Here is a 41,205-nt window from a genome sequence, read left to right on the forward strand (position 1 = left end):
TTGCTCCCTGAGGAGGCCCGGAGCGTGCGGAGGGCCGTCTCGAAGGGTGGTACCAAAGAGCCTGTGACACCCAGACCCGCCGCACCGTCGCTCGACGACCTCCGACGCCGCACCTCCTCGAAGTGGTCCACCCATCCCGACGACGTTCTGCCGCTGTTCATCGCGGAGATGGACTACCAGCTCGCACCGGTCGTGGCGGAGGCGATGATCGATCGCATCCGGGCGTCGGATGTCGGTTACGCCGGTGATTCGGGCGGTGTGGGAACGGCTTTCGCGGGTTTCGCGGAGCGGCGGTGGAACTGGCAGCTGAGCGCTGACGACGTCACGCTGACCACCGATGTGAGCGTCGTGATCGTCGAGTCGTTGCGGACAGCAATACGTCCGGGTGACGGCGTCATCCTGATGCCGCCGGTGTATCCGCCGTTCTTCGAGCTCATCCCGGAGGCTGGCGGAGCCGTCGTCGAGGTGCCGCTGCTCGACGATCCCGGGTGGCGGATGGATCTTGACGGCATCGAGGCGGCGCTGAGCGCGGGTGCGCGGGCAGTTCTGTTGTGTCACCCGCACAATCCGGTGGGCCTGGTCCACGACGCCACCGACTTGGCGCGGCTGGCCGAGCTCGCGGCGTCGTACGGTGCGACGGTCGTGAGCGACGAGATCCACGCGCCGCTGGTGCATTCCGGGGTCGGGTTCGTCCCGTTCCTCGCGGTGAGTGACGTCGCCCGTGAGGTGGGCATCGCCGCGCATTCGGCCAGCAAGGCGTTCAACCTGGCGGGGGCGAAGTGCGCGTTGACGGTGGCCACCTCGGACAGGGGCCGGGGGATCGTCGCACGTCAGCCCGACGAGGTGCAGTACCGGACGTCCATCCTCGGCCGGGCCGCCACCGAGGCCGCCTTCGCTCGGGGCGACGACTGGCTCGACGCCACCCTGGAGGTCATCGGCGAGAGTTTCGGCCTGCTCGATCAGCTTCTGGCCGAACGTCTACCGGGCGTCGGTTATCGTCGGCCGAGTGCGTCGTACCTGGCGTGGCTCGACTTCCGCGACGCCGGACTCGGCGACAATCCCGGCCTGCCGATCCTCGAGCACGGCCGGGTCGCATTGCACTACGGACCGGCATTCGGCGCGCTGGGGGCGGGCTTCGCACGGCTGAACGTTGCGTGTTCGCCGGAGGTGCTGACCGAGGCGGTCGAACGGATCGCCCGCGTCGTCGACGACCCGCCCGTTTCATAGCTCGAAACCGCGCCTGGCGCGGTCGGCTGCTATGAATCTCAGAATGGACAACGACCGGGCAGCCGAGTGGGACGAGCGTTACGGCAATGCCGAGAGACTGTGGACCGCGGACGTCAATCCCGCGCTGATCACCGAGGCCGAAGGTCTGACGCCGACCACCGCGCTCGACGTCGGCTCGGGGGAGGGTGCCGATGCCCGCTGGCTGGCGAAACGCGGCTGGCAGGTGACCGCGGTCGACATCTCCCAGGTGGCACTCGATCGGGCGCGCGAGATCAGCGGCGATCTGCCCATCACGTGGACGCGTGCCGACCTCGTCGTCGATCCCGTCCCCGGCGGCGATTTCGGTCTCGTCGCGTTGCACTACTTCCCGATCCCCGTCGAAGAGATCGAGGTGGCGCGGAAGCTGGTCGCCGCCGTCGGTCCGGGCGGTTCGCTGCTGGTCGTCGCCCATGCGCCGGAAGGCGTACGGGCGCACGGGTTCGATCCCGACGACTACGTCCAACCGGGCGGGTACGCCGAACTCGTCGGTGACGACTGGGAGATCGTCACCGACGAGACGCGTGCACGGGGCAAAGCCGCAGGCGGTGGTCACCACACGCACGACGTTGTGTTCCGAGCGCGACGAGCCGGCCGCCAGTAGCTCTGCGGGTCAGTCCAGGGCGGCGCGCACCGCCTTCGCGACCTGCTGGTGGCCCGTCGCGTTCGGATGAAGGCGAATCGCCCCAACCGGATTCGAGTACGGCTCCACCCACCTCGTCGACTGCGACTTGCACGAGTCGTGCCCGACGCTGGGACCGTAGGTGTCGACGAAGTCGACGTTCGCCGACTGGGCCTGGGTCTTCAACATGGTGTTCAACTCGACCTCGAGGCGGTCGAGAAACGCGGTGTCCGCAGCGGAGAACGGGTTTCGCGCGGGACAGTTGCCCTGCTTCGGGTACACCGCCGGATATCCGACGATGAGGATCTTCGCGGACGGCGCGCGGTTCTTGATCCCGGCGATCGCGGTGGCGATGTTGGCGGCCGTCACCTGGATCTCAGCGGAGTACCGACCGAGGGTCCGCGCCTCACACGGTGCGAGTTGCGAGCTGCCCGAGGCGGTTTGCGAGCAGTCGGCGATGCTGCCCGAGTACACGTTCCCGTCGTTGTAGCCGATCTGCATGGTGACGAGATCCGTCGTCGGGCTCAGACCCTCGAATTGCGGTGGCTGGCCGGAGGTCTGGCTCGTCGTCAGATGCCGGGTCTGGGCACCACCGCAACTCATGTCCTTGAGCCGGAAACCCTCCGCGTCGGCGACCAGGTTCGGGAAGTTCTTCGTGGACCGCCCACATCCGCTCGGTCCTCCTGCCGACGGGGAGATCCCGACGCCGGCCGAGAACGACGCGCCGAGGGCGACGTATTCGGTGGGGTCATCGGCGAGCGCAACCGCGGTTGCTCCGGCTATCAGTCCGGCCACGGAGGCCAACGCGAGGGCGAGTGTTGTTGTTCGACGACGTAAACGCATGGGTCGAGAGTGACCGTCTGTGTACTCGAGTTAACTCGAGGTGATTGGTTCGTGAGTGAACCGAGATGCCCTCGAGATCAAGCAAATCGGACATTGTCACTTGATCAGATGTAATCGCTGAACACGGCACATGAGACCCTACGGCAGTTTTTCGGTGAGCTCGGCGCAGGGGATTCAACCGACAACGTGTCTGCGCCCTTCGGGGAGGTCTCATGAAGAAATCATCGGTACGTGCCCTGTGCGCCACAGTATTGGCAGCAGGCGTGATGGCGGGCGGAATCGCCGGCGCCGGAGCAGCATCCGCCGCAGACCCGGGCGGAGTGAAACTGGAGGGGATCAACAACGGGGACTGCACGGCGACCATCAAGGTCACGAACTTCACCAATTCCACGTTCTTCCAACCGGATTGGTGGTTCGAGCAGGAGAACGACCCGGCCATGGTGAACGCGACGACCATCCCGGCCGAGATGCCGGCCCCGTGGCGGGAGGTGTCGGGGATCCCCTGGCCGATCGCCCGCTGGGTCGGGGACTCGCCGGCACTGACCTCGGGCCTCGGTCCGGGAATCCCGAGCTGGGGCAACGGCAATCCGTACAACCGGAACGCGCAACCCGACGGGTTCGTCACACAGCGGACGATCGACCTCAAGACGGTGACCGGCGCGCCCGAACCGTCAGCGGAGGGAACGAAGACGATCTGGTTCCGGATCAAGACCGGACCGCAGACTGCTGATCGTCTGCCGACGCCGCAGAAACTGGTCGTCGACGGCTGTCGCAGCTCCAACGGTTCGCTCGACTTCGGATCGCTGGACTTCGGTTCTCTCGGCATCTAGCAGTCCGCCACCGGGTCGCCCGTCAATCGGGGATCTGATTGCGTTCTGTCGCGCAGACCGCGACACAACGCAACCTGATTCCGAGCGGGGCCGCTCTACCCGCCGAACAGCAGGTACAGCCCGAGGAAGGTGTAGCAGACCATCGTCACCATCATGGTGAGCTGGCCGGTCAGCTGATGCCGGCGGGGGAGTAGACGCAACGAGGCGTCGTGGGCCGCGGCGACTCCCATCATGTGTCCGCCGACGACGAAGAGCACCTTCAGCGTCACGGTGAAGGTCGGGTGATCGGACATGATGTACACCGGGTGGGCATCGCTCAGCCACAACAGGTTCCAGCCTCGACCCAGCGGGTCGCCGAGGGCCAGGATTGCTTCCTGTCCCTGTTCGACGAGGGACTGCAGGTAGTGGGCGAGGATGTACCCGATCACGATCGGGATGAGGGAGTGCGCCATCAGGCCGGGTAACCGGCGCCGTAGATCGGGTGAGACCCCGCCGACGGCGCGGGCGGCCGACCAGAAGGTCACCGCGACCACGCCGATGAACACCAGCAGACCGGCGGTCGAGAGCAGGGTGGCGATCACCTGGTCGCCGTCGGCGCGCTCGTCGACGAACTCCCGCCACAGCGGAATCGCCGAGAAGCTGTCGAAAGCGGTCGACCCCAGCAGGATCGCCAGGACGGTGACGGTTCCGGGCAGGACCGGCAGCGTGGTCAGCGAGTTCATCGGACTGCGCACGATCACCCTGCCGTCGGCGTTCTTCGCGAACGGTGCGAGTCGGGAGGCCACGGTGCTGTACACCGCGAACGGGTCGGCGTTGTCAGCCCACCGCAGTCCACAGACGAAGCCGCCGACGAGTGTGATCACGACGTAGAACAGCAACCAGAACCGCACGGCCGCCACTGATCCCGGCTCCGGGGAGGCCAGTTCCAGCCAGACGAAGGCGAACAGGCCGAACGCGGCCGGCCACCAACCCAGACGTCGGGGATAGGCCTTCCATCCGACAACTCGGGGGCCGAGGACGGCACCGACGACGCGCAGCACGGTGCGGATCGGCGACAGGAGCCGCCAAACCGGACCGACCAACGCTGACAGCACCGTCATCCCGACCCACAGCAGCACGTAGAACGCACCGGGAAGCGGATTCTCGTCGGTGTCGGGACCGAACGCGGCGAGCACCAGCCACAGTGTCAGTACCAGGGCGGCGACGGAGATCACGCCTCGAACCCACGAGTTGTCTACGAGCGCCGTCACCCACGACGGCAGTTCGCGCCCGGCATCGGCCTGCCCGTACCGCGGTGTGCGCCAGGCGAATGCGATAACCGCGAACGAAATCGTCAATGCCCAGGCGCCGCCGATCAGCACAGCGGTCAGCGGGACCGGCAGGTACTCCGAACCGCCCAGACCGTGGGCGAGCAGGGTTTCAGTCGGCCTCACGGTCGGGGTCATCGGCCTCGTTCCGGGTGGGTGGGACGGTGTGGTCGGGATCGGTGGGGCTCTCGGAATCGAGGGTGTCCTCGTCATCGCCCCGACGACGGTCGTGGATTGCGATCGCGACGATGACGCCCACCAGGATGAACGCCGGGATCACGGCGGGCAGCGCCAGGATCAGGGGATGTGTGGCGAGGTGGTGGACCACCACATCCGGTCCGGTGGTGATCATGGTTGTGATTGCAATTCGTGTTCTCGTGCGCTCGTGGTCGTCTCGCGGGAGTTGACCCGCCCGGCGCCCCACGACAACGCGGTGATGAGCAGCAGCGTGCACACCAGCACCACCAGCGAGGCGACGCCGAACAGCCATGACGGGTAGTCGAACGTGCGCTCGCGCTGCAGGATCGAGATCTCCGCGACGAACGGTTTCGTCGATGTCAGTTGCGCCGGTTCACCTTCTGCGCCGATCGCGGGATCGGCCGGCAGATAGACCGGCACCCCGGCCATCGTGGTCCCATCCTGTACGCGCAGGATCGTCTTCCATGATCCCGAGACGGGCATCGGTTCGGTGGACCGGAAGTGGTTGGGGCCCACACGTTCGAGCCGGTCGATGACGATGCCGCGGTCGTTGTCGGTGCCGCCCTGCCAGGACATCAACGTGACCCACTCCGGATCGCCGCTGATCGCATCGGACGGGTCTAGGTAGACCTCGGCCGTCACGTTCTGGTCGGCCGCGGCGTTGGGCCCGGCCGGGGTCAGGACGACGCGGGCCGTCATGTCGGCCGGTACCGAGACCCGCAGACCGTTCGCGACGGCACCGCCGACCACCAGCACAGAGAGCACAACGGCGGTGATGCTGATCCAGCGTCGTGGCAGGCGTTCACCGACGGAGACGGTGCCGAGCAGCGCACCGCACAGCCCCATGACCACGCCCACCGGGATGGCCATGGCCAGCGCTTCGCCCCACATGCCGGTCACCCACGGGAACGGGTAAGCCGCCGCGATCCACCAGGATTCGATCCAGAGGCCGACGGTCGCGACGCCCAGGCCCGCCACCGCGCCGTAGAGCACACGACGTTTGAACAGCGGCGTCAGCGCGAGCAGCTCGATGACCACGGCTGCGCCCAGGTACAGGGGGAACACGTTGATCGGCGCGCCGAGCGCGGGACCGACGACGACCGCGACGACGCCGCGCAACAGGATCGCGAAGACCGCGGCGACAAGGGCACTACCCGGTCCGAGACTGATCCGGGCGGCGACCAGCGCGAACGCCCCGGCACCGGCGATCATCATCGGCTGTAGCACCAACCGGAACTGCTCGACGCCGAAGTCGTATTCGATCTGGAAGACCGACATGCCGATGACCAGACCGCCGAAGGCCAGGCAGCGGACGATCCATTGCCCGCGTCCGTCCGGTGGAAGGTCAGGGCCCATCGCGGCCCTGCCCTCGCGGTCGAGGATGACGACCGCGATGAGCGACAGCCCGGCACCGCCGATCAGCATCAGGTGCGTCGGACCCCAGAGGGTGACGTCCTGGCCGAAGATGCGATGCCAGACGTCGTCCAGTGGGAAGCCGACCAGGGCGTAGAAGCCGCAGCCCGCCAACAGGATTCCGCCGACCGGCGCGTACCAGTGCCGGGTGATCCGGATGGCAGAGGCGCCGGGCTTGTCGAAGGGCAGGAAGACCGACAGCATGCCGGAGATGAACAACAGGAACAGGCCGACCAGGATGAAGTAGTGCGCCGGGTTGGCGAGCGGTCCCTCGTCGCGGCCGTCACCGATGTGCAGGCTGACGTCCCACAGGAAGCCGAACAGGGCGCAGATGATCGTGCTCGTGAACAGGAAGATCGGCAGAGCCGCCCATGGTGGACGGTTGACGCGCCGGGCAGCCCACTCCGAGAGGGTGGTCAGCCAGGTGATCTTCCGCGTCCGGTGCAGGTACCCGATCCAGAGGAGCCCGATCGACACCACCGCGGCCACTGCCGACATCAGGAACACCTGGTCGAGTGCCGCCCCTCCGCCTTCCGCGGCGAGGTGGAGGTTCGTGACATCGCTTGTTGTCATGAACGAAGTATGCACATTTCATCCATGTCCCGCGAGGGGCTTGGTCGAACCTGCGCGCATGATCTGCGCGCAACGCGTGTCAGCGGCAGACGGCACCCTGCGACGCCGACGTGACCAGCTTCGAATACTTCGCCAGGACCCCGCGGGTATAGCGCGGCGGCAGGGGGGTGAACTCCTTGGCGCGGGCCTCGAGTTCGTCGTCGTCGACCAGCAGGTCCAGGAGGCCGCGCCCCACGTCGAGCCGGATGCGGTCGCCGTCGCGAACCAGGGCGATCGGCCCGCCGTCGACTGCTTCGGGCGCGACGTGACCGACGCACAGCCCGGTGGTGCCGCCGGAGAACCGGCCGTCGGTCATCAGCAACACGTCCTTGCCGAGGCCCGCGCCCTTGATGGCGCCGGTGATGGCCAGCATCTCGCGCATGCCCGGTCCGCCCTTGGGGCCTTCGTAGCGGATCACGACCACGTCGCCGGCGGTGATCGTGCCGTCCTCGAGTGCGTCCATCGCGGCGCGTTCGCGGTCGAAAACCCGTGCGGTGCCCTCGAATACGTCGGAATCGAAACCGGCCGACTTCACCACCGCACCCTCCGGGGCCAGCGAGCCCTTGAGGATGGTGATGCCGCCGGTCGGATGGATGGGTGACTTGGTGGCCCGCAGGACCTGCCCGTCGGGATCCGGCGGCGCGATGTGCGCGAGGTTCTCCGCGACCGTCTTGCCGGTCACCGTCAGGCAGTCACCGTGCAGCAGCCCGGCGTCGAGCAGCGCCTTCATCACCACCGGCACACCGCCGATGCGGTCGACATCGGTCATCACGTGCCGGCCGAAAGGTTTGACGTCGGCGAGGTGGGGGACGCGGGCGCCGACGCTGATGAAGTCGTCCAGCGTCAGTTCGACCTCGGCCTCGTTGGCGATGGCGAGAAGGTGAAGCACCGCGTTGGTGGACCCGCCGAACGCCATCACCACGGCGATCGCGTTCTCGAAGGCCTCGCGGGTCATGATGTCGCGGGCGGTGATCCCGCGACGCAGCATCTCGACGACGGCCGCACCGCTCTGCCGCGCGAACTGGTCGCGACGCTTGTCCGGGGCCGGCGGAGCGGCGCTCCCGGGGAGTGACATCCCGAGTGCCTCGGCGGCGCTCGCCATCGTGTTCGCCGTGTACATACCGCCGCAGGCGCCCTCACCCGGGCAGATGGCGCGTTCGATGGTGTCGACGTCCTCGCGGCTCATGAGTCCGCGGGAGCACGCGCCCACCGCCTCGAAGGCGTCGATGATGGTGACCTGACGTTCCGAGCCGTCGGACAGCGTCGCGTATCCGGGCAGCGTGGACCCGGCGTAGAGGAACACCGAGGCGAGGTCGAGGCGGGCGGCGGCCATGAGCATGCCGGGCAGGGACTTGTCGCAGCCGGCGAGCAGGACCGAGCCGTCGAGGCGTTCCGCGCTCATCACGGTCTCGACACTGTCGGCGATCACCTCGCGGGAGACCAGCGAGAAGTGCATGCCCTCATGGCCCATGGAGATGCCGTCGGAGACCGAGATGGTGCCGAACTCCAGCGGATAACCGCCGCCTTCGTGGACTCCGTCCTTGACGGCCTTGGCCAGGCGGTCGAGGGAGAGGTTGCACGGGGTGATCTCGTTCCACGACGACCCGACACCGATCTGGGGTTTCACCCAGTCGTCGTCGCCCATGCCCACCGCGCGGAGCATGCCGCGGGCGGCGGTTTTCTCCAGGCCGTCGGTGACGTCGCGACTGCGAGGTTTGATGTCCACGTCGTTGCCTGTGCTGGTGCGCTCGGTCATGTGGTCCACGGTAGTGGTCCGCAGACGAGATCAGGCTGCGTTTCATCTCGCCGAACGGGCCGAAACGCAACCTGATCTCGATGAACAGCAGATGTTTCTAGGCGCGCAGTTCGCGCTTGAGCAGCTTTCCGCTCTGGTTGCGCGGCAGTTCCTCTACGAACTTCACCAGCTTCGGGACCTTGAACGGCGCGAGCCGCTGCTTGACGTGGTCGATCAGCTCGGCCTCGGTGACGACCGCCTCGGCGCGCAGCACGACGACTGCGGTGATCGCCTCGATCCACTTGTCGTCCGGGGTGCCTATGACGGCGACTTCGGCCACGGCGTCGTGGGTGTAGATCGCGTCCTCGACCTCGCGCGAGGCGACGAGGATGCCGCCGGTGTTGATGACGTCCTTGATGCGGTCGACGACGGTGACGTAACCCTCCTCGTCGCGCGTGACGAGGTCGCCGGAGTGGAACCAGTCGTCTCGGAAGGCCTCTTCGGTGGCGGTCGGGTTGTCCCAGTAGCCCTGGCACAGCTGCGGCGAGCGGTACAGGATCTCGCCGGGCTCACCGACCGGCACGTCGTTGCCGTCGGCGTCGACGACGCGGGTCTCGACGAAGAACACCGGCCGTCCGCACGAAGCGGGTCGGGCGTCGTGCTCCTCGGGGCGGAGAACCGTTGCCAGCGGACCGATCTCGGACTGACCGAAGCAGTTGTAGAAGCCGAGGTCGGGGTAGCGCTCGCGGAGGCGCTGCAGGACGGTGACCGGCATGATCGACGCGCCGTACTGCGCCTTGCGCAGCGACGACAGGTCGCGGGTCTCGAGGTCGGGGTGCGCGGCCAGCGGCACCCACACCGTCGGCGCCAGGAACAACGAACCGATCTTGTGTTTCTCCACGAGACGCAGGATCTCGGGGATGTCGGGTGCGGGCATCAACCGGATCGTGGCGCCGACCGCCAGGTACGGAACCATGAAGACGTGCATGCCCGCCGAGTGGTACAGCGGCATGCAGATGAGGGGATTGTCATCGGACTTGAGATCCAGCGCGATGATCGACGAGGTGTACTCGTGGATCAGGGCGCGGTGGGACATCATGGCGCCCTTGGGCTTCGACGTCGTGCCCGAGGTGTAGAGGAACTGCACGAGGTCGGTGTCCTCGACCGGGACGTCGAGTGCGGGAACGTCTCCCGTGGTTGCGATCGCGAACAGTGAATCGTCGGCGTCGCGCAGGGGGAGCACGAACTCGGCCGGTACGACGTCGATGACGGCGTCGAGGTTCTCGGTGAGAGCCGGGTCGACGAGCACGGCCCGTGCGCCGGACTGCTCGAGGAGGTAGCTCAGTTCGCCGGCACGCAGGGCGTAGTTGATCGGCACGTGGACGAGCCCGGCACGAGCGGCGGCGAGATAGCCGATCACATAGGCGTGCGAGTTGGTGCCGTAACCGGCCACGCGATCACCCTTGGTCAGACCGAGGGAGAGGAGGTGCCCGGCGGCGCGGGTCACGGCGTCGTCGAGCTCGCGGTAGGTCAGGGTGTCGTCGCCGAAATGGAGGGCGGCGCGGTCGGGGAATCTCGCGGCAGTGCGGCGCAGCACTCCGTCGACGGTGTTCGAAGTGGGGGTCATCACCTCATCAGGATGACGGTCGAGGGGGATCGTGAGTGCAAGCACCCCCTGCCGCGTCCGGCACCTGCCCAGTGCGTCTGTCAGAGTCGAAGGACAACACGAATCGGAGATCGACGCGATGGAGATGTGGCCATGGGAAGAGACCGAGATCGGGATCCCGGCGGTCGCGCCCGACAGGCTCGGCCGCGTGACGAACTGGGCCGCCCGCTACCGTACGGTGCGCCGGGCGTCGAGCCGGTGCCCGAGGAGCCGTTGCCACCGCACGAGACGATCGCATTCGCGTGGCGGCTGCTCGAGGACGGCCGGCCGTTCTCCGCGCACGAGGTGTTCGAGACCAGGTGGAAGTCCTGTCCGGCCGAGGAACGTCCCCTGTGGCAGGGGCTCGCCCAGCTCTGCGTGGCGCTGACGCATCATCGACGCGGAAATGCTCTCGGTGCCCGACGCCTCTACGATCGGGCCGCCGCGCGACTCGTCGAGTACGAGAACGCCGGCGGAGTGAGGTACGAGATGGATCTGACGGCGATCCGCGACCGTGTGCTCGACGAGATCGACGTGTCCGAACCGACCTGAGGTGGGCCGGCCGAGTGCCATCGCCGGCAGGGCCAGTTGTGATGTATCGGGTCTTCGGTGACAGTTCTGTGTCAGGACTTCGGTGACAGCTGGTGTGTCAGGACTTCGGTGACGGTCTGGTCTTCGTGGGGCGTGGGCCGCGGGGTTGTCGGTTGCCGACGTAGCGAACTCCGGAAGCGGGTCGAGGGTGTTCGACTACGACCTCTCCATCGGTGTTCGCGATGACGATCGCGCTGTCGTCGGCGACGACGAGGACCTGGTCGAAGGCGTGGTCCACATCGACCATGTAGGTGACTGAGTCCACGCTGATGGTGCCGGAAGTGCTGACAGTCCTGACCAGGACGCCCTCGGGTAGATCGGCGGTTGGGCGCGGCGCGGGCGGGCGCGATGTAGGCCGATTGAACAGTGATCCACCGGCTATCGGGTGTGGCGCATGGGCTTTCGGTGTGGCTTGCCACGCGGCCAGTGGCGTGACGCGCCCTGGCAGGCCCTGGTGAGGCCGTTGGGTGTTGTAGATGTGATCGAACGCATCAACCTGGGCCTGCAGCTCGGCCAGGGTGTCAGCCAATGGCTGCTTGTCCAGATACCGGAACAACGTCTGATGGAATCGCTCGTTCTTTCCCTGCGTGGTCGGCTTGTAGGGCTTGCCGGTGATCGTTTCCACCCCGAGCACGCGGACGTGCTCGACGAGCTGACCGAGACGGCCGCGCCGCGAGGGGTTGAGCGCGGGCCCATTGTCGGTGAGGAGTCGTTGAGGTACTCCGTGGGCGGTCACTGCCTTGTCGAACACGGCGATCGCAGCCTCAGCCGTTTCGCCCGCGGCCACATGTGAGCCCACGGCGTAGCGAGAGTGATCGTCGATGAGCTGCAGGATGACGCACCTGCGTCCACCGGTCAGGACGTACTCGGTGCCATCGAGTTGCCAGCACGCATTCGGCGCCGGGTAGACGAACCTCCGCCACGCCGAGCGGGGCTTCTTCTTTGGCTCACGGCGAGCGACACCGGCTTCGCGGAAGATCCGGGCCAGCGAGGCCGTTGAGGGCACCTGAGTCAACCCCATCGACTGCATCTTGTCGTGCACGCTGATCGGCCCGTGATCCAGACCTGAGGCTTCCAGAGCGGCGCGCACGGCCACCGCCTGCGCTTTGACCTCGTCATTGAGCGCTGACGGGCTCGACTTCGGGCGGCGGGTGCGGGGTTCCAGGACCGCCGACGGCCCATCCGCTCGTGCTCGTTTACGCAACTCGTAGAACGACTTCCGCGAAATCCCGTGTTCGCGCAGAATGTCGAGACCGCTCCGCGGGGTGCATCATCAGGCCACTGCGAGATCGCCAGCCGCACGACAGGATCGATAGGTTCGTTAACTACCACCGCCTGAGCGTCGAGTGCTTGCAGTGTGAACCGAAGGCCAGGGTGCCGGCTTGGCTGGAGCCCATCGGGCGTGTCGTGCCCGCTAAACGGAAGCGACGCCTTGTCGCGTGCATCGACGTATGTCAATATTGACGAGTGTCAAATAAGAATCTTCTGCTGCCACCGGGCCGCGGCCTCAGTGGTGACCAGACCGGGGCTGTCACCCCACTGTTGAAGGCGCTTGCGGACCCGGTTCGGTTGCGGTTGTTGTCGGAGGTTGCCGCGCATCCGGGAGGCGAAGCCTGCGTGTGCGACATTTCCGGACCCTTCGAGCTGTCGCAGCCGACGATCTCACATCACCTGAAGGTGCTGCGCGAAGCGGGCTTGGTGACCAGTGAGCGCCGCGCGACGTGGGTGTACTACCGGGTGAACGCTGAAGCGCTGCAGCAACTGTCGGACCTGCTGGACGATCTCGCCACGGTCGTGGGGGAAACACGCTCGTGTGAGGTGGGCCAGTGACCGCCCCCGACACCGCGGTCGCGGGCAAGCTGTCGATGCTGGACCGATTCCTGCCGGTGTGGATCGGCGCCGCGATGGTCGCCGGCCTGCTGCTGGGCCGCAACGTTCCCGGCCTGGGAGACGCCCTGGCGGCCGTGGAGATCGACGGCATCTCGCTGCCGATCGCTCTCGGACTGCTGATCATGATGTATCCGGTGCTGGCGAAGGTGCGCTACGACCGACTCGACTCGGTCACCGGCGATCGTCGCCTGCTGCTGGGATCGCTGCTGCTGAACTGGATCGTCGGACCCGCGTTGATGTTCGCGCTGGCCTGGCTTCTGCTCCCCGACCTACCGGAGTACCGGACCGGGCTGATCATCGTCGGTCTGGCGCGCTGTATCGCGATGGTCATCATCTGGAACGACCTGGCGTGCGGCGACCGTGAAGCCGCTGCCGTCCTCGTCGCACTGAACTCGGTGTTCCAGGTGATCATGTTCGCCGTGCTGGGCTGGTTCTACCTCTCGGTGCTACCCGGATGGCTCGGCCTGGAACAGACGACCATCGACACCTCGCCGTGGCAGATCGCGAAGTCGGTGCTGATCTTCCTCGGAATCCCGCTGGTTGCCGGCTATCTCACCCGCCGCATCGGTGAACGGGCCAGAGGCCGCGAATGGTACGAGTCCTCGTTCCTCCCGCGATTGGGGCCGTGGGCCCTCTACGGTCTGCTGTTCACCATCGTCATCCTGTTCGCCTTGCAGGGGGAGCAGATCACCTCTCACCCGTGGGACGTCGTGCGGATCGCGCTGCCGCTGCTGATCTACTTCGCGGTGATGTGGGGTGGCGGATTCGTCCTCGGCGCCGTGATGGGGCTGGGTTACGCACGGACCACCACGCTGGCGTTCACCGCTGCCGGCAACAACTTCGAGCTCGCCATCGCCGTTGCGATCGCGACCTATGGTGCGACCTCCGGTCAGGCTCTTGCCGGAGTCATCGGCCCACTCATCGAGGTGCCCGTCCTCGTCGCGCTGGTCTATGTGTCTCTGGCGTTGCGGAAACGCTTCACCAGTCCGACGACCGCCTCCAACTCAGATGTGTCGAAGGAGCCTGTTCGCGATGTCTGAGAATGTGTTGGACGAACAGCTGAGTCGCGGCGAACACCGCGCCCAACCCGAGCTGCTGATGCCGCATACCGTGCTCGCCCGTACCGCAGCTGACTTGGCCGCCAAGTACGAGGGGGTGGTGTCTCGACAGACGGTGGAACGCTGTGTTTTCGAGTCCTACACCGCGTTACGGCGCACCTCCCGGGTGCATGCGCATCTGACGACCTTGGCGGGCCGGTTCGCTGCCGATCGGTTACGCGCCCTAGCGCAGGCTGAGGGGGCGGTACCCAAGGATGTGCCCGAAGTCCTGTTCATCTGCGTGCAGAACGCCGGCCGCTCGCAGATGGCTGCCGGATTGATGACCCACCACGCCACAGGTCGGGGACATGTGCGCTCGGCCGGATCGGTGCCGGCTCATTCGATCAACCCGACCGTCGTCGAAGCGATGTCAGAAATTGGCGTCGACCTGGGTACCGAGTACCCCAAACCACTCACCGACGATGTGGTCGCCGCCGCTGACGTGGTGGTGTCGATGGGCTGCGGCGACGCGTGCCCGATCTATCCCGGCAAGCGGTATCTCGATTGGACGGTCTCCGATCCTGAAGGCCGTCCACTTGGCGAGGTTCGCGCGATCCGCGATGACCTTGACGCCCGGGTTCGTGAGCTCCTTGCCGAGCTCACGGCCAACCATGTGTGACTTTCCGAGCATTCCTCCACAGCTGAAAGGGACTGTGTCTCATGTCTTCCTCTCGACCTAGCGTGCTGTTCGTGTGCGTCCACAATGCCGGCCGCTCACAGATGGCTGCGGGGTTCCTCACCGCGCTCAGCCAGGGCAGTGTCGAGGTCCGCTCCGCCGGATCTGCGCCCGCCGACTCGATCAATCCAGCCGCGGTCGAGGCGATGGCTGAAGTCGGTATCGACATCTCGGCACAGTCACCCAAGGTCCTCACCCCCGACACCGTCGAATCCTCCGATGTGGTGATCACCATGGGCTGTGGCGATGCATGCCCAGTATTCCCCGGCGTCAGCTACCGCGACTGGGCCCTCGACGACCCCGCCGGCCAAGGCATCGACGCGGTCCGCCCGATCCGCGATCAGATCCGCGCACTGGTCGCGGACCTCCTCGACGAACTGCTCCCCGCTAACCAGCAGGTCGGCCAGTGAGCACACCACCGCAGGTGCTGTTCGTGTGCGTGTCCAACCGCGGCAAATCGGTGATGGCCGAACACCTCACACCGACCGGATCACCCCGTCCTCGGCCGGCACCAGCGCGAAAATCGGCGGCCAGGTCAACGAGCTGTCCGCCCAGGCGCTCGCCGAAGTCGGCGCCACCGTGGACGGGCATCAGCCGCGGCAACTCACCGACGAACTGATGCAAACTGCAGATCTCGTCGTGGTGGTCGGCACCGCCGACGTCACCCCACCCGACGGCGTCGCCCTCGAAGTGTGGAACACCGACGAACCCTCCGAACGGGGCATCGACGGTATCGAACGGATGCGACTAATCCGCGACGACATCACCAACCGGATCCGCGCCCTCGCCGACCGCATCGCGCGGTAGGCGAGAGCGCAAGCCACGACCCCTCAGCAGCAAGCAGTGCGCACCTCAGCCGGTTCGGCGGCGCTGCCACCGCAGCACACCGAACCCTGCTCGACGTCATCGTTGGCGTTCTGCTCCAACAGTTTCGGGCTGGTCCCGAACGTGTCGGAGTCGGCGAGCACGGTGTAGACCTCCCACTTCTCGTTCGCCGGTCCGGTCACCCAGACCTTGTCCTGCGTTGCGAAACAGCAGGTGGAGTTGATCTCCTCCTGGGTGAACAGGCCCTCCCCGGACAGCCTGGCGATCTCGGCGTGCACCTTCTCGCTCGATTCGACCTCGACGCCGAGGTGGTTGATCGTGCCGCCCTGGCCGGGGTTCTCTAGCAGCACCAGTTTCAGGGGCGGCTCGACGATCGCGAAGTTGGCGTATCCCGGCTTGCGTTTGGCCGGGGTGGTGTTGAACAGCTTGGAGTAGAACTCGATCGCGGTATCGAGATCATCGACGTTGAGCGCGAGCTGCATACGGGACATGACCATCACCTTCACCTGTGAGACATATATCGAACTACTGACACATGCAGGCTGCCACCTTTTCGACATATGTCAAGTAGGGGCGTACGATCTGGTCATGCCGAAGCCCTTGCCGATGGTCGACATCAGCGCCCCGATCTGCTGCGCACCGGTATCCGCGGCCCCGCTCGATGACGACACAGCCCTAGAAATCGCTCTGCGACTCAAGGCCCTGGCCGATCCGGTCCGGATCAAACTCGTCTCAATCCTGCTCGCCGACACCGGGAACGGGATCTGCACCTGCGACCTCGCGACCGCGGTCGGCCTCACCGAGGCCACCACGAGCCACCACCTGGGGCAGCTCCGCAAGGCCGGCATGGTCGCACCTGACCGACGAGGGATGAACGTCTACTACCGCGCACGGCCAGAGTCGTTGGAAGCGCTACGCAGCGTTCTCAGCGCCACCACAGGGTGCTGCTGAACCGTCGCAGGCGCGGTCAGTTGAGCACCTGCGTCAGGCTCCCCCTCGTCGGCAACCGCGCCACGCAACGCACATAGCGTTGCGTGGCGGACACCAATGAAAGTGTCACCACCTAGACCCCTCAAACTGTCACCGATGTCTTGATGCGAAAGTGTCACCGATGTCCTGCGAGATGACAGCCGGCAGGGCCAGTTGTCGGACCGGTATGCGAACATATGTTCTATGCGGATCGAGCGTCGGGAGCGGCATGGTGCGACGATCCTGCACGCCGATCTCGACTCCTTCTACGCCTCGGTCGAGCAACGCGACGACCCGACCCTGCGCGGACGCCCGGTGTTGGTCGGCGGGGGAGTCGTGCTGGCCGCGAGCTATGAGGCCAAGGCCCGGGGAGTGCGGTCGCCGATGCCCGGTCACGAGGCGCGCGCACTGTGTCCCGATGCCGTGGTGGTGCGGCCCCGGTTCGACGCCTACATGGAGGCCAGTCGCGAGGTCTTCGATATCTTCCACGACACCACTCCGGTGGTCGAAGGCATCTCCGTCGACGAGGCGTTCCTCGACGTCGGCGGCCTGGGTCGGATCAGCGGGTGCCCGCATGACATCGCCACGACGATCCGGGCTCGAGTGCGCGAGGAGGTCGGCCTGCCGATCACTGTGGGTGGCGCGCGCAGCAAATTCCTGGCGAAGGTCGCCAGTGCCGTCGGCAAGCCCGACGGTCTGCTGATCGTCGCGCCGGGCACCGAGCTGGCATTTCTCCACCCCCTGCCGGTGCGTCGGCTGTGGGGCGTCGGACCGGTGACCGAGGCCAAGCTGCACGACGCCGGTGTCGAGACCGTCGGCCAGCTCGCCGAGATGGGGGAGCGTTCGCTGCGCGCAGTCGTCGGGCCCGGAGCGGGCCGGCACCTGTTCGCGCTCTCGCTGGCTCAGGACCCACGCCGCGTCGAAACCGGCAAGCGGCGGTCCTCCATCGGCTCGCAGCGGGCACTCGGGCGCCGACCCAAGTCCGAGGCCGACCTCGAGGCGACCATCGTGGCGATCGTCGAACGTCTCGGCAAGCGGTTGCGCACCGCGGAAAGGGTCTGCCGCACAGTGGTTCTCCGTCTCCGCTTCGACGACTTCACCCGCGCGACCCGCTCCCGCACCCTCCTCGAGGCCACCGACCGCACCGACATCTTCATGGCGTCGGCGCGCGGACTCCTCGCCGACGCGATGCCGATCATCCGCGAGCGCGGCTGCACCCTCGTAGGGTTGTCGTTGACCAACCTCGACGACCACGACAACATCCAGCTGACGCTCCCGTTCGACACCGACCACGCCGAACAGCTCGACGCCACCATGGACGTCCTGCGCGACCGTTTCGGGCGGGACTCGGTCACGCGTGCCGTGCTCATCGGCCACCACCACGGCGACGACGCACCGATGCTCCCCGACTAGGGATCTCGTAGAAAGCGTGCGCGCTATGTCCCCGTGTTCTCTACGAATCCCGGGGGAGCGAAAAGCGCAAAACGATTCTTATGCGCTCAAGCGTGACTGAGCCGACGACTCCCCCAACACTGCTGATGTGGCCACCGAAATGTGGTCGTCCTCACATCCACATCAGAATCGAGCTAGACAATGTTGGTAGCACTCGGCCTCGGAATGGTGGCCACCTTCATGGTCCTGATCATCACCAAACGGGCCACGCCCGTGGTGGCGCTGATCCTCGTCCCGGTCGCGTTCGGCCTGTTCGCGGGTGCCGGCCTCGACATCAGCGACATGATCACCGACGGCATCAAGGACCTCGCACCCACGGCGGCGATGCTGTTCTTCGCGATCATCTTCTTCGGGATCATGATCGACGTCGGTCTCTTCGACCCGGTGGTCCGCCTCGTCATCCGCGCCGTGCGCGACGACCCGGCCCGGCTCGTCGTCGGCACCGCGGTCCTCGCGATGGTCGTCTCGCTCGACGGTGACGGTTCGACGACCTTCATCATCACCACCGCCGCCCTGCTGCCGCTGTACGTGAAACTCGGTGTGAGCCCGGTGGTTCTGACCGTGGTCGCCGGCCTCGCCAACGGCACCATGAACATCCTCCCGTGGGGTGGCCCCACCGCCCGCGCCGCGAGTGCGCTCAAGATCGACACCAACGACGTCTTCGTCCCGATGATCCCCGCACTCGCCGCCGCGCTGGTCGTCGTACTTCTCTTCGCCTATCACCTGGGAGTCCTCGAACGCCGACGTATCGGCACCCTCGAGATGAAGGAATCGTTGTTGGCTCCGCGTGAAGAGGTGCTGGTCGCCGCCGGCACCGGCACCACCGTCCCGCCCACGCCGCCGCGGCGCAGTACCGGCGGATCGTCGGACATCGATTCGACGCCAACGGGTTCCGACGATCCGGAAGCCCAGGACCGCGACCAGTCGTTCTCCAGCGTCCTCGACCCCAATCGGGAAACCCTGCGGCCAAAGCTGTTGTGGGTCAACGCCGGACTCACCGTCGCGCTGCTGGCGATCCTCGGCGCCGACGTCCTCGCCATCCCCGTGCTGTTCATGGTCTTCGCCGGCATCGCCCTGGCCGTCAACTTCCCGCACGTCAAGCAGCAGCAGGCGGCCATCACCCGGCACAGCTCGAGCATCGTGTCGGTGGTCGCCATGGTCCTCGCCGCCGCGGTGTTGACCGGCGTCTTCAACGGCACCGGCATGGTCGACGCCATCGCCCACTGGCTCTCCGACGGCATCCCCGACTGGATGGGGCCGCACATGGCGATCGTCGTCGGCGTGCTGTCGATCCCGTTCACCTTCCTGATGAGCAACGACGCCTTCTACTACGGCGTGCTGCCGGTCCTGTCCGAGACCGCGACTCGCTACGGCATCGACCCCACCGAGATGGCCCGCGCATCCATCACCGGTCAGACGGTGCACATGCAGAGCCCGCTGGTCCCGGCGATCCTCCTGCTCGTCGCGCTCGCCGGTGTCACCCTCGCCGACCATCACAAGAAGGTGCTGTGGCGGGCGACGGTGGTCTCCCTGGTCATGCTCGGCGCGGGCGTGCTCGTCGGAGCCATCCCGTTCTGAGCGGATCGATGTCGGTGGCGGCGCTGGATTCACAGCCGCCACTAGGCTGACGTCATGCGTTTACGGACGCAGGTGCTGCTGTTGCAGCTCGCTGTCCTCGCGGTCAGCCTCGCGGTCGGGTTCGGTCTCGTCATCGCCGGGGCCGACGACCGTGTCCGCGACGAGTACGCACAGCGAGCCCTCGCCATCGCCCGGTCGGTGGCCGCCGACACCGACGTCCGCGCCGCGGTGGCGGCTCAACAGGGTCGAGCCGTGGAAGCGGACGATCTCGTCGACGGCCCGCTGCAACGCCAGGCGGCCGCGGTTCGGGAACGGACCGGCGCACTGTTCGTCGTCATCGGCAACGACCAGGGCATCCGACTCGCCCACCCTGAGGTCGCGGAACTGGCGAAACCGGTGTCGACCGACCCGTCGAAGGCGCTGGCCGGCTCCGACGACGTCGCGACCGACCGGGGCACCCTCGGCGAGTCCGTCCGGGCGAAGGTCCCGATCTTCGACCCCGGCGGTCGCATCGTCGGCTTCGTCAGCGTCGGCGTCTCGACGGAACGGCTCGCGAAGGAAACGCGCAGCGACATCATCGCCACGACGCTCCTCGCGCTGACCGCACTGGGCATCGGCGCACTCGGATCGGTCATGCTGGCCCGGCGCTGGCGCAAGCTCACCCTCGGTCTCGAGTCCGACGAGCTCGCCGAACTCGTCCGCGAACAGCGCGCTGTCCTGCACTCGATGGCCGACGGCGTGCTGGCCGTCGACGCCGACGGCATCGTCCGGGTCGTCAACGACAAGGCCCGCGCGCTCCTCGACATCGACGCTCCGGTGGGCACGAAGGCCGCCGACCTGGGACTCACCCCGCGCATCGCAGCCGTTCTGGCCACGCCCACCGACGAGCCCCTCGCCGCCACCGTCGGCGATCGCGTCGTCCTCGTCAGCTCCCACCGGGTCCACGCCGACGGCCGCGACCTCGGCATGGTCCTTTCGGTCATCGACCGCACCGACGTCGAAACGCTCAGCCGCGAAGTCGATTCCATCCGATCGATGGGCGCCGCTCTCCGCGCCCAACGGCACGAGACCGCCAACCGCATCCACGTTCTCGCCGGACTCCTTCGCCATGGCCACGCCGACGAAGCGCTCGGGTACCTCGAAGAACTCTCCGGCAGCGGCCCCGGCGGCGCGCTCCTCGCCGGGCTGGGCAACGTCCGCGAACCCCACCTCCACGCCTTTCTCGACGCCAAAGCCGCCCACGCGCGCGAACGTCGCGTCACGCTCCGCCTCGGCGACCAGACCTGGCTGCAGGGCACCCTCACCGAACCCGTCGTCGCCACCACCGTCGTCGGCAACCTCATCGACAATTCCATCGAGGCTGCATCTGGGACCGGTGCCGACGGGGTCGTCGAGGTCGAGCTGATCGCCGACGGCGACACCCTGTTCGTCGCGGTCGGCGACTCCGGCCCCGGCATCGCCTTCGACGATCCGGACAAGGTCTTCGACGAAGGGGCCACCACCAAACCCGGCGACCACGTGCCCGGTGGCCGGGGGATGGGCCTGTCCATCGCGCGTCAGGTCGCGCGTCGGATCGGTGGAGACCTGTGGGTCGCGGACCCCGGTGGCGACCGGTCCCCGACGCCGGAGCATGATCCGCCTGGCGCACTGTTCGTCGCCCGGCTCCCGGGCATCATCGCGCCCGGGCCCGACGAGGAGGTGGCGCCGCAGTGAGTGAGGAGCTGGGTGTCCTCATCGTCGACGACGACTTCCGCGTCGCCGCACTGCATTCGACGATCGTCGATGCCGTGCGCGGCTTCAGCGTCCGCGCGCGGGTCGGCAGCGTCGCCGAGGCTCGTCGGGCGTTCGTCGACCACCCCGACATCGACCTCGCACTCCTCGACGTCTACCTCCCCGACGGCTCCGGCATCGACCTGGTCGCCGAACTCGACTGCGACTGCTTCATCGTCGGCGCCGAGACCGACGCGGCCGCCGTCCGCACCGCGATGCGCGCCGGCGCGCTGGCCTACCTGATCAAACCCTTCGACGACGCCGATCTCGCCCGTCGTCTTGCCGGTTACGCGCAGTACCGGCGCGCGCTCAGCGGTGAGAACGTCGACCAACACGCGGTCGACGCCGCGCTGTCCGCGCTGCGGTTCGGCACCCGCGCGGCGGAGCGGTCGGAATCGGGATCTCCCACCGAGCAACGCATCCTCGACCTGTTCGTCGATCCCGACACCGCCCTGTTCGCCGACGACGTGTCCCGGGAGGTGGGGATCGCGGCACCGACAGCCCGGCGACACCTGGCCAACCTCGTTGCCGCCGGCCGTCTCCGGATGTCGCTGCAGTACGGAACCACCGGCCGACCCCGGCAGGAGTACCGCCGTCGGTAAATCGTGACCTGATAATCCTGCGGGCGGGGTACGCCGCGACCCTTGCGCACTAGAGTGTCAACCCATGACGACGCAAGTAGACGCCACCAATCCCGATCTGGTGACGGTCGGTGTGCCGACGCATTGGTACAACCTCGCCGCCGAGCTCGAGACACCGATTCCCCCGCACCTGCACCCCGGCACCAAGGAACCCGTCGGCCCGGAGGACCTCGCCGCCCTGTTCCCCAGCGGGCTCATCGCGCAGGAGGTCTCCAGCGAGACCTACATCGAGATCCCCGAACCGGTCCGCGAGATCTACAAGATGTGGCGACCGTCGCCGCTGATCCGTGCCCGCCGCTTCGAGGAGGCGCTCAACACCAACGCGCGCATCTACGTCAAGTACGAGGGCGTCAGCCCGGTCGGCAGCCACAAGACCAACTCCGCTGTCGCGCAGGCCTATTACAACAGCATCGACGGCGTCACCAAGCTGACGACCGAGACCGGCGCGGGCCAGTGGGGCAGCGCGCTCGCCTTCGCCGGTGCGCAGTTCGGGATCGACGTCGAGGTCTGGCAGGTCCGCGCCTCGTACAGCTCGAAGCCATACCGCGGCTTCCTGATCCGCACCTACGGCGGCACCATCCACCCGAGCCCCTCGGACCTCACCGAGTCGGGCCGGGCCATGCTCGCCAAGGACCCGGACACCACCGGCAGCCTAGGAATGGCCGTCAGCGAGGCCGTCGAGGTGGCCGCTTCGAACGCCGACACCCGCTACGCCCTGGGCAGCGTGCTCAACCATGTGGTGCTGCACCAGAGCGTCATCGGCCAGGAGGCCGTCGACCAGCTCAACGCCGTCGAACCCGGCGGTGCCGACATCGTCTTCGGCTGCGCCGGTGGCGGTTCGAACCTTGCCGGGCTCTCGTTTCCGTTCCTGCGGGAGAAGCTGCACGGCCGGTCCGACCCGCGCGTGGTCGCCGCCGAACCGGCCGCCTGCCCATCGATCACCCAGGGCGAGTACCGCTACGACCACGGTGACGTCGCCGGTCTCACACCGCTGCTCAAGATGCACACGCTGGGAATGGATTTCGTTCCGGACCCGATCCACGCCGGTGGCCTGCGCTACCACGGCATGGCGCCGGCGCTGAGCCACACCGTCGAACTCGGGCTCGTCGAGGGTGTGGCCATCAGCCAGCATGACGCGTTCGCCGCGGGCGTGCAGTTTGCTCGCACGCAGGGCATCGTCCCCGCTCCGGAGTCGACGCACGCCATCGCCGCGTGTGCCGCGGCCGTCGCCGACAGTGACAAGGAGCAGGTCGTGGTCATCGGGCTGTCGGGGCACGGCCAGCTCGATCTGCCCGCCTACGCAGAGTTCCTCGACGGCAACTTCTGAGCATGACCCCGGCGATGCGGACAGTCGGTGTCGACCTGTCCGCATCGCCGGTCAAGACCGCGGTCGCGGTCGTCGACTGGTTCGACGACCGGGCCGAGTTGGCGGACCTCGTTGTCGGAGCCGACGACGCCGAGATCCGATCCCTCGCCGACGGTGCGACGCGCATCGGCATCGACTCACCCTTTGGCTGGCCCGACGACTTCGTGGATTTCGTAGTCGCACATCATCGTGACGGCCTGAGCCCTGGTCGTCGGCTCGACGACATCGCGAATCGACGTCCGCTGGCGCTGCGTCGTACCGACGTGTGGATCGCCGAGTCCGGCCTCGGCCGACCGCTCAGTGTGTCGGCCGATCAGATCGCCCACGTCGCCTTTCGCTGCGCGGGTCTCCTCGGCGACCTGGGCGTCGACGACCGCGTCGACGGTTGGGCCGTCGAGGCCTATCCCGCCGGAGCACTGAAACACTGGGGCCTCACCTCACGTGGCTACAAGCGCGCCACCAATCGAGCTGTACTTTCCGAGCTCGTCGAAGCGCTCCAGGCCGCGGCGCCGTGGCTGGTCCTCGGCGACCGGGTCGGCCGGATGCGCAGCGACGACGACGCCTTCGATGCCGTCATCACCGCGCTGATCGCCCGTGCCGCGGAGTTGGGACGCACGACGCTGCCCTCCGAGGGTGACCGGTCAGTCGCGGTGCGGGAGGGCTGGATCCACGTCCCCGACTGCGAGCTGCACGAACTCGGCCCCGTCGCTGGTTGAGTAGGTGAGGAGCCTGCGACGAGCCGTTCCCCTCGCTGGTTCAGTAGGCGAGGAGCCTGCGACGAAACGTTCCCCTCGCTGGTTGAGTAGGCGAGGAGCCTGCGACGAGCCGTATCGAAACCACCCTCACCTCAACGACTTCCGCATCAGTACCCGCGGGAATCCGTTCAGTACCGAGGTCGTGTCGGCGGCCTTGGTGAAGCCCGCCTTCTCGAACAGTCCGCGGGTGCCGACGTACGCCATGGTGAGATCGACTTTCTCGCCACGGTTGTCGACTGGGTACCCCTCGATGGCCGGCGCCCCGTTGGACCTCGCGAACTCGACCGCGCCGTCGAGGAGCGCATGTGAGATCCCCTGCTTGCGGTGGCCGGGTCGGACCCGGATGCACCAGACCGACCACACGGGGAGATCGTCGACGTGCGGGATCTTGCGATTGGTTGCGAAGGTCGTGTCCGCGCGCGGTGACACGGCAGCCCAGCCGACCACGTCGTCGCCGTCGTTCGTGGTCTCGTAGGCCAGGACTCCGAGCGGAATCCCGCTGTCGCACAACTCCTTCACGTACTCGCCGCGCTGCTCGCGGACCAGTGCCTGATTCTGCTTGCTCGGGATGCGGTAGCTGAGGCACCAGCACACGTTGGAGGTCGGCTTCTTGGGGCCGAGGATCGTCGCCATGTCGGCGAAGTTCGTCGCGGGCCGGACGTCGATCGTCATGCGTCCCAGCATCACAACCGGCGCGGACCTGGCGCAAGGGCCAGATCGTGTCCGCGATCAGCGCTGGATGCGGGGAACCGACCGGTAGACCGTGCGGAACCAGATGGTGGTGAGGATGTCGATGGCGGTGTCGTCGTCGGGGATCGACCCGACCACGCCTCCGCGGACGGCGAGCCAAGACCAGCAGGAGGATTCGAGCGTGTTCACCAACGCCGACGCGAGCGGTTCGAGGGGGAGGCCGACTTCGTACCCGGCGCGTTCCGCGCTGCGCAATCCCGCCAGAACCTGTTTGATCCCCGACGCCCGGTTGGCGTGCCAGCGGTCCCGGAACTCGTCGTCGAGCATGGACATCTGGAACAGGCCGATGATCTCGGGCAGGTACTTCTTGTAGGTGGTCCAGTAGGCGGTGACCGCGGCGCGCACTCCGGCTTCGGGATCGCTGTGGCGTGTTGCGAGGGACCCCTCGACCACCTCGTCGCTGAACTGGTCGAGTAGCGCTTCGAGGAGCTGATCTTTGTTGTCGTAGTAGTTGTAGAACGAGCCGGTGGAGCGTCCCGCGGCCTCCGCGATGTCGGAGATCTTGGTGTTCAGGTAGCCCTTGTCGGCGAAGCACCGGCGTGCCGCGTCGAGAAACGCGGCCTCGGTCTGACGTCCCTTGTTCGTCGGCGGCACCCGAGCACTCCTTCCGGGGACTGATCGATATATCGAACCACGCGTTCACATTGGTCGGAGAAGGTCCGGTCGAATGGTGTGGTCCTTGTCATATTCTGAACCTGAATCTAGCATCAGAAAAGTCGAACGGGAACCACCGGTGTTCCCGCGTAACCGATCGCGCCTGCTCGTCTCTCACGAACACTCACACAGGAGTCAGCCAGTGGAATCGTTCATCCAGCACCGGAAAGGTCGCACGCCGCGACAGGTCCACCGCGACGTCGAGGATCTCAAGGACGACGAGCTCGGGCGGTACGGGTTCACCGGCCGCACGGCACACCTCTACCGGCGCAATGACCCGACCCAGTTCCGCGCGGTCGGAACCCACACCGGCGTCGACCGCTTCGTCACCGAGCTGACCCCGACCGATCAGATCGACCCGTCGGGTGAGCCGCTGCTGATGTTCTACAACGACGACTGCCGCATCTCGCTGAGTCGCCGCGGCGAGGCCGCACCGTTCTGGTTCCGTCCGGTCGACGGCGACGAACTGGTCTTCGTCCACGAGGGCACCGGCTACTTCGAGACCGAGTTCGGCCGGTTGCCCTACCGCCCGGGGGATTACGTGTACATCCCCAAGGGGTGCACGTACCGCCAGATCCCCGACGACCAGTCGCTGCTGCTGATCATCGAGGCGGTCGACGAGTACCGGGTCCCGGAGCCGGGCGTTCTCGGACGGTTCTTCCCGTTCGATTCGTCGCTGGTCGCCGTTCCGGAAGCCGAGGTCTTCGAGGGTGACGGACGCGAGGAGTACGAGGTCCGCTTCCGTCAGCGCGAGGGACAGACCACGCTGTTCTATCCCTTCCACCCGCTCGACGTCGAGGGCTGGCGCGGGGATCTGTTTCCATTCACCTTCAACATCGAGGACTACGACGTCATCACCTCGGAGTCGGTGCACCTGCCGCCGACGGTGCACCTCTTCATGCAGGCCACCGGCGTGTACGTGATGAACTTCCTGCCGCGGCCGGCCGAGGCCCGCAAGGGTGCCGAGCGACTGCCCTGGTACCACCGCAACACCGACTTCGACGAGATCGCGTTCTTCCACGGCGGCAGCCTGTTCGGCGCCGGCATGCCGCCGGGATTCGTCTCGCATGCGCCGCAGGGCATCCACCACGGCATCCCCGAACGTGCCCGCGAGCGGTCGCGCCGCAAGTTCGACGAGTTCGACCGCGTGGAGTGGAAGGTCATCGCGATCGACACGCGTCGTCGTCTCATCGCGACGCCGGTCATGACCGAGTCGGCGCAGGCCGAGGTCCAGGAAGAGGCACAGGTATGACGTCGGCGACCACGAATACGGCGAACACGTTGCCGCGCCACGAATACGAGCGCATTCCCTACCTCGTCGTCTTCGACGACACGTCGGCGTACAAAGACACCTATGGCGGTGTCACCGAGAGCGTCGTCCTGGAGAGCTACCTCCTCAAGCCGGTCGGCGTGCCGTCGAAGAACGTCATCATCTTCATGCACCCGATCGGCGGTGGTGCCTACCTGCCGATGACCAACGCGCTGGCCCGCGCCGGGCATCACGTCATCTACTGCAACAGCCGGTATCGCGGCGTCGACAGTGCGCTGATCATGGAGAAGGTCGTCCAGGATCTCGGCGCCTGCGTGAAGGACGCCAAGGAGCGCCTCGGCTACGAGAAGGTGATCCTGGCCGGCTGGAGTGGTGGCGGTGCGCTGTCGCTGTACTACCAGCAGCAGGCCCAGCATGCGACGGTCACCGAGACCCCGGCGGGCGAACCGCCAGACCTCACCCGGCTCGACCTCCCGGCCGCGGACGGCATGATGCTCCTCGCCGCCCACGTGTCGCGGCACGGGACGCTGACCGAGTGGATGGACCCCTCGATCCTCGACGAAACCGACCCGGAGAAGCGCGATCCCGAGCTCGATCTCTACAACCCGGCCAACCCGAACCAGCCGCCGTACACCGCGGAGTTCCTGGAGCGGTACCGAGCAGCGCAGATCGACCGCAACCGCCGGATCACCGCGTGGGTGAAGGAACAACTCGCCGACCTTCGCGGCCGTGGCGAGCCGCTGATGGAACGCGGTTTCATCGTCCACGGCACCATGGCCGACCCCCGGTGGCTGGACCTGTCCGTCGACCCGAGCGACCGCAAACTGGGCTGCTACCTGGGTGATCCGCGCATCGTCAACATGGGTCCGGTCGGCCTGGCGCGCTTCACGACGCTGCGAAGCTGGTTGTCGCAGTGGAGTTATGACGACGCCCACGGCGACGGTCCGCGCTGCGCCGCCGATCTCGAGGTCCCGACCCTCGTCATCGGCAACTCGGCCGACAACGCGTGCACGCCCAGTCACACCCACCGACTGTTCGACGCCGTCGGACACCCCGACAAGACGCTGCACACCATTACCGGTGCGACGCACTACTATTCGGGGCGCGAACAGATCCCGCACCTCAAGGAGGCGGTCGGCATCATCACGGGCTGGATGGGTGAGCGGGGTTGGGCCAACTGATCACCGGGTTCTCTGAGATCCGCCCTGAAATGCGCCCCTGAGTTCCGCCCCCGGAATGCGCCCTCCGTAGCGCCGCCGGCGACATAGTGTCATCGAGTCGGTTGTGGAAGGTCTATTCCAGGGGCGGTTTCCAGCGGAGTTATCCACAGCCCCGGGACGCCACGCTCGATCGAGTCCCCAGCACCTGACACTGAAGCGATGGACTACGACCAGCTCATCGAGCGCTTCGGGGGTGTGGTGTCGACCCGCCAGCTGCTCGAATCCGGAGAGACCACGCCGGATATTCGACGCGCCGTCGAAACCGGTGCGATCCAACGGATTCGGCACGGATGGTTTCGGGTTCCCGATGCCGACCCCGACGTGGTTGCGGCGGTGGCCGACCACGCCATCGTGTCGTGCGCGAGTGCGCTGCTCCGCCACGGATTGTGGATTCCCGACCATCCCGTCGAGTCCCATGCGCGCGTGACGCGGTACGAACGACGTCGGTCCCCCGACCGTTGCCGATGCCACGGCCGCCCGACTCCGGCTCTGGCCGCCGTCGACGATGTCGCGACCGCTCTGCAGTACGCCGCACGGTGCTTCGACGAGGAGGGCTTCGTCATCCTGTGTGACTCCGCACTACATCACGGCAAGCTGACCCACGACGATCTCCGTTCCGAGTTCCGACTCGCCCCACTCGCGATCAAGAACGCAATAGGGAGGTGCAACCGGCTAGCGGCGTCGGGAACCGAGACTGCGGCACGCCTGAGGCTGAGGAGTGCCGGGCTACGCGTCGAGGTGCAGCATCACGTGCCCGGGGTGGGTTGGATCGACCTGCTCGTCGGTGAGCGGCTCGCGATCGAACTCGACAGCCGGGCCCACCACACCGGCGAGGAGGACTACGAAAGCGACCGCGTCAGGTCCCGCAAGCTCATCCCGCTGGGCTATCTACCGATGCGACTCACCTACGCGCAGGTGTTCAGCCACTGGGAGGCCACGTACGCCGACATCGCGGCCGGGGTCCGGAAGGGGTACCACCGCAACCGCGCCGCCGCCGGAAACCGCCCCTGAAATCGACCCCTGATCTCCACCCTCCACAGCCCGCCCGACGACACTATGTCGCCGCCGGCACCGCCACCGAGGGTGCTTTCCAGGGGCGCTTTTCGGTGCGGGCCGCCGGGCATGACCCGCAAGCCCTCAGCCGAGCAGCTTCTTCTGCACCTTGCCCATGGCGTTGCGAGGGAGTGAGTCGACGAACCGGATCTCACGGGGGCGTTTGTGGTTCGACAGTTCGCCGGCGACGAACTCGATGAGCTCGGTGTCGTCGACCTCGTCGGCCACCACATACGCGACTATGCGCTGGCCGAGGTAGTCGTCGGGGACGCCGATCACCGCGGTTTCACGTACGGCCGGGTGCGCGAGGAGCACGGTCTCGATCTCCCCGGCGCCGATGCGGAAGCCGCCGGACTTGATGAGGTCGGTGGACCGGCGTCCGACGATGCGGTGCATGCCGTCCGGGTCGATGACGGCGACGTCGCCGGTGGCGAAGAAGCCGTCGTCGAGCCAGGATTCGGCGGTCGCGTCGGGTCGGTTGAGGTAGCCCGACGCCATCATCGGTCCGCGGACGTGGAGGTCGCCGACGGATTCGCCGTCGTGGGGCACGTCGGCGTCGCCCTCGCGAAGGCGAGTCTCGACTCCCGCGAGGGGAAGTCCGACCCAGCCCGGGCGACGCTCGCCGTCGACCCGGGTGCTGACGGTGATCAGGGTTTCGGTCATGCCGTAACGTTCGACGATCTCGTGACCGGTGAGTTCGCGGACACGGTCGAAGACGGGAACCGGCAGTGGGGCACTGCCGGACACGAGAATGCGTGCGCTGGAGTGCGTTCGGGCGGCTTCGGGATCGGCGCCGACGCGACTCCACACGGTGGGGACCCCGAAGAACATCGACGCACCGGCTTCGGCGGCGGAGGCATATCCCGCCGCGGTCGGCTTCTCGGTGTGGATCAACCGGCCGCCTCGGCGGAGCGGCCCGAGAACGCCGAGGATGAGCCCGTGAACGTGGAAGAGCGGAAGGCCATGCGCGAGTGTGTCATCGGCGGTCCACAGCCAGGCATCCGCGAGTGCGTCGAGTCCCTCCGCGATGGCCTGACGGGTGATCGGCACACCCTTGGGGAGCCCCGTGGTGCCGGAGGTGTAGAGGATCAGTGCCGTCGAATCGGCGTGGGGTTCGGGATGCCGATGCCACGACTTCGCGTAGCGACGGACCGGGACCACCGGCAGTGTGGCGTCGGCCGGCCCCTGTCCCAGCCAGGCCTGTGCGCCGGAATCGGCCAGGATGTGGGCGAATTCGCGCGGACCGGAGTCGGGCGGCACCGGGACCACCGGCACACCGGCGATCAGACCGCCGACCACCGCGAGAACGGTCTCGACCGTCGGCTGCGCCAGAACCGCGACGGTGCGCGCACCGGCAATCCGTTCCGCGACAGCGGTGGCCGCACCGACCAGGTCTTCCCGCGACAGTCGATCCTCACCTATCCGGATCACTTCGGGATCGTCCGGGGCAGTGGGGGTCAACGTCGGCAGGAGCACCCTCTCACTGTGCCACGACCGGCGCGCCGTCCCGTGGACCCGGCGCGACCTGCGAGGTCACCCGGCGTGCGCGAGAGCCTCGGCCCGCTCCTTGATCCCGTGGAGCATCTTGCGTTCCATGATCAGCGACCCGGGCTCCATCGGGATCATCGCCAGCTTCTTGCCCAGCCCGGGCAGCCGAAAGCGGTTCCGGCTGATCAGCCGCGTCGAGTCGCCGTCGGGGACCAGGGTGAACGACCACACCCAGTCACCGTCGGTGGTCCGGGTGACGAATGCGCGGCCGGGGTCGGCGATCTCGATGCGGGAGGCCTCGGGTCCGACACCGATCGTCTCGCCGACGACCGGATGCTGGAACTCCTCGAGCACCCGGTCGGTGCTGTGCATGTCGAGCCCGAGCAGGTTCTCGATCCAGTCGTAGGTGTAAGCGCCGCCCCGCGGCGACGGTCCCATCTGGGCCAGCCACGGGTAGATCGCGTCCGGTGGTGCGTCGATCGTGATCGCGCGCGTGGCCACACCCTCGGCGTCGGGCAGGAACTCGTCGCCCGGGAGTGCTGCGGCCACCTCCTCGTCCGTTGCGCCCCAGGTCATCACCCACGGCCGGACCCAGGCGCAGTACGCAGCGGCGGAACACGCGGTCGAAGCCAGCAGACCTGCGATGATCGGGCCGCTCCTCATTCCGGGTCCCGGTTCGACGCGGCGGACAGGGGGCGAGCCGGATACGGGTCGTCGGGCCGCGGTACCGGGCGGCGCGACAGCGTGCGCCGCCATAGGATCGCCAGGCAGATCTCGATGATCCCGAGTACGACGATGATTGACCTCATACCTCCAGTCTGCGCGCCCGGCGAGTCGGCGTCGTGGGTACTAGGTCCCTGACCAGGACGTTCTCAGGGGCGAACCCAACCGTCGGCCATGAACTCGAGGAGGAGCTGGGCCTTGTTGCCGATGGGTCGCCCGGCTTCTTCGTAACGACGCACGACGCGGCGGTAGTGCTCGCGGACCGTGCTCTCCGCGATCTGGTGTGCCTGCGAAGTCTCGCGGAGTGTGGCGCCGAGGGTGTAGGTCTGCAGGATCTCGCGCTCGCGTTCGGTCACCCGCACGCGGTCGGCGGGCGCGTGCGGAGTCGACTGCTGATCGGGCGGGCCGACGATCGCGGCAAGGGCCTGACGCAATGCGGATTCGGCGCCCGGCGAACGGGGTGAGATGCGGATGTGGTCGCGGGAGGCGATCCCGTCGCCGAGGAAGACGACGCGCACATTGCGCAGCATCGACGCACGCCGGACCTTAGCGAGCGAGCCGGGCGACCTGACCAGGAGGACGGCGGGATTGCGCAGGGAGGGAATCTGCCCAGGCTCGACCAGGGTGGCGCCGTAGCCGGCCCCCTCGATGAGGGCCACCAGTGCGGCGTCGAACAGATCGCCTTCGGCGACCACGACGGCGAGGCGTCTCAGATGGGAGTGGGGCTGCGACCCGGCGGATTGCGGGACGGTCCGGCCGACCGAATTGAGTCGGGACACGTTGGGCTGCGGGTTTGTCTCGTGCTGGCGGTGAAGTTCATCCAGAGGGGCTGACATCGGTACCGTCCTTCTGTAGACAGAATCCTGCTGCCGGCCCCGCGTGCCGCCGATTCTCTCGACCCGGCGGCATGATGGGAGCCGTGATCGACCTTGCTCGCGATCGGTTGGCAGGCGGAGAGATGAACTGCTCTCAACGTCTACTTCTCTAGAGTTACGAACATTTGTCGATAAGTCATGGCCTTTACGGCTTGATTGATAAGTAATCGAGTCATAATTGGCTCGAATGACTCCAATCAATGCGTGATCACGCACGAATGGTCGGTATCGGGCAAAATCATGCACGTGCCGAACCGTCTGCGCGTGCTGGTTGCCTCCCCGCTCGGCCACGTCGTCGCCGGCCCTCTCCAAGGCGCGCTCGAGCACGCCGTCGTCACGGTGGCTACGAGCGATGACGAGTTCACCCGCTCGGTTGCCGGCCACGTCCGGTTCGACGTCGTGATCGCGGACCTCATCTGGAACCGTCCCGACTTGGAATGGCGCTTCGACGGCCTCGACGCCATCGACGCCCTCGACAAACACGATCGTCAGGCGCCGGTCATCCTCGCGACCCAGGGGCACGGACTCGAGTTCGATCATCTCGATGAGGCGCGCTTGCGCGACGAGGTCGCCGGCGTCATCGCCAAGTCCGACGGATTCGCGACGCTCATGAGTGCGGTGCGCGCGGTGGCGCTCGGTCAGGGTCTCGGGGAGAAACCGCGGCCCTCGCGCAGGAGGCCTTTGTACGAGTTGTTCACGGGGCAGCGGGGTCATACCGCGGGACGTCTGGCGGGCGCGATCGCCTCCGGCAACGCGTCCGATGGTGCGAGCCTGGCCCGCGCGGCCAAGGTCTCACCCAACACGGCCAACAAGGTGACGAGTCACTACCTCGGTCCGATCATCTGTGAGCGCGGCGAGGAACCGCCGTCCTCACCGATGACGCAGGCGGCTGTCTACCGGTGGTGCGGTCTGCACGCGCGGTACCTGATCAGCTGGTGCCGCCGGCACGGACACTCGGACGTGCTGGGTCCGATGCCGGTTTGACCGAACAACGGTCGTGGAACCACTCGAGGATCTCCACACCGGCGAGAGCGCCGGTTTCGGTGGTGACGGTGAGCCCGGGCGTCGTCCACTCGAGCAGCTCGAGTTCGCCGTGGCGCGGCCGGATCGCGTGGTCGGCGAACTCGAGAAGGTCGGCGTCGAGCCACCCGTCCCCGGCCGCGTACAGCTCCGCGTCCGTTGCGATCGCGCCGTCGTCGACAAGGCGCCGGCGCACCTCGGCGATCGCCGCGGACTTGGTGACCGACCGGGGCGTCGCGTAGATCTTGCGACCCTGTTGCGAAGCCGTCCACCCGTGCGCCGCGCACCAGTCCTGCCAGGCAGTCAGGAATTCTCTCGGCTGGGCCGCCGGTTCGACGACGAGGTAGCAGAACAGGTCGTCGGCGACGCGCAGCGACTTCACCCAGGAATCGTCGACGCGGGTTCGGAGTTCGGTCAGTACCTCGTCGAGTGCTGCACCGGAATCGGCGACTGCACGCTCGACCCGGTGACGCCATTCCGGGTCGTCGGTTCCGTCGACGATAATCCGCCCGCCGTTGCTCGCCACGGCATACCGAAACGGCCCGCCGGGCAGCGCGATTCGCTCGTACTGCGCGGGCGTCCGGGTCGTCGTCGGGATCACCGGCACCCGGTCGGCGAGGCGGGAGAGGAGTTCGACGGCGGTCGTCGTCATGTACGACAGCGGGGCGTCGCGGTAGATCTCGACGCAGACGGTGTCGAGGGTCGCGAACTGTGCCTCGCCCATCGCCGGCCGCGAGTAGATCATCGTCCGGTCGAGGTCGGTGGCGACCAGAACGCTCACGCGTCCTCCTTGATCAATCCGACACACGAGTAGGCAAGACCGGGCGAGATTTCCACCGGCACTCCGCGTTCGGCGGCGAGCAACCGGATGTGGCGGTGTTCGGGCAGGTTGTCGGCCCGGACCAGGACCCGCCACGGCACCCGTCGCAGCAGCACCCGGGTCGTCTCGCCGACGCCGGGCTTGACCAGGTTGATCGACGACAGTCCGTAGTCGAGCTGGATCTGCTCGACCGAACGCCAGCCCGACCAGGTCGGTGTCCGTTCCTCCGGGGACAGGGCGGCGAGCGTGGCGGCGACGCGGTCGGCGACGGCGGGGAACTCGGCGCTCACCGCGTCGAGAAGCCGGCCGGAGACGTCGAACTCGGCCAGATGTCGATAGAACTTGGCGCCGTGGAACTCTCCCGGCCCGATGTGGTCGGCGTTGAGGACCGTACGCGACACCAGTCCTGACACGGTGGAGTTCAGGCATGCCGACGCGATGAGGAAGTCGTCGCGTGTGCCGAACAGGGTGGTGCAGGACCCGGGGTCGGCGAGTACCGCCAGCTCGTCGTGCAGGGCCGGGCGATCGGGCAGCTGTGCGTAGTCGGCCAGCGCCGCGGTGAGTTCGCGCTGGATCGCACCCTTGCCGGTCCAGCCGTCGACGAAGACGACCGATTCGGCGGGGTGACGTTCGACGATGTAATCCAGTGCGGCCTTGTCGATCCCGCGGTCGCGCACGATGGAGATCGTGTAATGCGGGGGCTCGATACCGTGGACGGACTGGATCCAGCGGCGGATCAGGATTCCGACGGGTGTCCCGGCTCGCGCGAGCGAAACGAGTGTCGGGGATGAACTCCGTTCGGCGAGGATCAGTTCGGAGACGACTCCGACAGCCTCGGCGAGTCGTTGCGCCGACGACGCCAGCGTCGCATGGAAGAGGTCCTGATATTCGCGACCCGGTTGGTACTCGATCGGCAGGGACTCGGCGTAGTGCGCCTTGCCCGACTGGATTCGGCGTTCCCGCTCGTGCAGGTCGCCCTCGAGTGCGATGTCGGAGAGATCCTTGAGCAGCCACGTCACCTCGTCGGGTGCATAGGAGCCGAAGTCGGGACCGCGGAGCGGAGGTGTGGACGTCACGGGTTGACCGCCTGTCGTGATGCGCGGAGTTCCGCCTGGTCGGTTGCCGGGAGGATCGCCAGTGTGACGGGATGGCCGGCGGCGGTGAGGACGTCCAGGAGGCCGCCGGGGGCGCGCAGATCGGGAGTGTCTGCCGGGGTGTCGACCACGACGACGACTTGCGGATCGGGCAGGGCGTCCGACGAGACGTTGTAGATGTAGCGCGGTGTCTCGGGATCGGATTCGGGTGCGAGGAAACGGAATCCCCGCCGCAGCGGGTAACCGGGCACGTCGTGGACCTGTGCAGGCGACCGGGTGGTCGTCTGGTAACCGGTGACGAAGCCGCGCTGCTCGAGGCCCTCGGCGATGCACAGCGGCGCGTACATCAGCTCCTCGTGTCCGACCACGACGACCGGCCGGTGCGCATCGAGACGCTCAGCGATGGTTGCGGCGGCGGCTTCGGTTGCCTCTCGGAACGGCCCCGCATCGGATCGTTCGAAACCGTGACGGCCACCGTCGGGTGTCCCCACCGGCCAGTCGAGGTCGAGCGTGGTGACGTCCGTGCGTTTGCGCGCAACGGGATTGAGCGTGCCTGATGTCAGACCCCACACGTCGTCGAGCAGAGTGGATGGCAGCGTGACCGAGCCGTGAGCCAGTGCGACGTAGGAGACCTCCACGCCGAGGTCGGCGGCCGCCTTCGCGCATTCGGCCCGCTGGTCGGGGCTGCGCATGTCGACGAGCGAGGCGACGACGAACCGTGTGCGCGGACGCGTCGCGACGATCGTCTCGATCGCACCCAGTGCCGTGGTACCGGTGGAGATCTCGTCGTCGACGAGGATCAGCGTCTCGTCCGGTGTGGCGGCGTCGAGGAAGCCCGGGTCGCTCGGTTGCAGCAGGTGGGTCGTGGCGTGGGAATGACCCTCTTCGAAGGTCCCCGACACGACCACGCCGGGCAGCTGGCGTCGCGTCGAATGCAGGTAACGGGATGCGGAGATCCGCTGGGCGACACAGTGGCCGAGGCCGGTCGCGGTCTCGGCGAAACCGAACACGATGGAGTTGCGCGCGGCGTCGGCGCCGATCTGCTCGATGATCGCCGCCCCGAGGTCGTCGGCCGCACCGCGAACGATGTGAGGGGGCGTGGGGATGTGCTTGCCGAGCACGGTCGAGACCAGTAGGTGGGCGCGCCGTTTGTTATGTCGCAGACCGAGGACGACGAGGTCGCGCAGATGGTGCCCGGCATACCCGGTGCCCTCGGACGCGACCTGCACGCCGAAGCGGGTGGTGACCCAGTCCGGTTCGCGGTCGGACGGCTCGTGGTTCACTGCGTTCACCGGGCCGCCGGTCCCGGAGCGGCGAGGGCGGTCAGGAGATCGACGAAACCGATGCCCTGGCGGGTCACGCCGAAAGCGGCGGCCCGGTCGATCACGCGCAGCGCCCAATTGCGATGTGGTTTCAGCTCGTTCATCTTGTTTCGGTACGACGATGCCCGGACACCGCCGGCTTCGCCGGCGAGGATGTCGAGCGCATCGTGATACTCCTCGTGGGTAACCGCGGACAGCGCGTGCACGGCGGCGACGTGGGCCGGATGGATCACCGTCTTGCCGTGGAGGCCGTTGGCGCGGTCGAGCGAGATCTCGCGCAACAGGCCGTCCATGTCCCTGCTGACCAGTTGCTGCCGGAAGTAGACGGCGTCGTTCTCGCGAAAAGGCGTGTGCCGCAACATCGGCTGGAACATGCGCTCGTGATCGGCGAAGTACTCCCACACCGGCCCGGTCACGACGAAGCCGGATTCGTCGGTGCGTCCGAGATGGTTGACGATGCCGGCGATCACGTCGGCGGCGACCCGGACGTCATAGATCGTGAGGTCGCGGTCGCGACGGATGCCGAAATAACCGCAGATGTCGGTGGCCCCGATACGAACGGCGAGTACGTTGGCGCGATGCGCGCTGAGGTGTGCGGCCAGGGCGGTGAGTTCGTCGTCGCGTGTCTCGCGGTGGACCACCGCGGCGGACTCCAGAACCGGCATGACCCAGAGGTGTTGTCCCAGTAGCTCGCTCGCCTGGACGACGGCGGCGAGCGCCTCTTCGGCGTTGGTGGAGTCGAACTTCGGGACGACGAAACCGGTCAGCGCGGACGGAGTGTTCGCGCCGGAAGGGGTCTTGAGCGCCCTGGCGATGCGCAGGATGCGGTCGGCCGATCGCGGACGGACGAAGAGGAGCATCGGCGCGCCGGGATTCTCCCCGATGTCGCGCAGGGCTGCGACCGCGTGGTCGATGGCGTCCGATTCGTCGTGATCGGCGACCGCGTCCTCGAGGTCGATGACCATGGAGATCACGCCCTCGGCCCGCCGCTTGCGGATGACCTCGACGAGATCGGGGCGGGTGGCGGGCACGTAGAGGGTGGCGCCGAGCGCGATCGCCAATCTCGGTGCGGGCCAGGTGCGATCGATCGCCTCCGGGTGCCGGAAGAACAGCTGCTCACGGGTGGCAGGCCCCAAATGACCGAAATGCCGGATTGTTCCGGGTTCGAGCCCGGGATCGTCGTGGCGTGCCGTGGTGGTCATCGTGCGGCCACCTGTCCTCTCATCCGGGAAACTATCTCGCTGATCCGGTCGTCCACGGCCCGCAACTGGGTCAGATATCCCCAGTAGTCGGGGTGGACGCGATCGAGCTCCCCCTTCGCACGCTCGATCCGGTCGGCCTGAGCATCGAGTACCGAGCCCCATTCGTCAACCAGAGAATGGTTGACCGCGAAGCGTTGGGCGTCGCGGAGTCGGAAGCGGACGCCTCGTTCGGCGTCCTGCGGATCGGCGCGCACCTCGCGCAGGAGCCTCAGCCGATCCAGGGCGGCGTCGACCGCGGCCTCCGCGACGGACAGATCATCGCGGGCGGCGTCGGCCTGTTCGATTGCCTGGTCGGGTGCGTCGGCGAGCATTCCGCGCGCCGTCGAGATCGCCGTATCCGCATGGGCCAGACGCTCGTCGACGATGGTCTCGGTGCGCTCCAGGTCGGTGGAACAGTCCGCGCTGAACTCCCGGCGCAACGTCGAGAGCGTGTCGGGAACCTGTGCGCTGCGGGTCGCGATGGCGCTGCGTCGGGTTTCCACCGACCGGATGACCCGACGGGCGCGGTCGGCGAACGCGGGCGCCTCGCGGAGGAGGCTCTCGAGCCGCTGTGCCGACGTGATGACCGTCGCAGCCGCCGACTGCCGCTCACGGAGGGCTGAACTCTGCTCGAAAACTCTCAACGCCCGGTCGAGTTCGTCGGTGGCCCGGGTCACCGACTGCAGCCGGCCGATCGCCGGACCGGCGTTCTCCAGGGCCGTCATCGCCCGATGCGAGGCGACGCGCGCCTCGTGGTCCTGGGCGTTCGCGGTCTGCACCGCGGAACGGGCGCGTCGGAGTGCACCGGCGTTCGCCTCGGCGAAGCCGCGCATCGACGCGGTGACCGCCCGGAGGGCCTCGGTGGTGCGGTCGTAGTCCTGTTGCCGGACGCGCGTGCCCGCGGGCGGGGAGACCAGTTGGAGGTAGTCGGCGGTCACCTGGGCGTGCTGATCCCGGATCGCCGACCACGCCTCGCGCAGCTGCGAGCGCGGGTCGGTGGCGGCGACCACCGCGACCGCCGGATCGATTTCGGCGAGGACCGTCTCGGACTCCAGGAAGGTCGCTGTCATTTGTTCCGATGATGCAGGTGAGGCGGAATTCGTGCGTGAATCGTTGCCGAACCAACGACGTACGAAGTTTCCAGGCACGACACGATGCTATCGGCTAATTTCAACTCGGTATGAGGCCGGACCGATCGACTCACAGCTGAGCTCATCAGCCACCTCATGGCGCAGATGGATGCCGATCGGCGGCGGTGCCGTGATTCGGGGACGGCGTCGGGGAACACACGAGGGGGGCCGAGCGGCGGCCTCCCGGCGGCGCGAGAGAGGCACGTCGAATGCAGTTGGTACAACGATCCAAACGCGTGGTCGAGGCCAGGCTGAACAACACCGCGGTCCGCGCGATCAGCGGATCGATGGTGGCCTACGAGGGGCAGGTCGCGTTCAAGTCGGCCGGCTTCGGCGGTGGTGACGGCGTGCTCGCCGGTCTCAAGCAGCGGGCGACCGGTGAGGCGTTGTCCTTCATGGAGGCCTCGGGCAACGGCATCGTGTACTTCGCCCACAACGCGGCCGAGACGACGATCATCGAACTCAACAACGAGACGCTGCAGGTCGAGTCCCAGCAACTCATGGTGCTGAACGGGAACCTCCAGACCAACGTGACGTTCGCGGGTCTGCGCGGCGCGTCGTCGGGACAGGGACTGTTCACGACGACGGTCAGTGGACACGGCCAGATAGCCCTGCTGTCCAACGGTGGCCCGCTGATCCATCTGGAGGTGTCACCCCAGTACCCACTGGTCGTCGATCCGGATGCATTCGTGTGTGCCCGTGGGCAATTGAGCCAGTCCTTCGTCACCGACGTCTCCTGGCGCTCCGCCCTGGGGCAGGGTGGCGGGGAGGCCTTTTCGCTGCGGTGGGACGGCAGCGGAGTCGTGTCGATCCAACCGGCCGAGCGGTGAGGGTGAGGTAGCGAATGTTCACCAAGGTCAACAGCAAGATCGTCTCGGTCGACATCGGCCGCAGTGGTCCGATCGTCGCCCGCAAGGGCGCGATGCTCTTCTACAAGGGCAATGTCTTCTTCCAGCCGCACCAGGTCGGCGGTGGAATGGGCGGCGGCATGCCGGGATTGGGCGCGATGGGCGGCATGGCCGGCCGGATGCTCGCCGGCGAGCACGAGTCGACGATGATCGCGCAAGGCCAGGGCGAGGTGCACTACGGGTTCCTCGGGATCGAGGTCCACGTCGTCGATCTGGGCGCGGTCGGCGGCACCATCCGCGTCGAGGCGTCTCGGCTGCTCGCGTACGGGGCCGATCTGCAGGCATCGGTGGTCTCGGTCGCCTCCCAGGGAAGCAGCGTCGGCGGTGGTGGCGGAGGCGGTGGCCTCTTCGGTGCCCTGCGCTCCGCGGCTGCCGGTGTCGTCACCGGCCAGGGCATGTTCACGACGCAACTCTCCGGGGCGGGTTCGGCGGTGATCCTCGGTCACGGAGGCGTTTTCGAACTCGAGGTGTCGCCGAACAAGCCGCCGGTGACCGTCGACCCGCAGGCCTTCGTCGGCTCCGCTGGACAGGTCAACACCAACCTGCGTTCCACCGTCAGCTGGCGCAACGTAGGCCGGACCGGAGGCGAGGCAATGCAATTGGAGTGCTCCGGACAGGGCATCGTCTACGTGCAGGCATCGGAGGAGAAGCTGTGAGCCAACTCAACACCGTGTGGAATCCGATGACTCTGCCATCGGACGACAACGTCCCGGACAACAACTACTCGTTCTGCATCGATCTCACCCAGCCGTGGTTCATGTCCAAGGGCGCGATGATCGCCTACTACGGCCAGATGCAGTTCACCTCGCTCCAACAGGGATTGCAGGGCCAGCTGCTGCAGATGGTGGCGCAGCAATTTTCGGCCCCGCTGTACCTCGGTGACTATGTGGTCGCCGAGGGCCAGGGCAAGCTGATCATCGGCGACCGCGGTTACGACATCAACGCCTACGACCTCGAGGACGGCAACCTCACGATCCGTGCCTCGAATCTGCTGGCGTTCCAGCCTCAGCTGTCGCTGAACCAGTCGATCGTGCCCGGCTTCCTCACCCTGATCGGCACCGGCAAGTTCCTGGCGTCGTCGAACGGGCCGGTCATGTTCGTCGAGCCGCCAGTGCGCGTCGACCCCGAAGCGCTTGTCGGATGGTCGGATTGCCCGTCCCCGAGCCATCACTACGACCAGGCGTGGGTGAACAGCTTCATCGCCGCCGCCGGCCAGCGCTTCGGCATCAGCTCCGGCGAGGAACGACAGTTCGACTTCACCGGCGCCGGAACGGTTCTGGTGCAGTCGAGCGAGAAGGTGCGCGACGACTCGTCGGTCCTCCGCACAATCCAGGGCCAGCTGCCGGGCCTCTCGGTGCCGGGCCTGCAGCAGATCAACCAGCAGATCACCCAGCAGCTCACGCAGCACCAGGGCTGAGCACGACCCATACGACAACTGCGCCGCAGATCCCGGAAGGATCTGCGGCGCAGCTGTTTATTCAGTCGCGTACGAGCAGGTTTCGCGACCCGGCTCCGCTCCCTGAGGTGCAAGGAGTGTTGGCGGCCGCCTTCGACGCTCC

General features: G+C 67.2%; 40 protein-coding genes and 2 pseudogenes. 23 read left to right on the forward strand and 19 right to left on the reverse strand.

All coding sequences use genetic code 11. The features are described 5' to 3' along the window. Positions 1-63: 63 nt before the first annotated feature. Both OK17_RS10620 and OK17_RS10625 read left to right on the forward strand, forming a co-directional pair. On the forward strand, positions 64-1,227 hold the full coding sequence (locus OK17_RS10620; RefSeq protein WP_461417427.1) for a MalY/PatB family protein: 1,164 nt from the start codon (positions 64-66) through the stop codon (positions 1,225-1,227). A 43-nt stretch (positions 1,228-1,270) separates the two neighbouring features. Next, a complete protein-coding gene (locus OK17_RS10625) occupies positions 1,271-1,867 on the forward strand; it encodes a class I SAM-dependent methyltransferase (RefSeq protein WP_232716808.1) in 597 nt (198 codons plus the stop codon). Positions 1,868-1,876: 9 nt separating this feature from the next. Here the strand turns inward: OK17_RS10625 and OK17_RS10630 are convergent, their stop codons facing one another. Next, positions 1,877-2,728 (reverse strand): SGNH/GDSL hydrolase family protein, encoded by an 852-nt coding sequence (locus OK17_RS10630; RefSeq protein WP_232716809.1) that lies wholly within the window; start codon positions 2,726-2,728, stop codon positions 1,877-1,879. A gap of 212 nt (positions 2,729-2,940) precedes the next feature. Here OK17_RS10630 and OK17_RS10635 point away from each other — a divergent pair, with 212 nt between their 5' ends. Then, on the forward strand, positions 2,941-3,558 hold the full coding sequence (locus tag OK17_RS10635) for a hypothetical protein (protein WP_461417428.1): 618 nt from the start codon (positions 2,941-2,943) through the stop codon (positions 3,556-3,558). A 95-nt stretch (positions 3,559-3,653) separates the two neighbouring features. On the opposite strand, the gene OK17_RS10640 is transcribed toward OK17_RS10635, so the two are convergent. The 5 genes from OK17_RS10640 to OK17_RS10660 form a co-directional block, all read right to left on the reverse strand. Beyond that, positions 3,654-5,003 (reverse strand): hypothetical protein, encoded by a 1,350-nt coding sequence (locus tag OK17_RS10640; RefSeq protein ID WP_461417430.1) that lies wholly within the window; start codon positions 5,001-5,003, stop codon positions 3,654-3,656. Then, on the reverse strand, positions 4,978-5,217 hold the full coding sequence (locus OK17_RS10645) for a hypothetical protein (RefSeq protein WP_232716812.1): 240 nt from the start codon (positions 5,215-5,217) through the stop codon (positions 4,978-4,980). The genes OK17_RS10640 and OK17_RS10645 overlap by 26 nt, the downstream gene beginning before the upstream one ends. Continuing rightward, positions 5,214-7,049, reverse strand: coding sequence for a hypothetical protein (locus tag OK17_RS10650; RefSeq protein WP_248658483.1), 1,836 nt, complete (start codon positions 7,047-7,049; stop codon positions 5,214-5,216). The genes OK17_RS10645 and OK17_RS10650 overlap by 4 nt, the downstream gene beginning before the upstream one ends. Positions 7,050-7,128: 79 nt before the next feature. Further along, positions 7,129-8,844: a dihydroxy-acid dehydratase gene (ilvD, locus tag OK17_RS10655; protein WP_232716814.1), complete on the reverse strand. Its 1,716-nt coding sequence runs from the start codon at positions 8,842-8,844 to the stop codon at positions 7,129-7,131. 97 nt (positions 8,845-8,941) lie between these two features. Continuing rightward, the gene (locus OK17_RS10660; RefSeq protein ID WP_461417431.1) at positions 8,942-10,450 is read right to left on the reverse strand and encodes an acyl-CoA synthetase; all 1,509 of its coding nucleotides are present in this window, start codon (positions 10,448-10,450) and stop codon (positions 8,942-8,944) included. Positions 10,451-10,582: 132 nt separating this feature from the next. Between OK17_RS10660 and OK17_RS10665 the strand changes: the two genes are divergently transcribed. Beyond that, entirely contained in the window at positions 10,583-11,020 is a 438-nt protein-coding gene (locus OK17_RS10665; RefSeq protein ID WP_232716816.1) for a DUF309 domain-containing protein, read from the forward strand. A 97-nt stretch (positions 11,021-11,117) separates the two neighbouring features. Here OK17_RS10665 and OK17_RS10670 read toward each other — a convergent pair. Then, positions 11,118-12,391: pseudogene (locus OK17_RS10670) on the reverse strand (integrase core domain-containing protein). Between the two features lie 135 nt (positions 12,392-12,526). Between OK17_RS10670 and OK17_RS10675 the strand changes: the two are divergent. From OK17_RS10675 to OK17_RS10695, 5 genes and pseudogenes are all read left to right on the forward strand, one after another. Next, positions 12,527-12,889 carry an ArsR/SmtB family transcription factor gene (locus tag OK17_RS10675; protein WP_109239101.1) on the forward strand — a complete coding sequence of 121 codons (363 nt, stop codon included), beginning with the start codon at positions 12,527-12,529 and terminating at the stop codon, positions 12,887-12,889. Beyond that, the gene (gene arsB, locus OK17_RS10680; RefSeq protein ID WP_308195948.1) at positions 12,886-13,989 is read left to right on the forward strand and encodes an ACR3 family arsenite efflux transporter; all 1,104 of its coding nucleotides are present in this window, start codon (positions 12,886-12,888) and stop codon (positions 13,987-13,989) included. Before OK17_RS10675 ends, arsB begins: the two co-directional genes overlap by 4 nt. Then, the gene (locus OK17_RS10685) at positions 13,982-14,665 is read left to right on the forward strand and encodes an arsenate reductase/protein-tyrosine-phosphatase family protein (protein ID WP_232716817.1); all 684 of its coding nucleotides are present in this window, start codon (positions 13,982-13,984) and stop codon (positions 14,663-14,665) included. Before arsB ends, OK17_RS10685 begins: the two co-directional genes overlap by 8 nt. A 41-nt stretch (positions 14,666-14,706) precedes the next feature. Beyond that, the gene (locus OK17_RS10690; protein ID WP_006902068.1) at positions 14,707-15,132 is read left to right on the forward strand and encodes an arsenate reductase ArsC; all 426 of its coding nucleotides are present in this window, start codon (positions 14,707-14,709) and stop codon (positions 15,130-15,132) included. Next, positions 15,129-15,529, forward strand: a pseudogene (locus tag OK17_RS10695) (arsenate-mycothiol transferase ArsC). The gene OK17_RS10690 and the pseudogene OK17_RS10695 overlap by 4 nt, the downstream one beginning before the upstream one ends. Before the next feature lie 23 nt (positions 15,530-15,552). Here OK17_RS10695 and OK17_RS10700 read toward each other — a convergent pair. Next, complete coding sequence (locus tag OK17_RS10700; protein WP_010844638.1) at positions 15,553-16,038, reverse strand: ArsI/CadI family heavy metal resistance metalloenzyme; 486 nt, start codon at positions 16,036-16,038, stop codon at positions 15,553-15,555. 97 nt (positions 16,039-16,135) lie between these two features. Between OK17_RS10700 and OK17_RS10705 the strand changes: the two genes are divergently transcribed. The 7 genes from OK17_RS10705 to OK17_RS10735 all read left to right on the forward strand — a co-directional run bounded on the left by OK17_RS10705 (position 16,136) and on the right by OK17_RS10735 (position 24,039). Beyond that, the gene (locus tag OK17_RS10705; protein WP_006902070.1) at positions 16,136-16,498 is read left to right on the forward strand and encodes an Rv2640c family ArsR-like transcriptional regulator; all 363 of its coding nucleotides are present in this window, start codon (positions 16,136-16,138) and stop codon (positions 16,496-16,498) included. A 222-nt stretch (positions 16,499-16,720) separates the two neighbouring features. Then, positions 16,721-17,929: a DNA polymerase IV gene (gene dinB, locus OK17_RS10710; protein ID WP_461417432.1), complete on the forward strand. Its 1,209-nt coding sequence runs from the start codon at positions 16,721-16,723 to the stop codon at positions 17,927-17,929. Between the two features lie 180 nt (positions 17,930-18,109). Next, positions 18,110-19,546, forward strand: a complete 1,437-nt coding sequence (locus tag OK17_RS10715; RefSeq protein WP_232716819.1) for a CitMHS family transporter — start codon at positions 18,110-18,112, stop codon at positions 19,544-19,546. A 54-nt stretch (positions 19,547-19,600) separates the two neighbouring features. Then, a complete protein-coding gene (locus OK17_RS10720; protein ID WP_232716820.1) occupies positions 19,601-21,259 on the forward strand; it encodes an ATP-binding protein in 1,659 nt (552 codons plus the stop codon). After that, positions 21,256-21,918, forward strand: coding sequence for a response regulator (locus OK17_RS10725; RefSeq protein ID WP_232716821.1), 663 nt, complete (start codon positions 21,256-21,258; stop codon positions 21,916-21,918). The genes OK17_RS10720 and OK17_RS10725 overlap by 4 nt, the downstream gene beginning before the upstream one ends. Before the next feature lie 64 nt (positions 21,919-21,982). Next, the gene (locus OK17_RS10730; RefSeq protein WP_232716822.1) at positions 21,983-23,284 is read left to right on the forward strand and encodes a TrpB-like pyridoxal phosphate-dependent enzyme; all 1,302 of its coding nucleotides are present in this window, start codon (positions 21,983-21,985) and stop codon (positions 23,282-23,284) included. A gap of 2 nt (positions 23,285-23,286) precedes the next feature. Continuing rightward, positions 23,287-24,039, forward strand: a complete 753-nt coding sequence (locus OK17_RS10735; protein ID WP_232716823.1) for a DUF429 domain-containing protein — start codon at positions 23,287-23,289, stop codon at positions 24,037-24,039. Positions 24,040-24,165: 126 nt separating this feature from the next. On the opposite strand, the gene OK17_RS10740 is transcribed toward OK17_RS10735, so the two are convergent. Further along, on the reverse strand, positions 24,166-24,750 hold the full coding sequence (locus OK17_RS10740) for a GNAT family N-acetyltransferase (protein WP_461417433.1): 585 nt from the start codon (positions 24,748-24,750) through the stop codon (positions 24,166-24,168). A 57-nt stretch (positions 24,751-24,807) separates the two neighbouring features. Continuing rightward, positions 24,808-25,422 carry a TetR/AcrR family transcriptional regulator gene (locus tag OK17_RS10745; RefSeq protein WP_232716825.1) on the reverse strand — a complete coding sequence of 205 codons (615 nt, stop codon included), beginning with the start codon at positions 25,420-25,422 and terminating at the stop codon, positions 24,808-24,810. Positions 25,423-25,624: 202 nt separating this feature from the next. Between OK17_RS10745 and OK17_RS10750 the strand changes: the two genes are divergently transcribed. The 3 genes from OK17_RS10750 (at position 25,625) to OK17_RS10760 (ending at position 28,983) form a co-directional block, all read left to right on the forward strand. After that, positions 25,625-26,734 (forward strand): homogentisate 1,2-dioxygenase, encoded by a 1,110-nt coding sequence (locus tag OK17_RS10750; protein ID WP_232716826.1) that lies wholly within the window; start codon positions 25,625-25,627, stop codon positions 26,732-26,734. After that, positions 26,731-27,933 carry an alpha/beta fold hydrolase gene (locus OK17_RS10755; RefSeq protein ID WP_461417434.1) on the forward strand — a complete coding sequence of 401 codons (1,203 nt, stop codon included), beginning with the start codon at positions 26,731-26,733 and terminating at the stop codon, positions 27,931-27,933. Before OK17_RS10750 ends, OK17_RS10755 begins: the two co-directional genes overlap by 4 nt. A gap of 198 nt (positions 27,934-28,131) precedes the next feature. Continuing rightward, entirely contained in the window at positions 28,132-28,983 is an 852-nt protein-coding gene (locus tag OK17_RS10760; RefSeq protein WP_461417435.1) for an endonuclease domain-containing protein, read from the forward strand. Between the two features lie 126 nt (positions 28,984-29,109). Here OK17_RS10760 and OK17_RS10765 read toward each other — a convergent pair whose 3' ends face one another. The 4 genes from OK17_RS10765 to OK17_RS10780 form a co-directional block, all read right to left on the reverse strand. Then, positions 29,110-30,501, reverse strand: a complete 1,392-nt coding sequence (locus OK17_RS10765) for an acyl-CoA synthetase (RefSeq protein ID WP_461417436.1) — start codon at positions 30,499-30,501, stop codon at positions 29,110-29,112. A 57-nt stretch (positions 30,502-30,558) separates the two neighbouring features. Continuing rightward, positions 30,559-31,176 carry an SRPBCC family protein gene (locus OK17_RS10770; RefSeq protein WP_461417437.1) on the reverse strand — a complete coding sequence of 206 codons (618 nt, stop codon included), beginning with the start codon at positions 31,174-31,176 and terminating at the stop codon, positions 30,559-30,561. Continuing rightward, entirely contained in the window at positions 31,173-31,322 is a 150-nt protein-coding gene (locus OK17_RS10775; RefSeq protein ID WP_461417438.1) for a hypothetical protein, read from the reverse strand. Before OK17_RS10775 ends, OK17_RS10770 begins: the two co-directional genes overlap by 4 nt. A gap of 63 nt (positions 31,323-31,385) precedes the next feature. Next, positions 31,386-32,072 (reverse strand): helix-turn-helix transcriptional regulator, encoded by a 687-nt coding sequence (locus OK17_RS10780; protein ID WP_006361074.1) that lies wholly within the window; start codon positions 32,070-32,072, stop codon positions 31,386-31,388. A 279-nt stretch (positions 32,073-32,351) separates the two neighbouring features. Between OK17_RS10780 and OK17_RS10785 the strand changes: the two genes are divergently transcribed. Then, positions 32,352-33,095 (forward strand): MSMEG_1198 family transcriptional regulator, encoded by a 744-nt coding sequence (locus OK17_RS10785; RefSeq protein ID WP_232717095.1) that lies wholly within the window; start codon positions 32,352-32,354, stop codon positions 33,093-33,095. Here the strand turns inward: OK17_RS10785 and OK17_RS10790 are convergent. The 5 genes from OK17_RS10790 to OK17_RS10810 are packed head-to-tail and all read right to left on the reverse strand — an operon-like array spanning position 33,040 to position 38,678. Then, entirely contained in the window at positions 33,040-33,912 is an 873-nt protein-coding gene (locus tag OK17_RS10790) for an HAD family hydrolase (RefSeq protein WP_232716832.1), read from the reverse strand. The genes OK17_RS10785 and OK17_RS10790 overlap by 56 nt on opposite strands. Continuing rightward, on the reverse strand, positions 33,909-35,027 hold the full coding sequence (locus OK17_RS10795; RefSeq protein WP_461417439.1) for a cysteine protease StiP family protein: 1,119 nt from the start codon (positions 35,025-35,027) through the stop codon (positions 33,909-33,911). The genes OK17_RS10790 and OK17_RS10795 overlap by 4 nt, the downstream gene beginning before the upstream one ends. Then, complete coding sequence (locus tag OK17_RS10800) at positions 35,024-36,337, reverse strand: phosphoribosyltransferase family protein (protein ID WP_461417440.1); 1,314 nt, start codon at positions 36,335-36,337, stop codon at positions 35,024-35,026. The genes OK17_RS10795 and OK17_RS10800 overlap by 4 nt, the downstream gene beginning before the upstream one ends. After that, positions 36,334-37,569, reverse strand: a complete 1,236-nt coding sequence (locus OK17_RS10805; protein ID WP_461417441.1) for an HpcH/HpaI aldolase/citrate lyase family protein — start codon at positions 37,567-37,569, stop codon at positions 36,334-36,336. The genes OK17_RS10800 and OK17_RS10805 overlap by 4 nt, the downstream gene beginning before the upstream one ends. Next, positions 37,566-38,678, reverse strand: a complete 1,113-nt coding sequence (locus OK17_RS10810) for a hypothetical protein (RefSeq protein WP_006361068.1) — start codon at positions 38,676-38,678, stop codon at positions 37,566-37,568. Before OK17_RS10810 ends, OK17_RS10805 begins: the two co-directional genes overlap by 4 nt. Positions 38,679-38,947: 269 nt before the next feature. Here OK17_RS10810 and OK17_RS10815 point away from each other — a divergent pair, with 269 nt between their 5' ends. Genes OK17_RS10815 through OK17_RS10825 form a run of 3 tightly spaced genes read left to right on the forward strand, consistent with a single transcriptional unit; the run spans position 38,948 to position 41,063 of the window. After that, positions 38,948-39,568, forward strand: a complete 621-nt coding sequence (locus tag OK17_RS10815; protein WP_006361067.1) for an AIM24 family protein — start codon at positions 38,948-38,950, stop codon at positions 39,566-39,568. Positions 39,569-39,582: 14 nt separating this feature from the next. Then, the gene (locus OK17_RS10820) at positions 39,583-40,302 is read left to right on the forward strand and encodes an AIM24 family protein (protein ID WP_461417442.1); all 720 of its coding nucleotides are present in this window, start codon (positions 39,583-39,585) and stop codon (positions 40,300-40,302) included. Beyond that, positions 40,299-41,063, forward strand: a complete 765-nt coding sequence (locus tag OK17_RS10825) for an AIM24 family protein (protein ID WP_232716839.1) — start codon at positions 40,299-40,301, stop codon at positions 41,061-41,063. The genes OK17_RS10820 and OK17_RS10825 overlap by 4 nt, the downstream gene beginning before the upstream one ends. Positions 41,064-41,205 lie beyond the last annotated feature (142 nt).

Source organism: Gordonia sp. GN26, assembly GCF_054823965.1.

Coding starts and splice junctions, on each gene's coding strand:
- OK17_RS10820 (WP_461417442.1), top strand. CDS start 39,583: ATGTTCACCAAGGTCAACAGCAAGATCGTCTCGGTCGACATCGGCCGC.
- OK17_RS10650 (WP_248658483.1), bottom strand. CDS start 7,049: ATGACAACAAGCGATGTCACGAACCTCCACCTCGCCGCGGAAGGCGGA.
- OK17_RS10690 (WP_006902068.1), top strand. CDS start 14,707: ATGTCTTCCTCTCGACCTAGCGTGCTGTTCGTGTGCGTCCACAATGCC.
- OK17_RS10780 (WP_006361074.1), bottom strand. CDS start 32,072: ATGTCAGCCCCTCTGGATGAACTTCACCGCCAGCACGAGACAAACCCG.
- OK17_RS10685 (WP_232716817.1), top strand. CDS start 13,982: ATGTCTGAGAATGTGTTGGACGAACAGCTGAGTCGCGGCGAACACCGC.
- OK17_RS10740 (WP_461417433.1), bottom strand. CDS start 24,750: ATGACGATCGACGTCCGGCCCGCGACGAACTTCGCCGACATGGCGACG.
- OK17_RS10785 (WP_232717095.1), top strand. CDS start 32,352: ATGCACGTGCCGAACCGTCTGCGCGTGCTGGTTGCCTCCCCGCTCGGC.
- OK17_RS10735 (WP_232716823.1), top strand. CDS start 23,287: ATGACCCCGGCGATGCGGACAGTCGGTGTCGACCTGTCCGCATCGCCG.
- OK17_RS10640 (WP_461417430.1), bottom strand. CDS start 5,003: ATGACCCCGACCGTGAGGCCGACTGAAACCCTGCTCGCCCACGGTCTG.
- OK17_RS10810 (WP_006361068.1), bottom strand. CDS start 38,678: ATGACAGCGACCTTCCTGGAGTCCGAGACGGTCCTCGCCGAAATCGAT.
- OK17_RS10705 (WP_006902070.1), top strand. CDS start 16,136: ATGCCGAAGCCCTTGCCGATGGTCGACATCAGCGCCCCGATCTGCTGC.
- OK17_RS10760 (WP_461417435.1), top strand. CDS start 28,132: ATGGACTACGACCAGCTCATCGAGCGCTTCGGGGGTGTGGTGTCGACC.
- OK17_RS10720 (WP_232716820.1), top strand. CDS start 19,601: ATGCGTTTACGGACGCAGGTGCTGCTGTTGCAGCTCGCTGTCCTCGCG.
- OK17_RS10630 (WP_232716809.1), bottom strand. CDS start 2,728: ATGCGTTTACGTCGTCGAACAACAACACTCGCCCTCGCGTTGGCCTCC.
- OK17_RS10805 (WP_461417441.1), bottom strand. CDS start 37,569: ATGACCACCACGGCACGCCACGACGATCCCGGGCTCGAACCCGGAACA.
- OK17_RS10665 (WP_232716816.1), top strand. CDS start 10,583: ATGGGAAGAGACCGAGATCGGGATCCCGGCGGTCGCGCCCGACAGGCT.
- OK17_RS10815 (WP_006361067.1), top strand. CDS start 38,948: ATGCAGTTGGTACAACGATCCAAACGCGTGGTCGAGGCCAGGCTGAAC.
- OK17_RS10715 (WP_232716819.1), top strand. CDS start 18,110: ATGTTGGTAGCACTCGGCCTCGGAATGGTGGCCACCTTCATGGTCCTG.
- ilvD (WP_232716814.1), bottom strand. CDS start 8,844: ATGACCGAGCGCACCAGCACAGGCAACGACGTGGACATCAAACCTCGC.
- OK17_RS10635 (WP_461417428.1), top strand. CDS start 2,941: ATGAAGAAATCATCGGTACGTGCCCTGTGCGCCACAGTATTGGCAGCA.
- dinB (WP_461417432.1), top strand. CDS start 16,721: ATGCGGATCGAGCGTCGGGAGCGGCATGGTGCGACGATCCTGCACGCC.
- OK17_RS10700 (WP_010844638.1), bottom strand. CDS start 16,038: ATGTCCCGTATGCAGCTCGCGCTCAACGTCGATGATCTCGATACCGCG.
- OK17_RS10755 (WP_461417434.1), top strand. CDS start 26,731: ATGACGTCGGCGACCACGAATACGGCGAACACGTTGCCGCGCCACGAA.
- OK17_RS10775 (WP_461417438.1), bottom strand. CDS start 31,322: ATGAGGTCAATCATCGTCGTACTCGGGATCATCGAGATCTGCCTGGCG.
- OK17_RS10660 (WP_461417431.1), bottom strand. CDS start 10,450: ATGACCCCCACTTCGAACACCGTCGACGGAGTGCTGCGCCGCACTGCC.
- OK17_RS10645 (WP_232716812.1), bottom strand. CDS start 5,217: ATGATCACCACCGGACCGGATGTGGTGGTCCACCACCTCGCCACACAT.
- OK17_RS10770 (WP_461417437.1), bottom strand. CDS start 31,176: ATGAGGAGCGGCCCGATCATCGCAGGTCTGCTGGCTTCGACCGCGTGT.
- OK17_RS10730 (WP_232716822.1), top strand. CDS start 21,983: ATGACGACGCAAGTAGACGCCACCAATCCCGATCTGGTGACGGTCGGT.
- OK17_RS10625 (WP_232716808.1), top strand. CDS start 1,271: ATGGACAACGACCGGGCAGCCGAGTGGGACGAGCGTTACGGCAATGCC.